The sequence below is a fragment of the Candidatus Goldiibacteriota bacterium HGW-Goldbacteria-1 genome (genome assembly GCA_002839855.1).
Classification (GTDB): domain Bacteria; phylum Oederibacteriota; class PGYV01; order PGYV01; family PGYV01; genus PGYV01.
Window position 1 is genome coordinate 1 of the sequence record PGYV01000014.1, and the last position, 46,012, is coordinate 46,012.

Consider the following 46,012-nt stretch of genomic DNA (forward strand, 5'->3'; position numbering starts at 1 on the left):
CGCTGTGTTAACGTCATTGGCAGCCGTGGGCTTGCGGCACATCCGAATCTGCCGGCGCGGCATTAAACAGTTCCTGCCGCATAGAAAATATACTTGCGCGGCACGCACTTAAAAAATACACCCAACCCCTGTATTGTTTTTGTCCTTCTAATTTTCCAATTTCGAATTCTCGATGTTTTATTTACTTCTTTCCCTCCGGCCATCTGTACATCCGTCCCTTGGCTTTACCGGGCTTGGGTATGTTTTTTCAGTACGCGCCGCAAATTGGTGTGCTTGTATTCAAACAAGTTTGAAGTCAGCAGGTATGTTAATTCATTGGCAGCCGTGGGCTTGCGGCACATCCGAATCTGCCGGCGCGGCATTAAACAGTTTCTGCCGCATAGAAAATATACTTGCGCGGCACGCACTTAAAAAATACACCCAACCCCTGTATTATTTTTGTCCTTCCAATTTTCCAATTTCGAATTTTCAATATTTGTTTTATCGTTACTTCCGAACATCCGAGCCGCTGAGGTATTATTAGGGTTGAATATACTTATTATATATAATAAAATATACATAATCTGGCGGTTGCGGGAGTTTAGGAGTTCGTTGAGAGTATATGAAAACTGCAAACCGTGTTGGTTGGGGGCTGTAAATGCTTAGGGAACCTGTTGTTGCCGGAACGTTTTATGAAAAATCAAAAGAAGGCCTGCTTAAACAAATACTGGAATTAAAAAAGGACGCGCCTGTGGAAAAGGTGCTTGCCAAAGGGATTATGGTGCCTCATGCCGGATATATGTATTCCGGAAAAGTGGCTGCGGAAACATTTAATTCTGTTGAGATTCCGGACACAGTAATAATACTTGGCCCTAATCATACAGGTGTGGGAGTGCCGGTTTCTATATACGGCGAGGGTGCATGGAAAACCCCTTTGGGTGATTTGCAGATAGATAAGAATATGGCTTCAGATATAATGAAAGCCGCGGGTATTACCCACCAGGACAGGACAGCACACGCCAGGGAACATTCAATAGAAGTACAGATACCTTTTCTTCAGCAGATAAACAGCAGTATTAAATTTGTACCCATATCGCTTGCGCAGCCTTCCAGGGATGAACTTAAACTGCTTGCCAAAGCGCTGGCGCATGTATTGGATGACAGCCAGGCTTTAATAGTTGCCTCTTCAGATTTAACGCATTATGAACCTGCTGATGTTGTAAAGAAAAAAGATAAAATGGTTATTGACGCCATATTAAAACTTGATCCCGATGCAATGACAGATGCGGTTGAAAAAAATGATATTACCATGTGCGGCTGGATGCCTGTTTATGTGATGCTTCTGGCATGCAAAGAACTTGGCGCTACAGAGGCAAAACTTGTCAGATATATGACTTCCGGCGACGTAACCGGCGAGACTGAACAGGTGGTAGGGTATGGAGGAATGATTATAACATGACAGGTTTTAACCTTCTTTTTCCCCCTGTTGTCCGTTTTGGCGAAGGGTCATTATCCCTGCTTGAAAAGGAAAATATACCCGGTGCCGCGGGTGTAATTATCACAGGCGGAAAATCCGCGAAAAAATCCGGCGCCCTGGACAGGGCGGCGGCATATCTTAGAAAAACCGGCAAAAAAATACATATTTATGACGGGGTGGAACCGGAAGTTTCTGTTGAAACGGTTGATAAAGCGGCGCGGTTCTGCAGAAGCGTAAAAGCCGGTTTTATAATAGGGCTTGGCGGGGGAAGCGCGCTGGACTGTGCCAAAGCGGCCGCCGGGTGCGCGGCGGATAAATACAGTGTTGTTGATTATCTTGAAAATAAAGTAAAACTAAAAAATTCTCCGGTATATTTTATAGCAATCCCCACAACCGCGGGCACAGGTTCGGAATGCACAAAAAATTCTGTGCTTACATGGACGGATAAAAAAATAAAAATAAGCCTGCGCGGCGATATGCTTGTACCGCGGCTGGTTCTGGCAGACCCGCAGCTTACATATTCAATGCCGCCGGATATTACGGCATGGACGGGAATGGACGCTTTGACTCACGCTGTGGAATCATATTTCTCCTCCGGCGCTAACGAAGTGACAAAGGCGATGTCCGTGTCGGCAATTAAACTTATTCAGGCAAATATTGTAAAAGCATATAAGAACGGCGGCAATAAAGAGGCCAGGCGCGCGATGCTGCTTGGAAGCTTAACCGCAGGTTTTGCTTTTGCAAACGCGGGGTTAGGCGCTGTGCACGGGCTTGGGCATCCGGTGGGTGCAATTTGTAAAATGCCGCACGGGCTGGTAAACGCCATAATGCTGCCTTATGTTTTAAAATACAATAAAAAGGCGTGTTTAAAAGGGATGAAAGCCCTTGAAAAAGAGGCAGGAAATGACATAATAGAAACAGTTTCCGGTTTAAATAAAAAAATGAACATACCGGAAAAAATAAGTGATGTATGCAGCAAAGCCAAAGAACTGTCCGGACTGATTCTTTCAACCACCGCTTATTCAGGGTCAATGCAGTATAATCCCGTGAAAATGGATGCGGAGAAAACAGAAAAACTTTTAAAGAGGGTGTTGTGAGTTCAGAAGAAAAAGTATTGTCTTTAAAAACCGTAATATTTTTCACTGTTATTATCTGCGTCTTTGCTTTGTTCAGGTTTTTCTTCGTTTATAATCCAATTGATTCCGCCGAAGGGGAACTTGCGTATTTTGGAAAGAACACGGGCACGGAAACAATGTACGCGCAGAATGATACAAAACTGATGCCGTTGACTGCTTATGTTTACAGGGCGGCTTTTTCCTTTGCGGGTGAAAACCCGGAAGCCGTAAGAAAACTTGGAGTTATTTATTTTTTACTGACAGCAGCTCTTGTGTTTATGGCGGCAAGGACATATTTTGGGAATGTCTTATCCTTATTTGCGGTTTTTATGTATGGTTTATATCAGAACACCCACGCCGGCGGCGGGCTTAACGCTTATCCTTCATATTTTTCGCAGATTTTTTTGCTTCTTTCTTTCCTTTTTGTGGCGGAACTGGAAGAAGGTTTTGAAAATGCCGACTACGCGCTTTCAGGTATTTTTATTGGCGCGGCATTTTTAACAATGGCACAGGCGGTGTTTTTTATTTTTGTGCCTTTATATTTTGTTCTTAAAAGAGAAAAAAGTAATGCACTAAAACATTTGCTGTTTCTGACGGCGGGTTTTTTTGCTGTTATTATTGCGGCATGTATTTATATGATAAAAGAGGGAATGCTGGCGGGTTTTGGACGGGCAATTGCAGGGCAATTTTCTTTTTACGGTACTGCTGGAATAGCAGATGTGCTTTTGGTATATCTATTTGGAACGGCCGCATTTGTGATAAGTATTATTATTTTCTTGTTTAAAAAAGGGAAAACAGAAAGTTTTCCTGTTTTAGTATCAGGAATCTGCGCTATAATCTGCGGCCTGATTGCATCAATAGCCGGGGAAAAGGGGCCGTTTCTTACAGCGGTTCCATTTTTAGCTTTATCGTCAGCGCTGTTACTTCAATGCTTGAAGTTGGATAAAGATACGGTAAAAAACGGCATTTATATATTCATACTGGCGCTTATAATTATACCTGCGCATTTTTACACTTCCGGTATGAAAAAATATATAGGTTCGGCAGGAGTAACAGAAGAAAAACAGTATGACTCTTTAAATGCGGCTGAAATAATAAAGACAAGCGGAGCAAAATCGCTTGCCGTAACTGAAGGATGCCGGGAAATACTTTTTTTGTCAGGTATTAAGCCGGCAGGCAGAAACTTTTATGACGGTGATGCTGATATAAAATGTGTGGAACGTATTAACGCGGAAAAAGAAACCGATCCAAAAGGGTACGGCCTTATGGCAGTCACAAAATATTATATGATTTACGGAAGGGGTGTACAGAATGAAAAAAATAAATGAAAATGAAGTGCCCGCGAAGTTTGGCACATGGGGTTCGCGGTATCTTTTTAATGAACCTGATTTTTCTGCCGGAAGCGCTGAATTAATTCCCGGCAAAGAGATAGCGGAGCATATGCATGATGATGAAAAAGAATTTTTTTATTTTATAAAAGGCACTCCGCTTTTTAAAGCGTGCGGAAAAGAATACAGGGTATCTGAAGGCGACGCTTTTCTTGTGGAAGAGGGCGAGTCGCATGCTTTAATAAATGACACCAACGGGGTTATAAAAATAAACTTTGTTAAAATGAAAATTAAATAATAAAGCGGTTTAAAAACCCTGCGGTTTGTTAAACCGCTAAATTTATCCGTTTATGGAGGCAATATGCCGGAACAGGGACAGAAAAAACTTGTAGAATTGTTAAAATACGCGCTTTTATTCTTTTTTGCGCTTATTGTATTTTTTTGTGCGGCAGCGCCTGATAATCTAAATGATTACTTTGATAAGGCATCAAAAGGAAGGCAGATTGTAAGGTCAATGGAGCTTCCTGACAGCTATGATTTTTCATATACCGGCCAGCAGATGGTAAAGCCGGAAACCTGGATGTCTGACGTGTTGTTTTATTCATTATCATATGTGACAGGGATAAAGTTTATGTTTGTACCTGTCTTTCTTGTGTATGCCCTGATATTTCTTGTACTTTTTGCAACGGTTTTCAGAAGGCAGCAGAGAAAATATATAAGCATTGTAATGCCGCTGTGCCTTTTTGGCGCTTTTCTCCTTATGCCGCAGCTTAATTCAGCAGGTGCTGTTGCCGGAATATTATTTACATCATATTTTATTTATGTCATGGAATTAAGGCCTATACCGAAAAAATTATGGTTTTATGTGTCGCTTCCGGCAGCCGCGGTTTTATGGGCAAATACCTCCACCACCGCTTTGCTGGCTCCTGTAATTATGTTAATCTACGGTGGTTATTTCGTTCTTCAGATGAAAGAAAACGCGGAAAAGAAATACCTTTATAACATCTACATATATATATTTTCACTGTGCACCGTTTCCGCGGCTATATTGCTGTCGCCAATGGACATAAATAGCCACATTGAATTTGTAAAAAGGCTTTTTTCCGGCGGGTTTCACAGGGGGTTTGGCTATTCGGGAGCAAATATTTTATACTATATTTTGTTTTATTTGTTTATTGTGATGGCTGCGGCGCTTGTAATTTTTGATACAAGGGAAAATTCTGATGCAGGAAGAAATTCCGAATTTATGAAAGACGTTGTGCTTATAATTTTGTTTCTTGGACTGGCGATGATAAACGCAGAATTTATACCATACCTGCTTGTGGTATTAATACCCATAGGGGCGTATTACCTGTATCTGGCGTTCAGGTGGGAAATAGTAATGCCAAAACAGTGGACGGAAAGCAGCCTTACGCGGGTAAAACTTCCTGTGTACGGGCTTATGCTGTTTTTTGCCCTGTTTGTGCTGATGTCATATTCCACAAACGCGGCAAAAGAAGCGTATTACCCCCGCGCTGCGGTGAAATATATTTCTGCAGAAGGCGTACCTGCCAATATTTTTAATGATCCTGCATGGGGCAATTTTATTGCTTACAGCCTGTATCCGGCTGTCAGGCCTTTTATCAGTTATGATGAAAAAATACAGGCAGAGGCAAAAGAAATATTATCAGGTATTGATACAATTGATTCTTATATAGAAGGGTACAGCCTTAATTCCTTTTTAATAAAAAAAGAGTCCAAAGAACTGGCGTCAGCGCTGTATTTAAGGGGATACAAGGCGGCTTTTTTTGATGATGAAGTGATGCTTCTTGTGAATCCTTTTAAGACGCAGAAGTATTTAAAATATGTTTTTCCGCACAGCCCGAAAGATATTTATGACAAAAAGAAAGCCGAGCCTGCAATAGCGGAACTTGAGGAAATGATTGAAACCAGGCCGTCTGAAGACGCGGTAATAACTCTTTCAAGGATATACGCTGCGCAGGGCAGCGACAAAGCAATTGATTTTCTGCAGGATGCCCTTGAAAGGTACCCGTTTAAGGAAAAGATAAAAAAAGAACTTGGGCTTCTGTTTTATAATGACGGTGATTATGAAAACGCCCTTGAAACCTGGGGCTTTTCAGCGTGGAGTGACAAAGAAATATATATAAAGGCGCGGGACGCCAGAAAAATGATGAAAAGGGCGGAATAAAGCACGATTATGATTACGGATGCCAAGTTAAAAATTCTGTCCGATAAAATAACCGCTCTTGGAATTAAAGACAGCGATATTATTGAAAAATTTATGACATCCGGCAATAAGGGCGGACAGAAGGCAAATAAAAGTTCCAACGCGGTTTATCTTAAACACCTGCCTACCGGGATTGAAGTTAAATGTAAAGAAACCCGCCACAGGGAGATTAACCGTTTTCTGGCCAAAAGGCTGCTTGTTGATAAAATTGAAGAACTGCAGACCGGCCGCAGCACAAGGACGGACAGGGCGGATAAAATCAGAAAAGCCAAAAACAGAAAGCAAAGAAAGGCCGCGGCAAAGAAATCAAAAGCCTTGATTGACTAAAATAAAGGCAACCTTTATAATCTCACATGCGTCAAATTTCAGGTTTTAACGTTAATCTCCAAAAAGCGGATGGTATTTTATGAAAAAAACAGCGGTTGTAATGTTGCTTTTAATTTCTTTTTTTTCTTATTTGCGCGCGGAAAACATATCCCAATGCCTTCCCATAATTGAAAAGATAGTTTCCAACAGCCCCGCCGTGAAAAAAGCCGATGAAAATTTTAACAGGCAGAAGATGCTGTCATGGGCCGCGATAGGAAATATGCTTCCCGCGGTGTCTTTAAGGCACAACCGTTATTATCTTGCGGGCCGTGATAATATTGAAGACAACGGCTGGGATACTTACCTTAACGCCAGAATGGTCCTGTTTTCGGGGTTGTCAAGAATCAACTATTACCTTGCGGGAACAAGCATGGAAGCTTCTTTTGAAAAAAGCGCGCAATATTCAAGGATGCTTGCGGAAGAAGAGGCAATATCGGTTTACTTTGAAGGCGCGTCTTTGGCGATGGAAACAGAAAATTATTCGGCATCATATAACCTTATGGAAAAGCGTTTAAAGGAATTAAAAAGAAGGGAAACGATAGGGAAAGCAAGAAAAAGCGAGGTTGCATCATCGGAAGTGCGGTATTATTCCTTAAACGCCCAGCTGATACAGTATGAAAATAGCCTGCACAAAATAAAAGATGAAATAAGCCTTATGGCCGGCGCGGAAGCTGAAGAATTTATCCTTCCGCAGTGCATTAATATCCAAATTTCTAATTTTGACGCAGACAGCGCCGCTGAAAATAACCCCCTAATTCAATCGCAGAAAGAAAAATTCAATTACGCGCAGCGGTCCGCGTGGGCGCAGGCGGGAAGTTTTCTGCCTGTGGTAAGCTTATCCGCTTCGCATAAACTGGGTGAAGATAATTACAGGTACACGGGCCCTTCGGTTTCGCTTTTCGCGGAATGGAGTATTTTTGAAGGCGGCGCCAGAATAGCGCAGACTGCGGCGGCGGTATCAGCTGCAAAAGCGGCGGAACAGGATTATGAAGACGCTAAAAGGTTCATGAAGTTGAAAATCAGCGGGATATTTAATGACTATCAGGCTTCTTTAAAACGCAAAGAGGTATTAAAACTTGCTTATGAAGCTGCTGAAAAAAGCGCTAAAGAGCAGGAAAAAGATTATTATCTGGGAAATGTTTCAAACCTTGAAGTGCTGCAGGCAATGATGGATGTAACGGATTCAAAGCGCGCCTATGACAGGGAAAGCGCAATGCTGCTAAAATATTCAATGCTTCTGGATTTATACACAAAAGGCGCGGTGGAAAAAGAATGACATTATCAGACCTTTCAATAAAAAATCCGGTTTTAGCATGGATGATTATGGCAGCTGTGGCGCTGTTTGGGCTTATCGCGTACAGCGGGCTTGGCGTAAGCCAGATGCCGGACGTGGACGCGCCCACGCTTAACATTTCCACAGGATGGGAAGGCGCGGCGCCTGAGGTTATGGAAAAAGAAATAACCGATATTATAGAAGAAGCTTCTCTTGGCGTGGAAGGCGTGGAAGAAATTACATCTTCTTCGTCGCGCGGAAGGTCAAACGTAACTGTATTATTCAGCCTTGACCGCAATATTGACGCGGCGCTGCAGGACCTGCAGAGCGCGGTAAACAGGGTGGTAAGAAGGCTTCCGGATGACGCGGACATTCCGGTAATAACAAAAAGCAATCCGGAAGATATGCCTATTATGTGGCTTTCGGTTTCGGGAGAACGCGATAAAAAATTTATTATGGAATACACAAGGGACCACGTTAAAGACTCTTTTTCCACGATAAAAGGCGTTTCAGAAGTATCTCTTGGCGGATACCTTGACCCAAAGGTAAGGGTGTGGCTTGATACAAAAAAGATGGCTGCCAATGAAATAACGGCAGAAGACATAATAAGCGCGGTTGAACAGGGGCACAGGGAGTCACCGGCCGGGAACCTTGATAATGGGGCAAGGGAGACCAATATCAGGGTCATGGGAGAAGCGGGGACCGTTGACGAAATTGCTTCCATAATAATACCGGCAAGAAGAGGCTCGCCCATATGGAAAACCCTTAGAATTAAAGACGTGGCTGTGGTGGAAGACGGGTTGGAAGATATGACAAGGCTTGCAAGGACTGACGGGAAAGAATCCGTTGGGCTTGGAGTAAGAAAGCAGCGCGGAGAAAATTCTGTGCAGGTGGCGGAAAGGGTAAAAAAGAAAGTCGCGGAAATTAAAAAAACACTGCCGGAAGGCCTTGAAATAGAAATACGTTCTGACGGGACAAGATTTATCAGGGAAGCCGCCGATGAAATGATATTTGTAATACTGTTATCCGTAATACTTACTTCGCTTGTGTGCTGGCTGTTTTTGGGTTCGCTTCGTTCCGCTTTCAGCGTGTTTTTAACCATTCCAATGTCAATACTTGGGGCATTTTTCCTGATGAGAATCATGGGTTTTACCCTTAATACTTTTACATTTCTTGCGGTTTCGCTTGTAATAGGTATTGTTGTGGATGACGCCATTATGGTTGCTGAAAATGTCACGCGTCATTTTGAAAACGGCGAAAATAAAATAAGGGCTTCCATACGCGGGGCGCGTGAAATTACTTTTGCTGCGGTCGCGGCAACGGTTGCCATACTTGCGATTTTTATCCCGGTTATATTTATGGAAGGCGTAATTGGCAGGTACTTTTTTCAGTTTGGCGTGACTATTTCTGCCGCTGTTGCAATATCGCTTTTAGGAGCGCTTACACTGACTCCAATGCTAAGTTCGCAGCTTATGAAAAAGAACAAAGGCAGCATTATTGACAAACCGTTTAATGTTTTTAAGGGCTGGTATACCAAAACTCTTGAAGCTGCGCTGAATCATAGAAAAAAAGTTGTTTTTGGAGCTTTTTTTATTTTTGCTGTTTCTATTTTTCTGGGGCTGGCGGTTAAAAAGGAATTTTCTCCCGCTCAGGATATGGGGATTATGATAATACGAGCGCAGCTTGCACCGGGTTCCGCGCTGCAGGCAACGGATAAAGCCATGCTTGAAATTGAAGCAATTGTAACTTCAAGGCCGGAAGTGTCCGCGTATTTCGCCAATATCGGCGCGGGTTCGGCTTTTATGTTTGTATCTTTGTTTGACAAAAAAGAAAGGCCTGTTGACCCGGTTACAAAAAAGCGTTTAAGCCAGCAGCAGCTTGCAAATGTATTAAGGAAAGAGTTTAAAAAGGTAAAAGGAATAAGAAACGCCAATATACAGGACCCTTCAGTTGTAAGCGTAGGCGCGGGAAGAAGGGGATATCCAGTTGAATTTGTAATAACAGGGCCTGAATGGGATAAACTTTCGGTTTACGCGTCGGCTCTGGCTGAAGAAATGGATAAAAGCGGCCTTATGACGGACGCGGACACGGATTACAGGACAGGCATGTCTGAATTAAGGATTGTTCCTGACAGAAAGAAAGCTTTTGACAGGGGAGTAAGCATAAGTTCAATAGGTACTGCCGTGGGAGCGGTTTACGGCGGAGTAAGCGCCGGCCAGTTTACAAGGGGCGGAAAAAGGTACGATATAATTGTTCAGTACAGAACCGAAGACAGAAAAAATGCCGATAAAATAAAAAACCTTATGATACGCAACAGCAGGGGGGAAATGGTAAAACTTTCCGAAGTCGCGGAATTTAAGGAAGAAAAAACCCTTGTGTCCATAACAAGGCAGGACCGCGAACGCGCGGTAAGGGTTTACGCCAATGTGGCCACCGGCAGTTCACAGGGAGAAGCCATAGAATTTACTCAGGAAAAAGCAAAAGAAATAATTCCTGAAGGATATGCTCTTAAAGCGTCCGGCAGCACAAAAGGTTTCAGCGACACTTTTATAAGCCTTGCCATTGCGCTCTTTCTGGGAATATTAATTTCATATATGGTCTTAGCGTCGCAGTTTAACAGCCTTGTGCATCCGGTCACGGTTTTAATGGCGCTTCCTTTCAGCGTAACCGGCGCGCTGCTTGCCCTGTTTATTACCGGAAATACCATTAACATATACAGCGCAATCGGAATAATACTTCTTATGGGTATAGTAAAAAAGAATTCCATTCTGCTTGTGGATTTTACAATTCACGCGCGCGAACAGGGTATGGATACCCGCGAAGCCATATTGCACGCCTGCCCGTTAAGGCTGCGCCCCATTATCATGACCTCTGTGGCCACCATAGCCGCGGCAATACCGCCGGCAATGGCTCTGGGGCCGGGCGCGGAATCAAGAATACCGATGTCTGTTGTAATCATAGGCGGAGTCATTGTGTCCACGCTGTTTACGCTTTTTGTTGTGCCTTTATTCTATAGCCTTCTGTCAGGGTTTGAAAACAAAGAACATTTCAGTGAAGTAAAAAAAGTTATGGAAGAATTCAAATAGCCCTGTTTGCGTGTCAATTATGTACAGGTATATGTTTTACGGTGAGAAAACCCATCATTTTGTAAAGTTTTTTAGCAGAAAAAATGAATATAACAATTCAAAATAACTTTGAATCCCCCTTTCTTGACTTTAAGCATTTTTGTCTATATAATTGTTATTGCTTAAGGGGGCTTAAGTTATGACTGAAACTAATTTTTCTATTAATTATAAAGCTGTTTTTGACAGCCTTAACACAGGCGTTTATTTTGTTGATAAAAACAGGGTTATCACATACTGGAATAACGCAGCTGAAAAAATAACCGGATATTTGTCCAAAGATGTCATTGGTAAACACTGCTGGGATAATACTGTTGCTCACCTTGATATGAAAGGCAGAAATCTCTGCAATGATCAGGATTGTCCTATTTTAAAGGCCATTCAGGATAACCGCCTTGTGCAGGAAGAAGTTTACGTAAAGCACGCGGAGGGTTTCAGAATACCTGTTGATTCCAATATAAGCCCGATTGCGGATGAAAAAGGGGTAATAAACGGCGCAATTGAAATTTTCACTGATAACCTTGCCAAAGTGGAAGCTTTCCAGAAATTTGAAAAACTAAAACAGCTTGTTTTTATAGATTCACTTACCGGGGTGGGCAACAGAAGATATACGGAAATAAAGGTGAATGTAAAGCTTCAGAAACTTTCTAAATACGCCTGGGAAAAAGATTTTGGGCTGCTGTTTGTGGATGTGGATGATTTTAAAAAAATTAATGATGTGCACGGGCACGAAGCGGGCGACCGCGCTTTAAGAATGGTGGCAAGGACGTTTATTAATAATATACGCGAGCATGATTTTATCGGCAGGTGGGGCGGGGAAGAATTTATAGCGGTTATTTCTGATGTGGATAAAAAAGCGCTTTTTATAATTGCAGAAAAATTAAGGTCGCTTGTACAGGAAGCGGAAGTTGTGTACATGGATAAAAAAATAAAACTTACCATATCCATAGGCGCGACACTTGCGAAAAGAAATGAATCCATAGGTGATTTAATAAACAGGGCGGACGGGCTTATGTATTACAGCAAACATTTGGAAAAAAACTGCGTTACAATTGGATAACACTCTGCCGGGAAGTCTTTTGAAAGCAGTACCGGAGGATTTTTGAATGGGATATCTTGAAAACAGCCTTTTTGAAGCTATAATGAAAAAAGATCTTGAATCGGCCAGGTTACTTATTAAACAGGGTGCAAGTGTAAATTTCAGGGACAGAAAAGGCCGTTCTGCTGTTTATTTTGCGGTATATTCCGGAAGCAGGCCGTTAGCCGCCCTTATGTTAAAACACGCCACATACACAGAAAAGAAACGTTTTGGAAAACTGGCAACCGCAATAGCGCTTGGAAACAAACGTAAAATACGCAACATAATAAGTAATAACAGAAAAGAAATTTTTAAACAGGATTTTTTGGGTAATTCTGAACTTGCTTTTGCCGCCATATATAATGACTTTTATTCCGCTTCGCTTCTCCTGAAAAAAAACGCAAATCCTGATGTCAAAAACAGAAGCGGCAATACTCCTTTAATGATAGCAGCTGAAAGGGGCGCGTTTGAAACCGTCAGGCTGCTTCTAAAAACAAAACCCATGCCGGATGTGAACGCGTCTGATAAAAGCGCAGAGACAGCGCTTTCGCTTGCAGCGATGAACGGCCATTCAAGAATAACAGAGCTTTTAATAAACGCGGGGGCGGAAATAAATACTGTGAATAAATACGGCAATACGCCGCTTATTACTTCTGTCACCAATGGAAGGCTTAAATCAGTTAAGAAGCTTATAAAAGCAGGGGCGGATATAAACAGCAGGGGTTTTTGGAGAAAAGCCGCGATTCATATCTCTGTAATGAAAGGTTTTACCGGGATAACAGAGGCGCTTATAGCATCAGGTGCGGAAATAAACGTGAAAGACCAGCTTGGTGCGACTCCTCTGGGGCTGGCTGCGGCTCAGGGAGATCATACAGCGGTATCCAAACTTTTAAAAGCCGGTGCTGATCCTGATGTAAAACTGGACGGTGGAAAAACAGCTTTGATGGTTGCCGCAGAGTCCGGATACGCAAAAGTGGTTTCGTTATTGATTGAAGCAGGGGCTTCTTTGGATGCAAGGGATTATAGCGGCAAAACTCCGCTGTGCTGTGCCGGCAGCGATAAAATAAAAAATATACTTGAAGAAGTGGAACTGGCGGAAACAGATGGCCAGGCGTGAAAAAGGAGGTAAGAAAATGAATGAGAAAAATATCCAGATTTTAATAGCCGTAAAGAACGGAAATATTTCAATGGTGGAAAAACTTCTGGAAGAAGGGGTAAGCCCGGATACCGAAGATGAAAATGGAAATAATCTCCTGAAAATTGCGGCTTATACAGGGCGCAGCAGGATTGCCGATATTCTTGCTAAAAACGGGGCCAACTGCAAAATTAACGGGTTTTCAGAGATGATAATGGCTGCTATAACGGAAGATACCGCTAAAATTATTTTTATTGCAAGAAACAAAAAAGAGGCGCTGAAAGACACAGATACTTCAGGAAATACGCCTCTTGTATTTTCAATACTTAACTGGAACTATGAAGCGGCTGGAGAGATAATAGACGCAATGGAAAATGTTGACTCTGTAAATAAGTTTGGCAATACACCGCTTATTCTGGCTGCGGAACGGGGAAATACCAGGGTGGTAAGGAAACTGATTGCAAGAGGGGCAAAAGTAAATGCTTTAAATAAAGTTTCTGAAACAGCGCTTATTTATGCCTGCAGTAACGGCTATGCGGATATTGTCATGGAATTATTACATGCCGGCGCAAATCCTTCCATTAAAAATAAATATGAAGACTGTGCTATGATATATGCGGCCTTATCCGGCAACAGCCTTATTATAAGAAGGCTTGCTTCAGTGGGTGCCGATGTCAACGTGCAGGGTTTCTGGGGAAAAACCCCGCTTATGATTGCCGCGCTAAAAGGGCATCCGGAAGCGGTAAGGGAGCTTATAAATCTTGGTGCGGACGTGGAAATGAAAGACAGGTATGGATATACAGCGCTTATGGAAGCGGTGGGAGAGGTAAATGTTGACGTGTTGAAAGTGTACGTGGATCAATGGAAAAAGAACGGGCATAACCATACTGAACATAATCTGCCTATTGAAGCGGCAAAAGAAGGCTATATTGAAACTGTAAAAGAACTGCTTGAAGCCGGCGCAGACACAAAAAATAAAGATGAGGGCGGACTGACGGCATATGACCATGCCAGGGATGATGAAATGAGGGAAGCGCTTGAAAATAAAAGGAATACTAAAAAAGATATGGGAGGCATTCAAAGCGCTCACTGATATTTAACACTTTTCAGTAATTGAATTTTGTATTTATAGGTGTTGAAATACACAGCCGGCAGATGTAAAATATAAGAAAAGAATGAGGATGGAAAATGGAAAAAAATCAGGAAAAAAAAGTAGACCGTTCAGAAGTGGAAGTAGAACTTGACCTTTTTATTCTTCAACCCACCGAATTTCTTGTGCTTCCGGATACCCCTAACATTTATTTATCTGAAAAAAAAGCCGAAAAGCTTTTAAATGACCTTAAAGCGGCGGTGGAAAATTCAAGAGACGGCGTCATAATAAAACTTAACGGACGTATTAATCCCAGGATAAAAACGGAAGGCGAAGATGAAAGCATGTTTTTAACAAGGGAACTGAAAACAGGAAGGGTAAGGGAAAATAAGCATCTGGCAGCGGGAGCATAAATGGGAAAAGCATTGAACGAACAGCTTTTGATAGCGGTAAAACAGGGAGATTCAGAAAGGGCCGGTAATTTAATTGAATCCGGTGCGGATGTTAATATCAAGGACAGTAACGGCTACTCTGCCCTTGACTGGGCAGCCGCCTACGCGGATAATTTAATGATGGAAACCCTTATGCTTGAAGGGGCGGATGATACAAATGACATGATGTCCGGGTTTCTTGTATGCCAGTCCGCATTCAAGGATAAACTGTTCGGGTCGCTGGTATTTGCCGTTTCCAACGGGGATATTGTAATTGCGGAAGACCTTCTTAAAAAAGGCTTAAAAGTAACAGGCAAAGAAACGGTGGAAAGGGAAGCTCTTGCCGCAGCCATTGAAAGCGGGCTTAATGACGGCAGAATAAAAGAAATATCACTGGAGCGTATTTCTTCATATCCGGGGATGAGATTTGTAATTTTAAAGGCTGTCAGCAAGGTAAAGCAGGCGGAAGCAAAGAAAAAAATTAAAAAAAACATCAGGAAGAAAAACAAATAAAAAATTTATGCCAAACGCAGGTTAAATTCCACTATGAAAATTAAAGCGGCAGTTCTTATTCTCTTTCTTTTCTTTTCAAATGCTTATGCTGTTTCATATTCTGATGAAAAGTTCTCATTTGGCGGCGGGTATTCTGCTGCATTTCCCCTGTTTGATTCAGCCTACGCAGTAATTCATTCAGCGGATATAAAAACAAAATTTATTAATGACGGTTTTTTTATGGCGCCGTTTCTCTCTTTAAAGTTCGCGTCAGGCACTGCCGTAAAAAATGGCGATAAAGCCGGCGGTATGTATGGGGCAATTTATGACGCACCTTTATTTACTGCGGCAAAAGCCGGGTATTTTGGGGCGCAAGCCGGGGCCGGGTTTGGATTTTACCCGTCAGAATTATTTGATTTAAAACAATCGGCAGGGTTTTCTTTTTCAACTGTTTATGAAAATGAAAATATTGAAGGGTTACGGCAAATATCAGGGATGGAAAAATACATTATCTCGGTTTTTGCGGGCAGTGAAATATACAGGCACGCCGGAATTGGCGCCGCGGAACTGTTAATTTCAGCTTCTTTTAACGGCAGGTATGACGGCGGTAAAACGGACGCTTTTTTTATATCAGCAGGGCTGTTCTTTGAAACAGAACCGGTTAATATTAATACTGATAATACGGATTTATATGAATATAATTCCGAAGAACCGGAAAGGAAGGATAACGGGGAGAGTGGAGGAGTCTGGGAATAATGAAAGATGAAGTTTCTGATAAAGATTCTTTTAACCCTTCTGTATCAGGTGAAATAACCCTTGTTGAAGGCAGATTTTATTTGCTTATGCATTATTATCCTCAGGGCGAACCAATATCCGCAATGAGGCCGGTTATAAGCCTTTTATCATTCAATGGCCCGTCGGATGCTTTTAAATATCTTAAAGTTTATGTTTTACCCAATTGTGCGGAAAAAGAAAAAACAGAGTCCCTCTCTGAAACATTACTAAAAGCGATAGAAGCAAAAAATGCGGCAGATATAGAAGCCGCAGTTGACTGCTATAATAAAATAGTCGGAGAAAATAATGCAAATATGCCTGCGATAGACAGAATAGGTAATCCTGCCGATATTATGTCTTCGCAGATTCTGCTTTCGGTGATAGGCAATAAACGTGTCAGGATAAAACACCCGGTGTTAAAAGCCCTGATGGATATAAAAAAGTTTGACGGAAAAAATCCGCAGCATCTGCATATGGCGGAAAAGTTTCTAAATCAGGTGCTAAGATAATATTATAATATGGAGGTTTTATGAAATACGCGCAGGCAAAACAGGGAAGGACGTATCTGGTTAAATTTGAAAATAATGATGACTTTATTGAAGAAGTTAAAAGTTTTATAAAAAAAGAAAAGATAAAATGCGCGTTTTTTGTATTTCTTGGAGCGGTGGTGAAAGCAAAAATGGCGGCAGGGCCTAAGAAGGCCGTGATACCGCCGGTGGCAAATATGATATCTATAAATGACGGCTGGGAAGTATTCGGCACCGGTTCGGTTTTTTTAAACAAAAAAGGTGAGCCTCAGGTGCATATTCACGGCAACTTTGGGAAAGGCGAAAAGTCAAAAATGGGGTGTGTGCGCGCTGACGCGAAAATTTTTAATGTGATAGAGGCAATGGTGACAGAAATAACAGGGGTTAAAGTTTTTAAGGATATTGACACTGCTACCGGACTGAACATGATGCAGATAAAGTAGATGCTTAGAGGCTTGGAAGGTTGGATGCTTGGAAAAACTATTTGTAAAGAAAAACCGTAAGCCCTTCAATTGAGCCAAGTTTGGATTCTATAAGCGGCTGTATCTGTTCAAATTTCATTTTACCTGCGCCGCAGCCAAGGGCGGGCATGGCAAGGGTTTTTATTTTATAAAGTTTTATCTGTTTTATAAGGTCATCAAGCCCCGTAAGTATAAGTTCTTCTGATGACGGTTCGCCGGGTTTTACGCGCGTGGGAAAATTCAATATGTGCCATGCCCCGAACATATCTCCTTCGGTTGTGGAAAATATTTTACCGGGTTTAATTTTTCCTTCGGCGCAGGCTTTTTTGTACTTTTCTTCGTTTATCGGAAAACGTTTTGCAAACAGTTTATGCAGCGGGCCGTTGGGCGCGCCGGAACAGCATACGTCTGAAACTATGGCATCCGAACTGTCGTCGCATATAGTACCTTCGGTTTTTATTATAACCGGCATTATTTATTTCCCCTTTAAACCGTGTCAGCCTATTTCAATAGTATCCATATCAAGGCTGTTAAGTATTTCTTTAAGTTTTAGAACCTCATCTTTGCTTAATGTGATGCCTTTTCCCATTTTTTTATGCTCGCCGTCCCATGGCCTTATATCAATTTTTGGCGCGCGTTCATTCCAGGAAACGATGTTAACTTCTTTTTTCCAGCCGCCGCTGCCTTCTCCTATAATTCCAAGTGTTTTTTTGACATCCCAGGTAATTTCAGGCATGTTTGTCCTCCCTTCAAAGGTGTTGTTGTGCGCATAAACTTTAACACTTATATATTATAATATAGTAATTTTATTATCAAGGGGAATAATAGAGGCTTGGATGCTTAGAGGTTTGGAGGCTCGGCAGGCTGGAAGAACAAAGATTAGATCTGGATCTGGTAGGCGCACCCTTCAGGGTGCGGCAGTTGATTTAGATTTCTAAAATGTTTGTTTTTCTAAACATCCGAACTTCCATACTCCGTCCCTGAATTCTTTAATTTATGGAATATGGGATAAACGGTTATGGGATAATTTTTTTAAATATCTTATACAATTTCACCAGCACAATTGCGTCAAGGGCGGCGTATTGTATCATTCCTTCGGTAAGCGGCCTTGTTGTCCAGTCTGCGCGCTGGTATGATTTGTCCATTACTATGCCAAGCTCCCGAAAACTTACGTCTTTTAAATTGTGGCCGCCTGTTACCTGCCTGCCGCGAATTTTTCTTGAATGCGTGCAGGTGTCATAGACGTTATGCAGTTCAATGCCAAAAGGCCTTAATACAGATCGTTCAAAGTTGGCAAAGTGAATGGCTTTTACTATTTTACGGTCTTCAAATATGTCCTTCAAAGGCGAAATATCATCAATGGCAAGCGGGTCTATAAGCCGGCAGCTTTCCTGCGCGGCAATCTGAATAAGGCATAAAGCCGGCGGATTTCCAAAAAGCCGCGTTTCGGTATCAACGCCAATTATGGTTTCGCTTTTCAGCTTCTGCACAACTTCCTTTAAACCGTCCTGTGTATCAATAATTTTTATGTCCATGAAAAGAGTATAGCAAATAATTTATGGTGAATGTATAATAAACCCATTAGTAATTAAACTTTTTTAGGGCGGCAGGTTAATGAAAAAAATTGTTTTGGTTATTCTTATGTTTGCGGCCGCTGTTCCGGCAGGTGCCGCTGTTTTTATTGATTTATACGGCGGCTGGTCCGCTGCGCGTATGTCGCTTTACAATGACGGGATGGACACGGTTCAGATTTATTATGAAAGTTGGGGATACGAAACAAAACTAAAAGGGATTAATTCAGATCTTAATCTTGGGATAGACGCGGGTGTTTTTTTTGACGGCGGTTGGGCGCCATATATCAGATCACAGTTTATATTTATGAAAGAAGACTACAATGAAGTTAATTACCCGGGCGGCGCGGCTCTTCTAAAAAATATGGTTAAGTATGACTGCGTTTATTCCGGTGTTGGATTAAGAAAATATTTTAAAGACCGGCTTTACGAACACGAATTTATATTTTACGCGGCGGCAGACGCCGGGATGTCGGTTTCTGTTGATAATTACGCGAAAACAAAGTGGTTTAATTCCGACGGTTCTCAGCTGGATTATGCAGATGTTAATTACACAGGTATTATGTTCGGCGCCCATGCGGAAGCCGGGTGCGAGTATTATGTGGAAAAGAATCTTGGATTTGGTGTAAGAGCCGGATACAGGATGATGTCAGGCAGTGTATCGGGCATTATGAAAAGTGATATTATAAAAGAAGATGGTACGCCTGTTAACGGCACAAAAGACAGTCAGGAGCTGGATTATTCCGGTATTTATATAAACGCCGGAATTATAGTGTTAATACAGTAAACCATTACCTGCAAAAACTTGCTAATTGATAAAACCCCTGATATAATTCTATGTAATCAATAAGGGGGATTTTGATGGCAAAGGAAATGTCTAAAAAACAGCTTCTTAACTCTCCGTGCAGAAAAGAAACCATTGAATCTGCCAAACAGTCGCTTCTTCAACTGATGGAGCCGGACAACAGGGTTTTATTTAACACGCTGACAGGCAGGCAGCAGGAAGAACTTATTCTGGAAATGGCTTTTGAACACCACGTGATAGAGATTAAAGAGCAGATTTCCGGCAGCACAAGGGCAAACTGATTTTTTACGCAAACCCCGGGTATTTCTTTTAAAAAATAAATTTAAACGATCAAACTGAAAAAAATAAAATAATGTTGAAAAAAACTTTTAATATGCTACAATAACTTCATCAAACATGGGAAAAATCTCATAAACATCACGTGACACAATAATTTTGGGGCCCGTGATAATCAAAAGGAGACATTTAATGTCCGCAGTTTACAGAAAGAAACCCGCCGGTCAGGCAGGAAGCAAAGATGCAGGCAACAGCAGGTACGTTGGGGGAAATTCAGGCTACACTACAAGGTTAACGTCGCATGAAAGGCCCGCAATGGGCAATTCAAGAGACGGCGCTAAAAGATACGGTTCTACAGGTACGGGGTCAACAGGTTCATATTCCAGAAACACATCCGGATTTTCCCGCGATGGCAATACGGCAGGTTTTTCCCGTGACGGCAACACCGCAGGTTTTTCCCGCGACGGAGGCAAGAAAAAGTTTTTTAATGACAGAAAAAAAGATTTTGGAGCACAGGGAAAACCCCCTTATAAACCTTTTAACCAGCAGAAAAAACATAACGGACCGCCCAGGGATACTGTTGAACTGGGAAAATTTGACGCGGCCAAAAGGACGTATTCTTTTGGAATGCAGAAAACGGAAACAGGCGACAGCGCGCTTGTAATACTTCAGACCCGCAATGATAACGGCAGGTTAAGGCAGGATACGGTTCTGGTGTTTGAAGACCACGTTGAAGGTTTCATAGAAGCCATTAATAAAGCCATGGTGGTTTTCAGGGAAAAGAAAGGTGATGGCGTAAAAGGGGAAAAAAGTGAGTAATGATAAAGAGGGCGGCTGCGGAGGCTGTAAGAAGGATGAATCCGGCGCCTACCTTGCCAATGGCACCTTCATGGAAAGCTGCCCGGAAACCGCGATAACCAGGGAATTTGAACTTACAGACGGGATAAAAAACGGAAGTTACAGGGAACTTACAGGCGAAGAAGACAGGGTTTCCGTAACCGGTTCTTATAAAAACGGGCTGATGCACGGTGAATGGTCTTTTTACGGCACAGACGGAAAACTTTCCAAAGTACAGATATTTAATGAAGGAAGGCTTATAGAAGAAAGATAATTCCTGTATAAAAGCCGTGAAAAAATACCGGTTTTTTTTAAGGGGAACATAAAAAATGCCCGCCCATAAACAGAAAAAGAAAATTGATAAAAAACCGCTTAAAATTTTCATTACTGCGTTTATTATTTTTTTTAGTATTGTATGTTTTGTATATATATTCAGATTCAATAGCACCGCCGAAGACAGGTCTGTTGTTTATTCCTTTCCCATAGAAAAACAGGCAATAACCGCCACCGGGGAAAAAATAACATCTGATAAAAGGTCTTATGAATATTATGAATACGGGGATAACAGAAGCAAAAGGGGTGTCTATGTCCTTAAAGTAATAAACAAAGACGGCAGCGAAGACTACCGTTACACTTTAAAGCTTCCCGCTGAAATAGCTGATTATGATTTTGGGCCCGGGGTAAAAGCTTATGTCACGCTTGAAGATGATCCGGCACAGAAGGATACGGTTATTTTCAGGGTTTGGATGGATTCCGAAGAGTACAGAAAAAGTGTTGAAAACAGTTTAAGCGGCCTTTTCAGGCTTATTAAAAAACACAGGCCGGAAAGCACGGTAAGGGGAGAAATAAAGGTGAGGGAATGAGAAAAAAAGCGCGCAGGAATAAAAAAGCGGCAGCTGTTCAGATAAAAAAAGATAATTTTCTGCGTAATGCTGCAGCCTGGTTTACGGTGTTTGTAATTTTAGATTTTGCGGTTATAATGTCAACCATGAAAGACACAGCCGGCCCGATAACAACAGAAGCAATTCAATCCGAGGTTTTCACACAAAACATAAAATCCGAAAAAATGGCGGCATTTGAAGAAAAACTTGAATTTCAGCTTTACTACGACAGCGTCATAGGCCCTGCCACGGGAATGCACAGTTTAAAGGTGTGCTGTCCGGACGGCCTTGTAAAAGAATATTACACATACAAAATGCCGTGGGAACTTATCCTGTATAAATTCAGCGCGACAATACCTACCGTGGCGCTTTTTGAAAAAAATGATGATAAAAAAGAGGGCAAAATAAAGATTTTAATACTTGATCCCAAAGTACAGTCCACCGACATAAAACAAAGCGATATTCTTATGTTTATCAAAAAAACCGGCGACTACCTGCCGGGATATTCCTGGCAGGCGGATGTATTTACAGAGGGGTTTTAAATATAGTATAATCATCCCGGCGTGAAAAATTTATATGGTGGTGCGTTATGGCGGATTGTCAGAATCTGGTTTTTTAATGACAGAATGGGAAACCTGCCGGCTACGGCAGAGATTTTCAAGGAAAAATTCTGCAGAAGTGATTTTGAAAGATGCGCAAGGCTGATGGTATCAAAAAAACTGGAAAAAGAAAAAGTGCCTGTGGATTTACTTCCAAATCAGGCAGACAGGGCTCAGGCGATAATCGCGCAGGGGTAGGCACTAATAAAAGATAAAGGATGCAAGTATGGATATATTTGAAGCTGCAAAAGCAGGGGATGTTAACGCGTTAAAAGAGTGCGTTAAAAAGGGTATTGATGTCAATTCACGCGACCGTGATAAAATATCCCCAATAGTATGGGGTGCGTATCATAACCACACAGGCGCGGTTAAATTTCTTATTTCGGTTAAAGCTGACCTTAATTCCCGCGGACTTGACGGAATTACCGCCGTTATGCGCGCCGTTGAAAATAAGAACACTGAAATGATAAAAATGCTTATTGCCGCGCGCGCCGACCTTAACATTACGGATAAGTATAAAGGTACTGTCCTTACAAGGGCGGTTAATGAGATAAAAGATAAAACAATAGAAAACCTTTTAAAAAAATCCGGCGCAAAATAAACAATCATATAGAAAACGGTATATGTTAAAATCCGTCAGGGTTCATATCAAACTGAAACTGATATAAAATGAATAAAAAACTTGTATTGCGGCTTCTATAATAATTGCTATAATCCGGATTGTAATTTTGTATTATACCGGCAGGTTTGTTTAATGAACTATAAAAAATCAGGGAGAAATAGTATGTGCGGTGAAATAAAAGAAGAATGCGGATGCACATGTGAAGATGAAAGGGAAGAATTTAAGGAAATGATTGGTTATACCCTTTCGGGGTATGGGATAGGGCTGGCGCTTGGCGCTGTCCTGGATTATTTGGGCATGCCGTTAAACGCCGTGGGCAACTGGCTGGTGCGGACATTTTCCGGTGAAGGGGAAAGTATCTTTGAAGGAATATTCGCGATAAAGAAAAAAATTCAGGGCAAAGCAATGTCATTGGCGCAGGCATACGGATGGGGAAAATTTTTTGGAATGGCGCTTCCATGGATAATAGATTTTATAAGCAGGCTGATGGGTGTTGATATGCTTGGTGTGCAGGCTTTTTACATACCGTATTTTTACGCGCTGTCCGACCAGATGGGCGCAAGTGTTTCCGGATTTATGTATTTTTCCAAAAAAGAAGGTAATGTATCTAAAGGTTTCAAAGCGTATATAAAAAACCCGGTTATGCTTGCGGGTCTGTTTATACTTGCAATAGTGCCTGCCGGGCTTTTGGGTGTAAGGCTGCTTGGGTTTAAACCGGACACGCAGATATTTTCGGCAATAGAGACCATAGCGGCAAACCTGTGCTGGATACCGCCGCTTATAGGAATTCTGTTAATGAAAAAGGAACAGCCTGATGCCAAAAGCTGAAATGACAGATGATTTAAAAAGGGCTTTTCAGCTTGTAATATTTTTTGGGTTTGTCAGCCTCTTGGGCGACATTATATATGAAGGCGCCAGAAGCGTAAACGGGCCTTATCTTAAGACACTTTCCGCAAATGCCGCAATGGTGGGTTTAATAGCCGGGATAGGCGAATTTGTAGGCTACGCGTTAAGGCTGGCATCCGGATATTTTGCGGATAAAACAAAAGGGTATTGGGTATTTACTTTTCTGGGCTACGGCCTTTTAATAACGGTACCCATGCTTGCGCTAACCGGTGTGTGGCAGATGGCTGCCGTGTTTATGGTATTGGAAAGGCTGGGTAAGGCGGTGCGCGCGCCGGCAAAGGATACTATTTTATCAAGCGCGGCAAAAAGAATAGGCACCGGAAAAGGTTTTGCTATTCAGGAAGTGCTTGACCAGTTTGGCGCGCTTTTAGGGCCTCTTATATTCGCGGGATATTTTGCGGCAACAGGCGGCGGGGTTAAGACCGCAATTGATTACAGGCACGCGTACGGTATTTTTATTATTCCTTTTATACTGCTTATGATATTTGTTTGGATTGCCTATACAAAAGTGCCTGACCCGTCAAAATTGGAACCGCCAAAAAAAGACGGCGACCCGGAAACAATCACAAAGCTTTTCTGGATATATAATATTTTTTCTTTTATTACCGCTTTTGGTTTTATAAGTTATGCAATCATGGGTTTTCATTTTAAGGCAGCCGGGGTTATATCAGACGTTATGATACCTTTGTTTTACGCCGCTGCCATGTTAGCGGACGGCGCCGCGGCTTACGCTATGGGGCACTGGTATGATTATCTTAAAGAAAAATTAAACCATCACGGCGGCGGCCTTGTCACTTTGGCGGCAATGCCTGTATTAACGGCTTTAATTCCGTTTCTGGCATTTACAAATAAACCATGGCTTGCTTTTGCGTCCGCCATATTATGGGGTGTTGTAATGGGAGCGCATGAAACAATTATGAAAGCGGGCATAGCGGATATTACACCCATGAAAAAACGCGGCACCGGGTACGGTATTTTTAACTTCAATTACGGCATCGCGCTTTTTGCCGGCAGCTGGCTTGCGGGAATCCTGTATGAAATTTCACTTCCTGTTTTGTGCTGGGGAATAGCCGGCGTGCAGGTGCTGGCGCTTGGCGTGTTTTTCTATATGCAAAAAGAAATTATAGCTGACAAAACTTAAAAAAATCCTGTTGACAACCTGCGGATATTTTGTATAATGCTATTGAGATTCAATATCAAAATGGAGCAGAACATGGATAAAGATAAATCGTTCAGCAGTTTTCTGGAAAAGAAGTCCCTTAAGAAAACCCGGGGCAGGGACATAATTGTAAAAGCTGCCGCTTCTATTAAGGGTCACTTTGACGCGGAACAGCTGTTAGATGCGGTAAAAAAAATTGATGTTAAAACATCAAGGGCTTCTGTTTACCGTACCATCCCGCTTCTGGTAAAAGCTGAAATAGTGGAAGAAAGCATCCAGAAAGACGGGCGCAGGATATATGAATTTTCACAGGGAAACGGCCATCATGACCATATGATTTGCGTCAAATGCGGCGCCATACTGGAATTTCATGATAATGTGATTGAAAAGCATCAGGAACTTATAGCCAAAAAATATAATTTTAAGATGACCGGACACAGGCTGGAAATTAAAGGGCTGTGCAGCAGGTGTAAGAAGTAGTTTTTTTATCTGTTAAATGAGACTTAATCTCAAAGGAGCATGCTATGAAGATGTCTGAACTTAAAGCCGGGGATAAAGCTGTAATTATATCTGTGGATGCGAAAGGCGAAGTGGGACAAAGGCTTCTTGATATGGGGCTTGTAAAAGGGACTAAATTTAAAGCTGTAAGAAAGGCGCCTTTGGGCGACCCGTTAGAGATAAAGCTGCGAGGCTTTATTATGGCGCTGCGCGTTAAAGAAGCGGAACTTATAACCGTGGAGAAAACAGGTGAAAAAGGGGACGGTGTCCCTATGCGCTCCGGAAAGGAAAAACGCAATGCCTGATAAAAAAATAATAAAAGTGGCTTTTGCCGGAAACCCTAATTCCGGAAAGACCTCGCTTTTTAACGCTATAGCCGGAACCAACCTTAAGGTGGGCAACTGGTCCGGGGTTACGGTTGAAAAGTATGAAGCAGAGATGGAATATGGTGATTATATATTAAGTTTTGTTGACCTTCCCGGAACGTATTCGCTTACCGCGTATTCACCTGAAGAAACGGTGGCAAGGGATTTTATAGAATCCAAAGCTGCCGATGTAATTGTGAACGTGGCAGACGGCACAAACCTTTCACGCAGCCTGTATCTTTCCGTGCAGCTTCTGGAAATGGAACCAAAGATGATAATGGCGCTTAATATGTATGATGAAGTGGAAGAGAAAGGCATAAAAATTGAATTTAAAATGCTGCAGCAGCTTTTAGGTAGTCATGTAATACCTGTGTCTGCCGCTAAAAAAACAGGTATTGAATCGCTCTTAAGCCATATAGTAAGGCTGTACGAAGGAAAAATTACGCCGCCGGACGGAAAAATTACTTACAGCCAGGAAGTGGAAGAAGCGGTTTTAAAAATTCAGACAATAATAGAATCGGACCCGTTTATGTCATCTAAAGCGAAACCAAGGCTTGCGTCAATTAAACTTCTGGAAAATGACGCCAATATGTACAAACTGGCGCGTCATAGCCCGGCATGGATAAGGCTTGAATCCGCGCTTCCAGTTATCATGAACGGCCTTGAAGCAGCTGTTAAGACGTCAATTCAGAAAAAAATCGCGGAAGACAGGTACGCGTTTGTGCGCGGCGCGTTTAAAGAAACGGTTGTTGAAAAAGAAGAGGAAAAAAAGAGCGCGACAGATATTATTGATTCCCTGCTTATTAACAGAATCCTGGGGCTGCCTGTGTTTTTTGTAATAATGTGGCTTATTTTTCAGATGACATTTACTCTTGGCGAAGTGCCCATGAAGTGGATTGAAATTGTTTTTTCAAAATTAGGAGAAGCAGCCGGCGCCGGAATAAAAAACAATTTACTGCGCTCTGTCATCGTTGACGGCGTGCTGGCGGGTGTCGGCGGAGTGCTTGCATTTGTCCCCAACATACTGCTTTTGTTTTTAGGGCTGTCTTTTTTAGAGGCTACCGGTTACATGGCGCGCGCCGCTTTTGTGGTGGACAAAGCTTTTCATAAGATAGGGCTTCATGGTAAATCTTTTATTCCCATGGTAACCGGGTTTGGCTGCTCGGTGCCCGCGTTTATGGCGTGCCGCACGTTAAAAAACCGCGGCGACCGCCTGGCCACCATGATGGTAATTCCGTTTATGAGCTGCGGCGCAAAACTTCCGGTATACATTCTTTTAATAGGGGCGTTTTTTCCGGAAAATGCCGCGGGAAATATTCTTTTCGGCGTATACCTGTTTGGAATACTTGTGGCTGTCGCGTCCGCCAAACTGTTTAAGTCAACCGTGTTTAAAGGGCAAAGCGAGCCTTTTGTAATGGAACTGCCTGTTTACAGGCTGCCGTCGCTGGAATCGGTCTTTGCGCAGATGTGGCTTAAGGCGTGGATGTATATAAAAAAAGCCGGTACCACAATACTTGCGGCTTCTTTAATAATATGGTTTGTTTCCAATTACCCTGTAAACCATAAACTGGCAGCGCAGTACGGCGAAAAAATTACAGCTGTTGAAATATCTGAAAATGTATCAGCAGATAAAAAGAAAGAAGAAATATTAAAACTTAAAAATGAACTTGCCGCGGGCGAACTTGAATATTCATTCGCCGGAAAATTCGGAAAATTTATAGAGCCCGTAATAAGGCCGCTGGGTTTTGACTGGCGTATAGGGGTGGCATTAACTGCCGGACTTGCGGCAAAAGAAATTGTGGTGTCCACAATGGGAACCATATATTCGCTTGGTGATTCCGCTGATGATTCATCGTCTTTAAAAGAAAGGCTGCGCAGCGACCCTTCTTACAGCCCTGCCGCGGCACTTTCGCTTGTTATTTTTGTGCTTTTATATATTCCGTGCCTTGCCGCGACAGCAGTGTTTCATAAGGAAATAGGGCAGCTTAAAGTAACCCTGTTTTATATAGGTTATTCTATGTCTGTAGCATGGATTTTATCTTTTGTGGTTTACCGCGCCGCACTTTTGGTGATGTAATATGGAAACAAACATACTTTTTGCCCTTTCAATGTCAGTAATAGCCGGAATGTCAACCGCCATCGGCGCTGCCATTGCTTTTATTTCCGGAAGCAGGGGCGGAAAATCTTTGTCTTTCGGGCTGGGGCTGTCCGCGGGCGTTATGGTATATGTTTCTTTTATGGAAATGCTTCCGCATTCTGCGCGGGTATCCGGGCCGTGGATATCTTTAGCCGCGTTTTTTGGGGGGATGGCGCTTACCGCAATAATAGACAGGATAATACCCCAAGCGCAGAACCCGCACGAAGTAAGGTCAGACGCAAGTGTAAAAGAACTTAAAATAAGCGGAAAGCATTCAAAACATAAACTTATGCGTACCGGGCTTTTTACAGCGGCGGCAATTACCGTACACAATTTTCCGGAAGGATTTGCAACTTTTGCGGCTGCCGCAAGCGATGTACAGCTGGGCATTACAATTGCAGCTGCTGTGGCTATTCATAATATACCCGAAGGCATTTCTGTGTCTGTTCCCATTTACGCGGCCACAGGTGATAAAAAAAAGGCATTTCTATACGCTTCGTTATCAGGCCTGGCAGAGCCGGCAGGCGCGATTATCGGCTGGCTTATACTGGCGCCGTTTCTTACACCGCAGTTTCTGGGAATTATTTTGGGGGCTGTCGCGGGAATAATGATATATATTTCTTTTGATGAACTTTTACCCACGGCGCGTGAATACGGGGAAGGGCACACCGAAATAGCGGGTATTGCCGCGGGCATGGCAATAATGGCGGTAAGCCTTAATCTGCTTTAAGATATAAAGTACCTGCTTGATTATTGGGAAAATTGAGGGTATGCTTTTAGCAGGTAAAAAAGGGGATATTAAAATTAAAAAATTCGGAAATATTCTGTTTATAGCAACCGGCCATGTTTCTTTGGCTTTTGGTGTTGCGGGTATATTTCTGCCTGTCCTTCCAACCACTCCTTTTCTGCTTTTGTCGGCCGCCTGCTACGCTAAGGGTTCAAAAACATTTTATGACCGGCTTACGCGGCATAAAACTTTTGGACCGTATATAAACGGCTATCTTAACGGCAAAGGCATGGCAATAAAGGCAAAAATATGTTCTATAAGTTTTATGTGGATTTTTATGACTGTTTCAGCTTTATTTTTTGTGCCGGTTTTAGGCTTTAAAATCGCGTTGTTTATAATTGCGGCCGCAGTTACGGTTTACATTATTAGACAGCCGGTAAAAAAGGGGGAAATAAATGGGGAATGAAAAAAAGGATGAAAAAAAACTGACTACTGCAGCGGGCGCGCCTGTTGCTGACAATCAGAATGTAATGACGGCAGGCAAACGAGGGCCTCAGCTTCTTCAGGATGTATGGTTTCTGGAAAAGCTGGCGCACTTTGACAGGGAAGTGATACCGGAACGGCGTATGCACGCGAAGGGTTCCGGCGCTTTCGGCACATTCACGGTAACTAATGATATATCAAAGTACACAAAGGCAAAAATATTTTCCGAAGCAGGCAAGAAAACAGAAATGTTCGTGCGTTTTTCAATTGTTGCGGGTGAACGGGGCGCGGCAGACGCGGAGCGCGACATACGCGGTTTTGCGATGAAGTTTTATACGGAAGAAGGAAACTGGGACTTAGTTGGAAACAATACGCCGGTATTTTTCATGCGCGATCCGCTGAAATTTCCGGATCTTAACCACGCCATAAAGAGGGACCCGAGGACAAATTTAAGAAGCGCCCTTAATAACTGGGATTTCTGGACATCATTGCCTGAAGCCCTTCATCAGGTGACAATAACTATGAGCGACCGTGGAATTCCGCTAAGCTACAGGCACATGCACGGATTTGGCAGCCATACCTTCAGTATGATAAACGCAAAAAATGAAAGGGTATGGGTGAAATTTTCTATTAAAACACAGCAGGGAATAAAGAATATGACAGATCAGGAAGCCGAAGCCGCAATAGGAAAAGACCGTGAAACTCACCAGCGTGATTTGTATGACGCGATAGAAAAAAAGGATTTTCCAAAATGGACAATGTATATCCAGGTTATGACCGAAGAACAGGCTGTAAAGTCGCCATATCACCCGTTTGATTTGACAAAAGTATGGCCGCACGGCGATTACCCGCTTATTGAAGCCGGTGTTATAGAACTTAATAAAAATCCGGAAAATTACTTTGCCGATGTTGAACAGTCCGCGTTTAATCCCGCTAATATTGTGCCGGGTATTGGTTTTTCGCCCGATAAAATGCTTCAGGGCAGGCTGTTTTCTTACGGCGACGCTCAGCGTTACAGGCTTGGAGTAAACCATAATCAGATACCTGTCAACAAATCCAGGTGCCCGTTTCTTAATATGTTTCACCGCGACGGGCAGATGCGTGTTGACGGAAATTATGGCGGCACCCCCGGCTATGAACCAAACAGTTTTGGCCACTGGCAGGAGCAGAAAGAATTTAAAGAACCCGCGCTTGAGCTTTACGGCGCCGCGGACCACTGGGACCACAGGGAAGACACAGATTATTACAGCCAGACAAGGGCGCTTTTTAAACTTATGAACAGTGAACAGAAAAAAGCGCTTTTTGAAAATACAGCCCGTTCTGTCGGAGGCGCGCCAAAATTTATCCAGCTTCGCCATATTGGCAACTGCCTGAAAGCAGACCTTGAATACGGCAAAGGCGTTGCAAAAGCGCTGGGGATACAGGAAAGCGAACTTCCAAAAGTTTAACGCGCAGGGCGCGGCCGTACAGATAAAAAGCCTGTACAGCCGCGGGTATGGCGATAATGGCCGTAAGCCTTAATCTGTTTTAATTCCTTTATTTAAAAAATAATGTTGACAAAAGCGTCCGGCCTGCTATAATTAAATATACAGATATACGTATAATTGAATAATAGGAGGAAACGGAAAATGGAAAAGAAAGTGGAAATAAGCGAAAGCCTGTGCACGGGGTGCGGCGCGTGCGTATCTATGTGCCCGGCGCGGATACTTAAGATGGAAAAAGGAAAGGCAAAAGTCACGGACCATGAATCTTGCGATATGCTGGCAGGATGCATGTATGCGTGCCCCACAGGCGCAATTAAAGTTAACAGAAAAGCGAAAGTTGCAAGTTTTTTTGGATTCTAAATAATATCCTTAAAGGAGGATGCTATGGAAATCAACGTAAATTCAGGCAGTTTTAAGAAACAGGTAATAGAATCAAAAGAACCGGTGCTTGTGGACTTCTGGGCGGAATGGTGTATGCCGTGTAAAATGGTGGCGCCCGCGCTGTCCCAGATAGCAAAGGAATATAACGGAAAATTAACAGTGGCAAAAGTAAACGTGGATGATTCACCGGAGCTTGCCGGAATGTACGGTGTTTCAGGCATACCCACGATGGCAATTTTTAAAGACGGAAAGATAGTGGACCGTATAGTGGGCGCGCTGCCAAAGCAGCACATAATTCAGGCAATAAAACCGCACTTAGCGGCTTAAAAGGAGAATGATAATGGAAACTGTATTAAAGTTTGTAAGGGGCGGCGCCGGCGGAGCGCTTGTGGCCGCGGGATTTTATTCTGCCGCTCCCCGTTCGTATGTTCTTTGGATACTTGGGACAGTGCTGCTTTTATCGGTAACCGGGCTCTGTGGAATAGGTAATATCTGCGAAAGGAAGTAAAAGCGTGTATACTTGTTATAAGGGAAATTAAATTTACGGGAGGTGTTTAATGTTTAAACCAAATGAAGGAAAGACAGACAGGATTGTAAGGGTGGTGCTTGGCGTAGGGCTTGTGGCAGCAGGTTTTCTTATGACCGGTCCTGCTGCAATTGTATTGTGGGTGTTAGGGGCAATATCGCTTATAACCGGGGCAATTGGTTTCTGCGGCCTATACGCGCTGCTGGGAATAAATACCTGCCCAATAAATAAAAAATAAAATGGCACCGTCAAGGGAAGTACTGGCCAAGGCGGAGTTTATTGTTATAAACAGCGCTGAACCCGATTTAAGGGCGTTTTTGGGTGATTATTATATTATAAAAAATCCAAAAGACATTTTTAATTCAGGTTCAGCGCTGTATTATTCGGACGAACTGACAATAAACGAGGTTCAGGGAAATCCCTGTATGATGTTCTGGAGTAAAAAAATTGTCTCCTCCCAAATCAGGGATATAATAGGAAAAAGAACTTTAATAGAAGGCAGGGGCATCAGGGAAGACTATTTTATGCATTTTCTTTCTATGTGCGGCGCATGAAAATTATACAGAAGAAAAGGAGAATGCAATGAAAATTGGAATTGTAATCGCTTCAAATGACGCGGAGACTTGCTGGAACGCAATCAGGTATGGTAATTTCTGCCTTGGAAAAAAAGAAGAGGTAAAGATTTTTTTTATGGGCAAAGGCGTGGAGTATCAGAAAATAAGCACGGATAAATTTAACACGGTTGAACAGGCAGAAAAGTTTCTGGCATCCGGCGGAAAAATATTTGCCTGCGGTACCTGCATGAAATCGCGCGAGCAGGAAAGTTCTGATGCATGCCCGTTGTCCACAATGCAGGATATGTATGATATTGTAAAAGAAAGCGATAAAGTTGTCAGCTTTTAATATAAAAATACACAAGCATGTTGACACAAAGATAATTATTATGTATAATCCTTATTGAAAATCATTTTCAACAAGGATTATACAATGGCAGAAAACAGGTGCAAAAGGCAGGGCGCGCTTCACGGAAAGTTTAAAGGGTGCGGTTACAGGATGACAACGGCAAGGCAGGCTGTACTGGACGTGCTGTCTGAATCAAAAGAACACTTAAGTGCCGAAGAAATATTCACCTTGGCAAAAAAGAAAAACTCCGATATAGGGCTTACCACTATATACAGGACAACCGAACTGCTTTCAGCCCAGGGACTTATTCACAGGTTTGATTTTGGCGACAAAAGGGCGCGTTTTGAACTTGCGGATTCCTCCAAAGGGCACCACCATCACCTTGTCTGTACTTCATGCAATAAAATTATTGATTATGACGATTTTATTGATGAAGAAGTTAAGCTTCTTAAAGAAACAGAGGCAAAGCTGGGAAAAAAATACGCATTTAAGATAGAAGGCCACCTTATACAGTTTCACGGCAAATGCAAAAAGTGCGCTGAATAAAAAAGGAGAACTATATGAAAATCTGTGTTCCGTCCGAGGGTAATCAGGGTTTAAAATCAGAAGTGTACGGTCATTTTGGAAGCGCTCCATTCTTTATAACTTATGATACAGAAAGTAAAAAGACAGAGATAATAATAAATTCTAACGAGCATCATGAACATGGCTCCTGCAATCCGGTTGCCGCCATAGCAGGAAAAGGCGTGGATGCAGTTGTATGCGCGGGTATAGGGGCAGGCGCAATGCATAAACTTAATGCCGCGGGAATTAAAGTTTATTGCGGCGATTATAAGCTTGCAGAAGACTGCGTTAACGCGGTTATTAATAAAGAAGCTGTTGAAATGACGGCAGATAAAGCCTGCGGCGGGCACAGCTGCGGTCATTAATAAATAATAGTTATAAAATAATATAACAAGGAGTGACAATGAGCGTAATTGATGATATTAAGAACGGCGCAAAAGGAATCAAAAACATCGTGGCGGTTGCAAGCGGCAAGGGCGGTGTGGGTAAATCTACGGTTACGGCAAATCTGGCGATTGCACTTGCAAAACAGGGGTATAAGACAGCGGTGGTTGATGCTGATGTTTACGGGCCAACCATGCCTTCATTTTTTGGAATATATCAAAGGCCTGTAATGAAAGATAATAAATTAATACCTGTTGAAAAAAACGGGGTTAAGATAATGTCAATAGGATTTATGCTGGACGACTACTCTGCCGTTATCTGGCGCGGGCCAATGATTATGGGGGCGATTAAACAGTTTATAGCCGATACAGAGTGGGGAGATATTGACATAATGTTAATTGACCTTCCGCCCGGCACAGGCGACGCGCCTTTGACAATATGCCAGGCGCTGCCTTTAAAAGGCGGGCTTATTGTTTCCACCCCGCAGGCTACCGCTGCAAAAACGGCTGCCCGCGCCGCTGATTTGTTCAGGCAGATGGCAGTTCCAATACTTGGGGCTGTCCTTAATATGTCATATTTAATATGTGAATCGTGCGGGAAAAAAAATACGGTGTTCCCGGCAAGCGGCGCGGCGCTTCTTAAAAACGAAGCAGGGCTTGATATTATAGCCGAACTTCCTTTTTATGACGGTTTTATGGAAGAAACAGTTCCCGGTGAAATCAGCCATATTGAAAATAACAAAGCTGCGGCGCAGGCTTTTGATGAACTTGCAAAAAAAGTGGTAAAGGCGTGCGTATTATAATATGAAGATAAAGGTTATAGCTGAAGGTTCCACGCCCGCGCAGCGCGCAAGGGAAGAATGGGGGCTGTCGTTTTTAATAAACAATACAGTCCTGTTTGACGTTTTTGGGCATAAAGCCGTTTTTAGAAAAAACATAAAGAAACTTAAAGTGGCGGTAAAGGCGGTTGAAAATATAATCATATCGCACTGCCACTGGGATCACATAGCGGGGCTGGAACACGTGCTGTTTGCGGGCGGTAATCCCGTGGTATATCTGCCGGAAAAAGAATGGCGCCTTGAAGAGATACTAAAAAGGTATTCGGCAGCTTATACTATTGCAGGTAATAATAGCGTGTCAGAAGATGGTTTTATCCTTACCGGTGCAATAAAAGGAAAACTTGGAAAAGAAACGGTAATGGAACAGGCGGCTGTCTTTAAGGGCAAAAAAGGTTATGTCCTTGTAACGGGGTGTTCGCATCCGGGGATAGTTAAAATGGTAAAAGCGGCTGAAAAAAAGTCCGGTAAAAAAATATACGCGGTTGTGGGCGGGCTTCATCTTAAGGACAGTTCTGATGATGATATAATGAAAACGGTGCTGGAGCTTAAAAAAACAGGGGTAAAAAAAGTTATTGCAGGCCATTGCACAGGGGCAAGGGCTTGTGGTATTCTTAAAAAAGTATTTAAAACCGCTTTTACAAAGTTAAAAACAGGCGATAAATATTCGTTATAAAAAAGAGGTATAAAATGGGAGCAAAAGAAAAAGTAGTGGTCATAGGCGCCAGTCATAAGCCGGAAAGGTATTCATATAAGGCAATACAGGCGCTGTTAAACAGCGGGCATGAAGTAATACCAGTAAATCCGGGGTTAAAAGAGGTGCTGGGGCTTCAGGTGGTAAACAGCATTGCGGATATAAAAGGAAGCGTTGATACAGTAACTCTTTACGTGGGCTCTGAAAGGCTTGTTCAGATGGCGGATGAAATAATAGCTTTAAAACCAAAACGTATTATTGCAAATCCCGGCGCTGAATCGGAAGTTATGCGTAAAGCTGCTGAAAAAAACGGTATTGATTATGAAGAAGCGTGTACGCTTGTGCTTCTTTCGACGGGGCAGTTTTAAAAAGGTTAAAAAACATGAAAGGGGAAAACAAATGGCAAAAAAAACAGCAAAAAAGAAAGCAAAAAAAGCGGTAAAAAAATCAGCAGTAAAGCCCGTGGTTATACCCACGGATAAAAAATTTAAATACTTTGAATTTATAAAGGATATGGTTATAAAAGCGGCTGTAATAAGCGCGGCGGCTTTGTTAATTGCCCTTTTATATACCGGTATTAGGGCGCTGATACCGGCAAAAAAAGCCGCAGCAGAGCCGGTAATTGAAGCGCAGGCAGAAGCTGTAAAACCGGCCGAGACAAAAGCGCTGCCGGGCAAATTCAGATACCTTTTAAAAAAATCAACAAGCAAAGAAAAAATACCAAAGATACACATAGAAGAGGCAAAGGCGCTTATGGACAGCGGTAAAGCGGTGTTTGTGGACACAAGAAGCGCTTCAATGTATGACGACGCGCATATAAAAGGCGCAATTTTAATTCCCGCGGGTTCGCCTCCTGAAAAATATAAAGAACACGAACAGGCCTTAAAAGATAAAGTGATTGTAACTTATTGTCACGGTGTGGGATGCCACCTTGCGGATAAAGTGGCAAACTCGTTGTTTGATATGGGATACAAAAAGGTAGCGATATTTTTTAGCGGATGGAATGAATGGACGCAGGCGGGATATCCTGTTGAAAAATACGAACCGCCCGCGGAATTCAAACGCCTTTTTGAAGAGGCCGCGTCAATAAATGAAATACCAAAAATTACCCTTGCAGAAGCATATTTTCTTTATGAAAGGCAAAAAGCCAATTTTGTTGACGCTGGAAGAAAAGACCAGTATATAGACAGGCATATTAAAAGCGCGATTACAATTCCGGCTGACGGCATAAGTGAAGTGCTGCCGCGTTACTTGGGTTCTCTTATGCAGAAGCCCACGGTTATTTACTGCCACGGCAAAGGCGGCAACGCCCGTAACCTTGCGGCAAAACTTTATGAAGGCGGCAATAAAAAAGTGCTTCTGTTTATGGACGCGCTGCCGCAATGGGAAAAAGCGGGTTATCCTGTATTTAAAAATCCCGCGCTTAAAGGGGAAACAAAATGAATAAAATAAAAGAGATTTTTTCAAATAAATACCTGTTATATTTTTTAAAACTTGCGCTTGGTTTTATTTTTGTCGTGGCAAGCGTGGGAAAGATTATAGACCCTGCCGGTTTTGCCAATGACGTGTATTCGTACGTTATTCTGCCGTCGGTATTTGTTCCGTTTTTCGCCTCTGTGGCGCCATGGGTGGAATTTATCGCGGGTATTTTACTTATGCTGGATATAATGCCAAGAAGCAACGCGCTTATAATAAACGCAATGCTTGTTGCTTTTATAGCGGCAATTGCCATTGATATTTATAGGGGCATAGAAATATCCTGCGGGTGTTTTGACTTTCTTTTCCCGGAAGAGGAAATAGGAATTAACACCATTATAAGGGATATTATAATGCTTGCAGGCGGGGTTATTGTGATGTTCTTTGACCATAACGAGGTAAAGATGTACGGTATGTTAAAAAAATAAAAACTGGTAAAGTAATATAATTTTAAACGCCCTGTCTGGGGCCAGATCCCGGACAGGGCGTTTGCTTTTTAATTTGTGGAAGACATATTTTGATCCGATTATGGTTGATGTTGATCCTGTCCGGGGCCAGATCCCGGACAGGGCGTTTAAGAAACTATAAAATTCTAAATATACCCCTTGAAACACCCCCCTTTTATATGTTATCTTATCAATACTTTATAAAAGCGGTATGATTTTTGCTTGCTGACCATAAAAGGAGCGGTTTATTATGGCTATTACCATTAAAGATGTAGAATACATAGCGCACCTTTCCAGGCTGGAAATAACCGAAGAGGAAAAGGTGCAGTTTGCGAAAGAACTCTCTGATATCTTAGAGCATGTAAACAGGCTGTCCAAAATTAACACAGATAACGTGGAACCCACTTACTTTGCGGTGGATACCAAGAATGTTTACAGGGAAGATGTAATAAAACCTTCCATTAACAGGGAAGATGTTTTTGCGGCGGCGCCTTCAATAGAAAACGGCGGGTTTAAAGTCCCGAAGATAATATAAGGAAAACGGAGAATTATGGAACTGCATTATGACACAATAGAGAACCTTCACAAGAGGTTGATAAAAAAAGAGATTAAACCTTCTGACATACTTGATTCTGTCTTTAAAAGGATTGAATCAGTTGACCCAAAGGTGCATGCATATCTTAAACTTACCAAAGAGCGCGCTTATGAAATGGCGAAAGCGGCCGAAGAGCGGATAATAAAGAATGATAACGTCACAGAGCTTACAGGCATACCGCTTGGCATAAAGGACAACATGGTTTTAAAAGGTATTGATACAACCTGCGCGGCAAAGATGCTTGAAGGTTATAAACCGCCGTACACGGCGACAGTGTTAACAAAACTTGAAAAAGCCGGCGCGGTTTTTACCGGTAAATTAAATATGGATGAATACGCGTTCGGCTCGTCCACTGAAAATTCCGCTTTTGGCCCGACCAGAAATCCGTGGGACTTGCAGCGTGTTCCCGGCGGATCCAGCGGCGGCTCTGCGGCTTCCGTGGCCGCGGGATTATGCATCGGCTCGCTTGGTTCTGACACAGGCGGTTCCATTAAACAGCCAGCGTCATTATGCGGCGTGACAGGAATTAAACCCACATACGGAAGGGTATCGCGCTACGGCCTTATTGCATTCGGCTCCTCGCTTGACCAGATAGGCCCCATAACAAGGACAGCAGCAGACAACGCTATTATATTAAAACACATAGCCGGACACGATGAAAATGACGCGACATCCGCAAATATTGATGTTCCGGATTATTCGGCTTTATTAAAGGACAGCGTAAAAGGAAAAGTATTCGGGCTGCCGAAAGAATATTTCATTGAAGGGCTTGACCCGGAAGTAAAACAGAAAGTAATGGACGCGGTTGCGGTTTTTGAAAAACTTGGCGCAAAGATAGAGCAGATATCGCTTCCAAATACCGAATATGCCATTGACGTATATTACGTGGTGGCGCCGGCGGAAGTTTCCAGTAATCTGGCGCGCTTTGACGGCGTGCGTTACGGGCTGCGCGACAAAGACGCGGAAAACATGATAGACATGTATAAGAAAAGCAGGCAGAAAGGTTTTGGGCGGGAGACAAAAAGAAGGATAATGCTGGGGACATACGTTCTTTCCTCCGGTTATTATGACGCTTATTATAAGAAAGCGCAGAAAGTAAGGACGCTTATAAAAAATGATTTTGACAGGGCTTTTGAAAAAGTGGACGCGATATTAACGCCCACTTCGCCGACCACCGCTTTTAAAATAGGCGAAAAAGCCGCAGACCCTTTAACCATGTACCTGTCCGATATATTTACCATTGCGCCCAATCTTGCCGGTCTTCCGGGAATGTCAGTGCCCGCGGGCAATGATTCAAAAAAGCTTCCGGTGGGGCTTCAGATACTGGGCAAGTGGTTTAAAGAACAGGATATTTTTGACATCGCGCATACATTCCAAAAAAACACGGACTGGCACACAAAGATGCCGTCCATAGACTAAGGAGGAAATATTATGAAATGCAACAAATGCGGAAACAACGGCGGGTTTTATGTGAACGTCACAGATTACAAACCACTTGAAATGTGGGAATTCAGCGAAGGAAGCATGACACGCTACTGCCAGAAGGATGCCGGGGATAATGAAATGGATGTTGTTTGCGCCACCTGCGGCGGTGATGATGTTGATTTTGAAGGTTTTGACAAAGAAAATTACACAGACAGGCCGCTTGTAATTCTGTCCGACGATGAATGGGACGGTAAAGTGGCGGAAAATAAAACAGAAGAAAAAAGTACAGAGGAGTAATTTTAATACATGAGCATGGCTGAAAAATACGAAGTCGTAATAGGGCTTGAAGTGCATGTGGAACTTTCCACTGCCACCAAGATCTTCTGCGGCTGCAAAAATAAGTTTGGCGGAGAGCCGAATACAAACATCTGCCCTGTATGCCTTGGGCTGCCGGGTTCGCTTCCTGTTGTAAACAGGGAAGTGGTGCGCCGCGCGGTTAAGACAGGGCTTGCGCTTGGCTGCAAGATAGCCGCGTATACAAAGTTTGACAGAAAAAATTATTATTATCCCGACCTGCCTAAAGCATATCAGATTTCACAGTTTGACATGCCTATTGCAGAACACGGGCGCATAACCATTGTGGACAAAGAAGGCAAACGAAAAGAAATAGGCATAACCAGGGCACATATGGAAGAAGACGCGGGGAAGCTTCTGCACCTGACAAAAACCGGACAGATAGCCGATGCGGAAGAATCACTTGTGGATTATAACAGGGGCGGCGTTCCGCTTATAGAAATAGTAAGCGAGCCCGACATGCGTTCTTCCGAAGAGGCGTATAATTATTTAATCACCTTAAAATCAATTTTAAAATACATTGATGTATCCGACTGTAACATGGAAGAGGGAAGCCTGCGCTGCGACGCCAACGTGTCAATAAGGCCGTGGGGCCGGAAGGAATTCGGCACCAAAGTTGAAATTAAAAACATGAACTCTTTTAATAACGTGCGCAAGGCGATAGATTATGAAATAGAACGCCAGGTGAAAATGACAGAAGCGGGCGAAGTAATAACGCAGGAAACAAGGTTATGGGACGGCGGAAAAGCGAAGACTTTTTCCATGCGCAGCAAGGAAGGGTCGCACGATTACAGGTACTTCCCGGAACCCGACCTTCCGCCTTTTGTACTGGAACAGTCATTTATGGATGAAGTTAAAAAGGAAATACCAGAACTGCCGGTGCAGAAAATGGACCGCTTTACGGAAAAATACAGCCTGCCTCTTTACGACGCGGGAGTGCTGACACAGTCAATAGAAACGGCGGACTTTTTTGAAGAAGCCGCGTCAAAATGCAGCGAACCAAAACTTGTAAGCAACTGGATGATGACCGAACTGCTGGGAAGAATGAATGAAGCGGGGATAGAGTCCATATCAAAAACTAATATCACCACTGACAGCCTTACAAAGATGATAGCCCTTATACAGAAAGGCACAATAAGCGGCAAGATAGCAAAGACCGTTTTTGACGTAATGTTTAAAGAAGGCGGGGATCCGGAAAAAATAGTGGCGGAAAAAGGGCTTGTGCAGATTTCAGACACAGGCGCCATTGAAGCTGCCGTGGATAAAATACTTGCAGATAACCCAAAAGCTGTGGAAGACATTAAGGGCGGAAAACCGCAGGGCATGGGCTTTCTTGTCGGGCAGATAATGAAAGAGACAAAAGGCAAGGCCAACCCGCAGATGGTAAACGAAATTTTAAAAAAGAAACTGGGATAAATATTAATTTTTTTATTTTTGTAGGGACAGCTGCTTGAATGCGGGCATTGCCTCGGCATTCACGCTGTCCGTGTAGTTGAAATTAGAAGTGAAAAGAACAAAGGCCGGACAGCGCGGGAGCGCTGTCCATACCAGTGCAAATACAGAAAGACTTTGAAATAATTTTAATAACACAAATGCCTGTCGCAAAAGGCAAAATAAAAAAGCGTTTTTCAGAGCTGACATTTTTTCGCGGCAGGTAAAGCATTTAGCTTAAGCCTGCTTTTTTGTTTATTGACATTACAACTTACAAGTTGTATACTTACCTTACATAGAGGGGGTGAGCGGTGTGTATTTAATATCGTTTTATAAAAAGAACGGTAAGTGCCCTGTAGTGGATTATGTCCTTGAAAAAGAACCAAAACACGCGGGTAAAATTAAGTATTATTTTGAAATGCTTGAACAAAAAGGTCCGTCTTTAAGGGAACCTTTTGTAAAAAAACTAACCGCATCCGGAATTTACGAATTACGGCCAAGTTTTGCAAGGTTTGAATTCAGACTGTTATATTTCTGGAGAGGAAAGGAAGCTGTCTTTGTACATGCTGCGGATAAAAAATCGGACAAGCTCAGAAAATCCGACATTGAAACGGCTGAAAACAGGATGAAAGAAATAAAAGGAGGATTGTGATGAAAAAGAAAAAAGCATCAGTGGATTCAAAAATATATAAAACAATGTTTGATAAGGTGAAAAAAGACCCGGAATATATAAGCTCATATAACACCGAAAAAACTCTGCATGAATTTGCTTTTGCGCTGCATGAAGAACGCGAAAGGCTTCATATGTCACAGAAGGACATAGCCAAAAAAATTGGAATGAAACAGCAGGTGGTATCACGTCTGGAAAACGGAGTTAAAGACGCAAAACTTAGCACCCTTATAAAAATAGCTTCTGTTTTTAATAAAGAGCTGGTAATAGGCCTAAAACAGGCAAAAGGCAGGTAATAATGGAAGAAAACAGAAAAAAGAATAATGTAACCCCCCCTGTAAGACCGGGGCAGAAAGTGGAACTGGAAATAACAGATTTGGCTTACGGCGGGAACGGCGTGGCAAAGTACGAGAATTTTACGATATTTGTCCCGCTGGGGCTGCCGGGTTCTAAAATTACCGCTTCCATAACCGAAGTGAAAAAGAATTATGCCATGGCTAACATGAATAAAATACTTGTGGAATCACCGCACTTTGTAAAACCCGTATGCCCGCTTTTTTCCGTATGCGGCGGATGCCAGTGGCTTCATATTGATTATGCCGGCCAGATGAAATACAAAAAGAAATTTATTGAATACGCGCTTAAAACCCATTCCGGTGTGGATAACCCAAATTTAAATGAAGTGATTGGTTATACAGAACCGCTGTATTACCGTGACCGCGCGCAGTATAAGCCGGGGGTTGATAAAGGCGTTCCTGTGCTGGGTTTCTACAGGGCAAATTCCCACGATGTGGTAAAAGTAAACGAATGTTTTATTGTAAATAAAAAGATAAACGAGATTGCCTCAATCATTTCCGCTATTCTTGAAAAGGAAAAGAAAAAAGTCACCGTCTATGATGAAAAAACAAACGACGGCTATCTGCGCCACGTGGCAATAAGGGTAAATTCCAAAGGCGAATCGCTTGTGGCTTTTGTGGTAACAGAGAGCATAGCAAGGGATTATATAGATGAAGCCGCGAAAGAACTTAGTGAAAAAGTGGAAGGTATTCATGGTATCGTTTTAAATATGAATAAAAATAAAGGCAACAGGGTTTTTGGCGACAGCGAAAAAATTATTTGGGGAGATAATTTTATTAAGGAACAGATAAACGGAATAGAGTTCATGCTGGAAGCGGATACATTCTTCCAGATAAATACGGGCATGCTTTCGCACATGTTAAGTTTTGTTGAAAGCCACGTTAAACAGGGAGCCAGGGTTTTAGATCTGTACGGCGGCACAGGCGCATTATCCCTGCCGCTATACAAGAAAGCGTCCGAAATAACAGTGGTGGAAATTAATCCGCACAGCATTGAACTCTTTAAAAAGGTACTTGCCAATAATAATATAACAAATGCGTTTGCGGTCGCGGGAGACGCGGAAACAGAGGCGTCCGCCATCATTAAAGAAAAACAGCCCGATGTCATAATTCTTGACCCGCCAAGAAAGGGAGTTCACGCGGATGTGTTAAAGAGCGTGATTGAAAACAATATACCGGAAATTATCTATATCTCCTGCAATCCCATGACATTTGCCAGGGACGTAAAAGAATTAAAGGAACATTATGAACTTGTGGAGACAATACCGGTTGACCTTTTTCCGCAGACGTACCATGTGGAGACGATGGGATATTTTAGGATAATAAAGCGTTAAGATGGTTAGATGCTTGGAAGGTTGGATGCTTAGACGGTTGGTTTCAGCCGAACATCTGTGCATCCGTGCATCTGTCCCTCGGATTTTTTATTTATGGGATATGGGATAACAGTTTATGGGATAGAATTCTGATTTTTAAGGAGTTCGATTTGAAAGTATACATACACACCTTCGGGTGCCAGATGAATGAGTACGACTCCGAAAGAATGGCAGGAGTGCTGGAGCTTGCAGGCCATGAAATGGTGGCAAGCGAGGCTGAAGCTGACGCTATTATTATAAACACATGCACCGTGCGCAATCTTGCCGAAGAAAAAGCGTATTCATACGCGGGACGGTTTGTTACGGATAAAAAGGTCATCATAACCGGATGCCTTGCGGAGATAAAAAAAGAAGAACTTATAAAAAAATTTCCCACGCTGCACGCGGTATTAGGGACATATAATTTTGCCAATATAGGAAAAATAATTACCGCCAGAAAAGGCAAAGTGCTTTCCGGCACCGCCGAAGAAGGCTACAGCACAGATGTTAAAAGGCCGGGCGGGGTGTCGGGTTATCTTGCAATAATGCAGGGGTGTGACAACTTTTGTTCTTACTGTATCGTCCCATATGCAAGAGGAAGGGAAAGAAGCAGAAGCGTTAAAAGTATTATCGCGGAACTTAAAAAGATGGCTTCTGACGGTTTTTCAGAAGCGATACTTTTGGGGCAGAACGTGAATTCGTATAAAGACCCTGAAACAGGCATTAATTTTTCCGGTCTGCTTAAAGAAGCGGCAAAAACAGAGGGCATTGAAAGGATAAGGTTTATGACCCCGCATCCAAAGGATATAAGCAGGGAGCTTGCGGAAACCGTGGCGTCTGTTGACAAAGTATGCAGCCATATTCACCTTCCGGTACAGGCGGGTTCCGATAAAATTTTAAAGGCGATGAACAGAAAGTATACAAGGGCAGAGTACCTTGAAAAACTTGGCATGATACGTGAAATAATTCCGGGCGTGTGCGTAACAACGGACGTTATGGTGGGTTTTCCCGGGGAAACAGAGGCGGATTTTCAGGATACTGTAACACTGCTTGAAAAAGCACGGTTTGATTCGGCATATATGTTCAAATATTCGCCCAGGGCAGGTACCGCCTCTTATAAAATGAATGATGACGTAAGTAAAGAAGAAAAAGCCCGCAGAATTAATTATGTGCTTGAATTACAGAAATATATAAGCGAAAATATAAATAGCGCTGAAATAGGCAAAGAAATGACGGCGCTGGGGATTACCACGGCAGACAGGTATGAAGGCGAAATAGAGGCCACCCTTGAAAGCGGAAAAAAGGTATTCTGCCCGGGAGACAGAAACCTTATAGGCAAAGTATTTAAGGTGAAGCTTACGGGATTAAAGGGAATGTCATTTTCAGGAGAAACGGTAAAATGAAAAAATTTGTTTTAACGGCAGTAATAGCGCTTGCGGTATCTTCGTGCACGTTCGCGAAACCGTCTGAAGATGACGTCTTTTTAAAAGCGATGACCCTTTATAATTCCAAAGAATATAAAAATGCCTCCGCGGCGTTTGACAGTTTCCTTAAAGAATTTCCTTCCAGCAGGTATAAACCGTCCGCGCTAATGAAAATAGCGGAAGCGGAAGAAAATGTGGATAAAAAGAAAGACATTTATGAAAGAATCATAAAAGAATACCCTAAGACGGAATATGAAGCAGAAGCCGTTTATTCGCTTGGCAGAATGTATTACGCCATGGCAGAGGATAAAAAAGCCGAAGAGTATCTTGGCGCGGTTATGGGAAGGTTTCCCAATACAGTCTGGATAGAGCCGGCTTACTATTATATGATTCTTTCCCTTGACGGGCAGGGGCGCCAGGAAGAGGCAAAAAAACTTTACGCGGATTATAACGGCGGCAAAGGGTATTATATGTATAAGAACAGGATAGAGCTGGCGTACGCCAACATCCTGTTTAAACAGGCAAAATTCGGCGAGGCGGTATTTTCATATCAGAACGTAATAGACAAAACAGAGGACACTGAAAAATATATTTACCTGCCTGATGTTTACCGGAAACTTGCGGAATCTTACAGAAAATCCGGAAACGTGGAAAAAGCAAAAGACGCAGAATCCGCTATGTTAAAAAGGTTTCCTTCTGCTGACCTGCCCGAAGAATCCGTAAAGACGGGAGCCGTGACAGCGGTTAATACTGTCACCGGCACAACTCCGGCTGAAGTTCAACCAACAGCGGTTATTGAATATTTCACGGTACAGGTGGGGGCTTTTTCGCTTGAAAAAAACGCGGAGCGTGAAAAAGAAAGCCTGGCAAAAAAAGGGGTTAAAGCAGAAATTGTTAAAGACGGAAATTTCTTTAAGCTAAAAACCGGAAAATTCAGGACCAAAGCGGAAGCTGAAAGCTTTGCGCTTGGAAAGGGTTTAAAGAATTACCTTGCAAGGAAAGATTTTTAAATAAAAGGTAAAAAGGGAGGGACAGTGATGGCTGAACAGAAAAAAACAAATCTTGAAATGGTGCAAAAGACATCAATCCTGGGAACTGACAAAGAGGGAAACACAACTTATAAATTAAGTTTTTATATTGATGACACCCCGATAAAATCAAAAACTGCCGGAATAGAAGTGTATGCCATTGAAGTTATTAATAAAGAAGGTACACTTGTGCGATATGAATTGTACGGGGATATCCCTGACGGCAGGGTTGTGGAATACTACGAGACAGGCGAAATAATGATGGAAAAAAATTATTTCAACGGCCAAAAGACCGGGCTGTATAAGCTTTATTACCCTTCGGGCAATGTGTGGAAAGAAGGCAAGTTTGCGGGGGATAATATAATAAGGTTAAAGACGTTTGCGGAAAACGGCAGGCTTATATCAGAAAAAGTGTATTCTGAAATTGTGTCCATAAGAACCGGCGAGACTGAAGTGTTTTACAAACTTGGCCGCGAAATCGCCCGCTGGGTGCACGGATCTGACGGCATGATAAAAAAGTACGGCGAGACAATAGACGGGGTTGTAAAGTATTATCACGACAAACGGTTAAAAGAAGAGCACATGTACGACGAAGGCGTGCTGACCAGCATCAAGAAATACACAAAAGAAGGCAAAGTGTTATCGGAACAGAAATTCGGTGAAACGGATTATTATAAGAATACAAAATAAACCCGGCAGCTCGGCAGCTAAGCAGCTAAGCAGCTGGGCAAAAGGGTTTGGTATTGGTAGGCGCGCCTTTTAATACCGAGCCTATAATAAAATTGCTCGGTATTATGTGCGGCAGTAGATTTGGATTTGCTCTTACTTCCCATCCGCCTAGCTGCCCAGCCGCGGTTCTACCGGGCTTGGGTATATTTTTTCAGTACGCGCCGCAAATTGGTATTCTTGCATCCAAACAAACTTGAAATTACCGGTATGTTAA

At 42.6% G+C, this 46,012-nt stretch carries 57 protein-coding genes and 1 pseudogene; 54 read left to right on the plus strand and 4 right to left on the minus strand.

Annotation, left to right across the window (positions count from 1 at the left end; all coding sequences use genetic code 11):
• The first annotated feature begins 637 nt into the window (after nucleotides 1-637).
• The 16 genes from CVV21_11730 to CVV21_11805 all read left to right on the plus strand — a co-directional run bounded on the left by CVV21_11730 (nucleotide 638) and on the right by CVV21_11805 (nucleotide 16,857).
• Nucleotides 638-1,438, plus strand: a complete 801-nt coding sequence (locus CVV21_11730; GenBank protein PKL90604.1) for an AmmeMemoRadiSam system protein B — start codon at nucleotides 638-640, stop codon at nucleotides 1,436-1,438.
• Nucleotides 1,435-2,553, plus strand: a complete 1,119-nt coding sequence (locus CVV21_11735) for a hypothetical protein (protein PKL90605.1) — start codon at nucleotides 1,435-1,437, stop codon at nucleotides 2,551-2,553. The genes CVV21_11730 and CVV21_11735 overlap by 4 nt, the downstream gene beginning before the upstream one ends.
• A complete protein-coding gene (locus CVV21_11740; GenBank protein ID PKL90606.1) occupies nucleotides 2,550-3,899 on the plus strand; it encodes a hypothetical protein in 1,350 nt (449 codons plus the stop codon). The genes CVV21_11735 and CVV21_11740 overlap by 4 nt, the downstream gene beginning before the upstream one ends.
• Nucleotides 3,883-4,197 carry a hypothetical protein gene (locus CVV21_11745; GenBank protein PKL90607.1) on the plus strand — a complete coding sequence of 105 codons (315 nt, stop codon included), beginning with the start codon at nucleotides 3,883-3,885 and terminating at the stop codon, nucleotides 4,195-4,197. The genes CVV21_11740 and CVV21_11745 overlap by 17 nt, the downstream gene beginning before the upstream one ends.
• A gap of 63 nt (nucleotides 4,198-4,260) precedes the next feature.
• Nucleotides 4,261-6,087, plus strand: a complete 1,827-nt coding sequence (locus CVV21_11750) for a hypothetical protein (GenBank protein ID PKL90608.1) — start codon at nucleotides 4,261-4,263, stop codon at nucleotides 6,085-6,087.
• Between the two features lie 9 nt (nucleotides 6,088-6,096).
• Entirely contained in the window at nucleotides 6,097-6,453 is a 357-nt protein-coding gene (locus CVV21_11755; GenBank protein PKL90609.1) for a peptide chain release factor-like protein, read from the plus strand.
• 79 nt (nucleotides 6,454-6,532) lie between these two features.
• Nucleotides 6,533-7,768, plus strand: a complete 1,236-nt coding sequence (locus tag CVV21_11760) for a hypothetical protein (GenBank protein PKL90610.1) — start codon at nucleotides 6,533-6,535, stop codon at nucleotides 7,766-7,768.
• Nucleotides 7,765-10,851 carry an AcrB/AcrD/AcrF family protein gene (locus CVV21_11765; protein PKL90611.1) on the plus strand — a complete coding sequence of 1,029 codons (3,087 nt, stop codon included), beginning with the start codon at nucleotides 7,765-7,767 and terminating at the stop codon, nucleotides 10,849-10,851. The genes CVV21_11760 and CVV21_11765 overlap by 4 nt, the downstream gene beginning before the upstream one ends.
• Nucleotides 10,852-11,029: 178 nt before the next feature.
• Entirely contained in the window at nucleotides 11,030-11,947 is a 918-nt protein-coding gene (locus CVV21_11770) for a sensor domain-containing diguanylate cyclase (GenBank protein ID PKL90612.1), read from the plus strand.
• A gap of 46 nt (nucleotides 11,948-11,993) precedes the next feature.
• Nucleotides 11,994-13,082 (plus strand): hypothetical protein, encoded by a 1,089-nt coding sequence (locus tag CVV21_11775; protein ID PKL90613.1) that lies wholly within the window; start codon nucleotides 11,994-11,996, stop codon nucleotides 13,080-13,082.
• Entirely contained in the window at nucleotides 13,069-14,193 is a 1,125-nt protein-coding gene (locus tag CVV21_11780) for a hypothetical protein (protein PKL90614.1), read from the plus strand. Before CVV21_11775 ends, CVV21_11780 begins: the two co-directional genes overlap by 14 nt.
• Before the next feature lie 95 nt (nucleotides 14,194-14,288).
• The gene (locus tag CVV21_11785; protein ID PKL90615.1) at nucleotides 14,289-14,603 is read left to right on the plus strand and encodes a hypothetical protein; all 315 of its coding nucleotides are present in this window, start codon (nucleotides 14,289-14,291) and stop codon (nucleotides 14,601-14,603) included.
• Nucleotides 14,604-15,134 (plus strand): hypothetical protein, encoded by a 531-nt coding sequence (locus tag CVV21_11790; GenBank protein ID PKL90616.1) that lies wholly within the window; start codon nucleotides 14,604-14,606, stop codon nucleotides 15,132-15,134.
• 33 nt (nucleotides 15,135-15,167) lie between these two features.
• Nucleotides 15,168-15,869, plus strand: a complete 702-nt coding sequence (locus tag CVV21_11795; protein PKL90617.1) for a hypothetical protein — start codon at nucleotides 15,168-15,170, stop codon at nucleotides 15,867-15,869.
• Entirely contained in the window at nucleotides 15,869-16,396 is a 528-nt protein-coding gene (locus CVV21_11800; protein PKL90618.1) for a hypothetical protein, read from the plus strand. Before CVV21_11795 ends, CVV21_11800 begins: the two co-directional genes overlap by 1 nt.
• Nucleotides 16,397-16,416: 20 nt before the next feature.
• Nucleotides 16,417-16,857 (plus strand): hypothetical protein, encoded by a 441-nt coding sequence (locus CVV21_11805; protein PKL90619.1) that lies wholly within the window; start codon nucleotides 16,417-16,419, stop codon nucleotides 16,855-16,857.
• A 37-nt stretch (nucleotides 16,858-16,894) separates the two neighbouring features.
• Here the strand turns inward: CVV21_11805 and CVV21_11810 are convergent, their stop codons facing one another.
• The 3 genes from CVV21_11810 to CVV21_11820 all read right to left on the minus strand — a co-directional run bounded on the left by CVV21_11810 (nucleotide 16,895) and on the right by CVV21_11820 (nucleotide 18,410).
• Nucleotides 16,895-17,347 (minus strand): hypothetical protein, encoded by a 453-nt coding sequence (locus CVV21_11810; protein ID PKL90620.1) that lies wholly within the window; start codon nucleotides 17,345-17,347, stop codon nucleotides 16,895-16,897.
• Between the two features lie 24 nt (nucleotides 17,348-17,371).
• Nucleotides 17,372-17,611, minus strand: coding sequence for a hypothetical protein (locus CVV21_11815; protein PKL90621.1), 240 nt, complete (start codon nucleotides 17,609-17,611; stop codon nucleotides 17,372-17,374).
• A 280-nt stretch (nucleotides 17,612-17,891) separates the two neighbouring features.
• Nucleotides 17,892-18,410 (minus strand): hypothetical protein, encoded by a 519-nt coding sequence (locus tag CVV21_11820; GenBank protein ID PKL90622.1) that lies wholly within the window; start codon nucleotides 18,408-18,410, stop codon nucleotides 17,892-17,894.
• Between the two features lie 79 nt (nucleotides 18,411-18,489).
• Between CVV21_11820 and CVV21_11825 the strand changes: the two genes are divergently transcribed.
• The 28 genes and pseudogenes from CVV21_11825 (at nucleotide 18,490) to CVV21_11960 (ending at nucleotide 36,416) form a co-directional block, all read left to right on the plus strand.
• Entirely contained in the window at nucleotides 18,490-19,233 is a 744-nt protein-coding gene (locus CVV21_11825; protein PKL90623.1) for a hypothetical protein, read from the plus strand.
• A gap of 74 nt (nucleotides 19,234-19,307) precedes the next feature.
• Nucleotides 19,308-19,532 carry a hypothetical protein gene (locus tag CVV21_11830; GenBank protein ID PKL90624.1) on the plus strand — a complete coding sequence of 75 codons (225 nt, stop codon included), beginning with the start codon at nucleotides 19,308-19,310 and terminating at the stop codon, nucleotides 19,530-19,532.
• 187 nt (nucleotides 19,533-19,719) lie between these two features.
• Nucleotides 19,720-20,346 (plus strand): hypothetical protein, encoded by a 627-nt coding sequence (locus CVV21_11835; protein ID PKL90625.1) that lies wholly within the window; start codon nucleotides 19,720-19,722, stop codon nucleotides 20,344-20,346.
• The gene (locus CVV21_11840) at nucleotides 20,339-20,638 is read left to right on the plus strand and encodes a hypothetical protein (GenBank protein ID PKL90626.1); all 300 of its coding nucleotides are present in this window, start codon (nucleotides 20,339-20,341) and stop codon (nucleotides 20,636-20,638) included. Before CVV21_11835 ends, CVV21_11840 begins: the two co-directional genes overlap by 8 nt.
• A 55-nt stretch (nucleotides 20,639-20,693) precedes the next feature.
• Nucleotides 20,694-21,227, plus strand: coding sequence for a hypothetical protein (locus CVV21_11845; protein ID PKL90627.1), 534 nt, complete (start codon nucleotides 20,694-20,696; stop codon nucleotides 21,225-21,227).
• Nucleotides 21,224-21,787: a hypothetical protein gene (locus CVV21_11850; protein ID PKL90628.1), complete on the plus strand. Its 564-nt coding sequence runs from the start codon at nucleotides 21,224-21,226 to the stop codon at nucleotides 21,785-21,787. The genes CVV21_11845 and CVV21_11850 overlap by 4 nt, the downstream gene beginning before the upstream one ends.
• Nucleotides 21,788-21,834: 47 nt before the next feature.
• Nucleotides 21,835-22,042: pseudogene (locus tag CVV21_11855) on the plus strand (hypothetical protein).
• A gap of 28 nt (nucleotides 22,043-22,070) precedes the next feature.
• On the plus strand, nucleotides 22,071-22,445 hold the full coding sequence (locus CVV21_11860) for a hypothetical protein (GenBank protein ID PKL90629.1): 375 nt from the start codon (nucleotides 22,071-22,073) through the stop codon (nucleotides 22,443-22,445).
• Between the two features lie 183 nt (nucleotides 22,446-22,628).
• Entirely contained in the window at nucleotides 22,629-23,294 is a 666-nt protein-coding gene (locus CVV21_11865; protein ID PKL90630.1) for a hypothetical protein, read from the plus strand.
• A complete protein-coding gene (locus CVV21_11870) occupies nucleotides 23,281-24,513 on the plus strand; it encodes an MFS transporter (GenBank protein PKL90631.1) in 1,233 nt (410 codons plus the stop codon). The genes CVV21_11865 and CVV21_11870 overlap by 14 nt, the downstream gene beginning before the upstream one ends.
• 36 nt (nucleotides 24,514-24,549) lie before the next feature.
• Nucleotides 24,550-25,011: a transcriptional repressor gene (locus tag CVV21_11875; protein ID PKL90632.1), complete on the plus strand. Its 462-nt coding sequence runs from the start codon at nucleotides 24,550-24,552 to the stop codon at nucleotides 25,009-25,011.
• A 44-nt stretch (nucleotides 25,012-25,055) separates the two neighbouring features.
• The gene (locus CVV21_11880) at nucleotides 25,056-25,334 is read left to right on the plus strand and encodes a ferrous iron transport protein A (protein PKL90633.1); all 279 of its coding nucleotides are present in this window, start codon (nucleotides 25,056-25,058) and stop codon (nucleotides 25,332-25,334) included.
• Nucleotides 25,327-27,471 carry a ferrous iron transport protein B gene (gene feoB / locus CVV21_11885; GenBank protein PKL90634.1) on the plus strand — a complete coding sequence of 715 codons (2,145 nt, stop codon included), beginning with the start codon at nucleotides 25,327-25,329 and terminating at the stop codon, nucleotides 27,469-27,471. Before CVV21_11880 ends, feoB begins: the two co-directional genes overlap by 8 nt.
• A gap of 1 nt (nucleotide 27,472) precedes the next feature.
• Complete coding sequence (locus CVV21_11890; GenBank protein ID PKL90635.1) at nucleotides 27,473-28,261, plus strand: zinc transporter ZupT; 789 nt, start codon at nucleotides 27,473-27,475, stop codon at nucleotides 28,259-28,261.
• A gap of 40 nt (nucleotides 28,262-28,301) precedes the next feature.
• The gene (locus tag CVV21_11895) at nucleotides 28,302-28,724 is read left to right on the plus strand and encodes a DUF454 domain-containing protein (GenBank protein PKL90636.1); all 423 of its coding nucleotides are present in this window, start codon (nucleotides 28,302-28,304) and stop codon (nucleotides 28,722-28,724) included.
• Entirely contained in the window at nucleotides 28,714-30,189 is a 1,476-nt protein-coding gene (locus CVV21_11900; protein PKL90637.1) for a catalase, read from the plus strand. Before CVV21_11895 ends, CVV21_11900 begins: the two co-directional genes overlap by 11 nt.
• Nucleotides 30,190-30,369: 180 nt before the next feature.
• Nucleotides 30,370-30,585: a hypothetical protein gene (locus CVV21_11905; protein ID PKL90638.1), complete on the plus strand. Its 216-nt coding sequence runs from the start codon at nucleotides 30,370-30,372 to the stop codon at nucleotides 30,583-30,585.
• A gap of 24 nt (nucleotides 30,586-30,609) precedes the next feature.
• Nucleotides 30,610-30,933, plus strand: a complete 324-nt coding sequence (gene trxA, locus CVV21_11910) for a thioredoxin (protein ID PKL90639.1) — start codon at nucleotides 30,610-30,612, stop codon at nucleotides 30,931-30,933.
• A 230-nt stretch (nucleotides 30,934-31,163) separates the two neighbouring features.
• Entirely contained in the window at nucleotides 31,164-31,370 is a 207-nt protein-coding gene (locus tag CVV21_11915; GenBank protein PKL90640.1) for a DUF2892 domain-containing protein, read from the plus strand.
• A 1-nt stretch (nucleotide 31,371) separates the two neighbouring features.
• On the plus strand, nucleotides 31,372-31,686 hold the full coding sequence (locus CVV21_11920; GenBank protein ID PKL90641.1) for a hypothetical protein: 315 nt from the start codon (nucleotides 31,372-31,374) through the stop codon (nucleotides 31,684-31,686).
• Nucleotides 31,687-31,714: 28 nt separating this feature from the next.
• A complete protein-coding gene (locus CVV21_11925) occupies nucleotides 31,715-32,035 on the plus strand; it encodes a sulfur reduction protein DsrE (GenBank protein ID PKL90642.1) in 321 nt (106 codons plus the stop codon).
• Nucleotides 32,036-32,119: 84 nt separating this feature from the next.
• Nucleotides 32,120-32,581 carry a ferric uptake regulation protein gene (locus tag CVV21_11930; GenBank protein ID PKL90643.1) on the plus strand — a complete coding sequence of 154 codons (462 nt, stop codon included), beginning with the start codon at nucleotides 32,120-32,122 and terminating at the stop codon, nucleotides 32,579-32,581.
• Between the two features lie 14 nt (nucleotides 32,582-32,595).
• The gene (locus CVV21_11935) at nucleotides 32,596-32,964 is read left to right on the plus strand and encodes a diguanylate cyclase (protein ID PKL90644.1); all 369 of its coding nucleotides are present in this window, start codon (nucleotides 32,596-32,598) and stop codon (nucleotides 32,962-32,964) included.
• 38 nt (nucleotides 32,965-33,002) lie between these two features.
• Nucleotides 33,003-33,785, plus strand: a complete 783-nt coding sequence (locus tag CVV21_11940) for a chromosome partitioning protein (GenBank protein PKL90645.1) — start codon at nucleotides 33,003-33,005, stop codon at nucleotides 33,783-33,785.
• Nucleotide 33,786: 1 nt separating this feature from the next.
• The gene (locus tag CVV21_11945) at nucleotides 33,787-34,494 is read left to right on the plus strand and encodes a hypothetical protein (GenBank protein ID PKL90646.1); all 708 of its coding nucleotides are present in this window, start codon (nucleotides 33,787-33,789) and stop codon (nucleotides 34,492-34,494) included.
• Nucleotides 34,495-34,508: 14 nt separating this feature from the next.
• A complete protein-coding gene (locus CVV21_11950; protein PKL90647.1) occupies nucleotides 34,509-34,880 on the plus strand; it encodes a CoA-binding protein in 372 nt (123 codons plus the stop codon).
• Nucleotides 34,834-35,955 (plus strand): hypothetical protein, encoded by a 1,122-nt coding sequence (locus CVV21_11955; GenBank protein ID PKL90648.1) that lies wholly within the window; start codon nucleotides 34,834-34,836, stop codon nucleotides 35,953-35,955. The genes CVV21_11950 and CVV21_11955 overlap by 47 nt, the downstream gene beginning before the upstream one ends.
• A complete protein-coding gene (locus CVV21_11960; protein ID PKL90649.1) occupies nucleotides 35,952-36,416 on the plus strand; it encodes a DoxX family protein in 465 nt (154 codons plus the stop codon). Before CVV21_11955 ends, CVV21_11960 begins: the two co-directional genes overlap by 4 nt.
• Here CVV21_11960 and CVV21_11965 read toward each other — a convergent pair.
• The gene (locus CVV21_11965; GenBank protein PKL90650.1) at nucleotides 36,405-36,602 is read right to left on the minus strand and encodes a hypothetical protein; all 198 of its coding nucleotides are present in this window, start codon (nucleotides 36,600-36,602) and stop codon (nucleotides 36,405-36,407) included. The genes CVV21_11960 and CVV21_11965 overlap by 12 nt on opposite strands.
• 79 nt (nucleotides 36,603-36,681) lie before the next feature.
• Between CVV21_11965 and gatC the strand changes: the two genes are divergently transcribed.
• The 10 genes from gatC to CVV21_12015 all read left to right on the plus strand — a co-directional run bounded on the left by gatC (nucleotide 36,682) and on the right by CVV21_12015 (nucleotide 45,759).
• The gene (gene gatC / locus CVV21_11970) at nucleotides 36,682-36,969 is read left to right on the plus strand and encodes an Asp-tRNA(Asn)/Glu-tRNA(Gln) amidotransferase GatCAB subunit C (GenBank protein PKL90651.1); all 288 of its coding nucleotides are present in this window, start codon (nucleotides 36,682-36,684) and stop codon (nucleotides 36,967-36,969) included.
• A 15-nt stretch (nucleotides 36,970-36,984) separates the two neighbouring features.
• Nucleotides 36,985-38,448 carry an Asp-tRNA(Asn)/Glu-tRNA(Gln) amidotransferase GatCAB subunit A gene (gene gatA / locus CVV21_11975; protein PKL90652.1) on the plus strand — a complete coding sequence of 488 codons (1,464 nt, stop codon included), beginning with the start codon at nucleotides 36,985-36,987 and terminating at the stop codon, nucleotides 38,446-38,448.
• 12 nt (nucleotides 38,449-38,460) lie between these two features.
• A complete protein-coding gene (locus CVV21_11980; protein ID PKL90653.1) occupies nucleotides 38,461-38,751 on the plus strand; it encodes a hypothetical protein in 291 nt (96 codons plus the stop codon).
• Nucleotides 38,752-38,766: 15 nt separating this feature from the next.
• On the plus strand, nucleotides 38,767-40,224 hold the full coding sequence (locus CVV21_11985; protein PKL90660.1) for an Asp-tRNA(Asn)/Glu-tRNA(Gln) amidotransferase GatCAB subunit B: 1,458 nt from the start codon (nucleotides 38,767-38,769) through the stop codon (nucleotides 40,222-40,224).
• A gap of 328 nt (nucleotides 40,225-40,552) precedes the next feature.
• Nucleotides 40,553-40,891 carry a hypothetical protein gene (locus tag CVV21_11990; protein PKL90654.1) on the plus strand — a complete coding sequence of 113 codons (339 nt, stop codon included), beginning with the start codon at nucleotides 40,553-40,555 and terminating at the stop codon, nucleotides 40,889-40,891.
• Nucleotides 40,891-41,205, plus strand: coding sequence for a hypothetical protein (locus tag CVV21_11995; GenBank protein PKL90655.1), 315 nt, complete (start codon nucleotides 40,891-40,893; stop codon nucleotides 41,203-41,205). Before CVV21_11990 ends, CVV21_11995 begins: the two co-directional genes overlap by 1 nt.
• Before the next feature lie 2 nt (nucleotides 41,206-41,207).
• Nucleotides 41,208-42,599, plus strand: a complete 1,392-nt coding sequence (locus CVV21_12000) for a 23S rRNA (uracil(1939)-C(5))-methyltransferase RlmD (GenBank protein ID PKL90656.1) — start codon at nucleotides 41,208-41,210, stop codon at nucleotides 42,597-42,599.
• Between the two features lie 182 nt (nucleotides 42,600-42,781).
• Nucleotides 42,782-44,020 (plus strand): tRNA (N6-isopentenyl adenosine(37)-C2)-methylthiotransferase MiaB, encoded by a 1,239-nt coding sequence (gene miaB / locus CVV21_12005; protein ID PKL90657.1) that lies wholly within the window; start codon nucleotides 42,782-42,784, stop codon nucleotides 44,018-44,020.
• Complete coding sequence (locus CVV21_12010) at nucleotides 44,017-45,051, plus strand: hypothetical protein (protein ID PKL90658.1); 1,035 nt, start codon at nucleotides 44,017-44,019, stop codon at nucleotides 45,049-45,051. The genes miaB and CVV21_12010 overlap by 4 nt, the downstream gene beginning before the upstream one ends.
• Before the next feature lie 27 nt (nucleotides 45,052-45,078).
• Nucleotides 45,079-45,759: a hypothetical protein gene (locus CVV21_12015; protein PKL90659.1), complete on the plus strand. Its 681-nt coding sequence runs from the start codon at nucleotides 45,079-45,081 to the stop codon at nucleotides 45,757-45,759.
• The last annotated feature ends 253 nt before the right edge of the window (nucleotides 45,760-46,012 follow it).

What these genes read in the sequence shown, in the direction of transcription:
- CVV21_11805 (PKL90619.1), top strand. Translation starts at nt 16,417, where the DNA reads ATGAAATACGCGCAGGCAAAACAGGGAAGGACGTATCTGGTTAAATTT.
- miaB (PKL90657.1), top strand. Translation starts at nt 42,782, where the DNA reads ATGAATGAGTACGACTCCGAAAGAATGGCAGGAGTGCTGGAGCTTGCA.
- CVV21_11945 (PKL90646.1), top strand. Translation starts at nt 33,787, where the DNA reads ATGAAGATAAAGGTTATAGCTGAAGGTTCCACGCCCGCGCAGCGCGCA.
- CVV21_11890 (PKL90635.1), top strand. Translation starts at nt 27,473, where the DNA reads ATGGAAACAAACATACTTTTTGCCCTTTCAATGTCAGTAATAGCCGGA.
- CVV21_11920 (PKL90641.1), top strand. Translation starts at nt 31,372, where the DNA reads ATGGCACCGTCAAGGGAAGTACTGGCCAAGGCGGAGTTTATTGTTATA.
- CVV21_11955 (PKL90648.1), top strand. Translation starts at nt 34,834, where the DNA reads ATGAAGAAGCGTGTACGCTTGTGCTTCTTTCGACGGGGCAGTTTTAAA.
- CVV21_11835 (PKL90625.1), top strand. Translation starts at nt 19,720, where the DNA reads ATGTCCGCAGTTTACAGAAAGAAACCCGCCGGTCAGGCAGGAAGCAAA.
- CVV21_11930 (PKL90643.1), top strand. Translation starts at nt 32,120, where the DNA reads ATGGCAGAAAACAGGTGCAAAAGGCAGGGCGCGCTTCACGGAAAGTTT.
- CVV21_11935 (PKL90644.1), top strand. Translation starts at nt 32,596, where the DNA reads ATGAAAATCTGTGTTCCGTCCGAGGGTAATCAGGGTTTAAAATCAGAA.
- CVV21_11795 (PKL90617.1), top strand. Translation starts at nt 15,168, where the DNA reads ATGAAAATTAAAGCGGCAGTTCTTATTCTCTTTCTTTTCTTTTCAAAT.
- CVV21_11865 (PKL90630.1), top strand. Translation starts at nt 22,629, where the DNA reads ATGTGCGGTGAAATAAAAGAAGAATGCGGATGCACATGTGAAGATGAA.
- CVV21_12015 (PKL90659.1), top strand. Translation starts at nt 45,079, where the DNA reads ATGGCTGAACAGAAAAAAACAAATCTTGAAATGGTGCAAAAGACATCA.
- CVV21_11785 (PKL90615.1), top strand. Translation starts at nt 14,289, where the DNA reads ATGGAAAAAAATCAGGAAAAAAAAGTAGACCGTTCAGAAGTGGAAGTA.
- CVV21_11730 (PKL90604.1), top strand. Translation starts at nt 638, where the DNA reads ATGCTTAGGGAACCTGTTGTTGCCGGAACGTTTTATGAAAAATCAAAA.
- CVV21_11750 (PKL90608.1), top strand. Translation starts at nt 4,261, where the DNA reads ATGCCGGAACAGGGACAGAAAAAACTTGTAGAATTGTTAAAATACGCG.
- CVV21_11895 (PKL90636.1), top strand. Translation starts at nt 28,302, where the DNA reads ATGCTTTTAGCAGGTAAAAAAGGGGATATTAAAATTAAAAAATTCGGA.
- CVV21_11905 (PKL90638.1), top strand. Translation starts at nt 30,370, where the DNA reads ATGGAAAAGAAAGTGGAAATAAGCGAAAGCCTGTGCACGGGGTGCGGC.
- CVV21_11825 (PKL90623.1), top strand. Translation starts at nt 18,490, where the DNA reads ATGAAAAAAATTGTTTTGGTTATTCTTATGTTTGCGGCCGCTGTTCCG.
- CVV21_11880 (PKL90633.1), top strand. Translation starts at nt 25,056, where the DNA reads ATGAAGATGTCTGAACTTAAAGCCGGGGATAAAGCTGTAATTATATCT.
- CVV21_11950 (PKL90647.1), top strand. Translation starts at nt 34,509, where the DNA reads ATGGGAGCAAAAGAAAAAGTAGTGGTCATAGGCGCCAGTCATAAGCCG.
- CVV21_11765 (PKL90611.1), top strand. Translation starts at nt 7,765, where the DNA reads ATGACATTATCAGACCTTTCAATAAAAAATCCGGTTTTAGCATGGATG.
- CVV21_11870 (PKL90631.1), top strand. Translation starts at nt 23,281, where the DNA reads ATGCCAAAAGCTGAAATGACAGATGATTTAAAAAGGGCTTTTCAGCTT.
- CVV21_11820 (PKL90622.1), bottom strand. Translation starts at nt 18,410, where the DNA reads ATGGACATAAAAATTATTGATACACAGGACGGTTTAAAGGAAGTTGTG.
- CVV21_11850 (PKL90628.1), top strand. Translation starts at nt 21,224, where the DNA reads ATGAGAAAAAAAGCGCGCAGGAATAAAAAAGCGGCAGCTGTTCAGATA.
- CVV21_11800 (PKL90618.1), top strand. Translation starts at nt 15,869, where the DNA reads ATGAAAGATGAAGTTTCTGATAAAGATTCTTTTAACCCTTCTGTATCA.
- CVV21_11770 (PKL90612.1), top strand. Translation starts at nt 11,030, where the DNA reads ATGACTGAAACTAATTTTTCTATTAATTATAAAGCTGTTTTTGACAGC.
- CVV21_11810 (PKL90620.1), bottom strand. Translation starts at nt 17,347, where the DNA reads ATGCCGGTTATAATAAAAACCGAAGGTACTATATGCGACGACAGTTCG.
- feoB (PKL90634.1), top strand. Translation starts at nt 25,327, where the DNA reads ATGCCTGATAAAAAAATAATAAAAGTGGCTTTTGCCGGAAACCCTAAT.
- CVV21_11815 (PKL90621.1), bottom strand. Translation starts at nt 17,611, where the DNA reads ATGCCTGAAATTACCTGGGATGTCAAAAAAACACTTGGAATTATAGGA.
- CVV21_11900 (PKL90637.1), top strand. Translation starts at nt 28,714, where the DNA reads ATGGGGAATGAAAAAAAGGATGAAAAAAAACTGACTACTGCAGCGGGC.
- CVV21_11755 (PKL90609.1), top strand. Translation starts at nt 6,097, where the DNA reads ATGATTACGGATGCCAAGTTAAAAATTCTGTCCGATAAAATAACCGCT.
- CVV21_11980 (PKL90653.1), top strand. Translation starts at nt 38,461, where the DNA reads ATGAAATGCAACAAATGCGGAAACAACGGCGGGTTTTATGTGAACGTC.
- CVV21_11845 (PKL90627.1), top strand. Translation starts at nt 20,694, where the DNA reads ATGCCCGCCCATAAACAGAAAAAGAAAATTGATAAAAAACCGCTTAAA.
- CVV21_11830 (PKL90624.1), top strand. Translation starts at nt 19,308, where the DNA reads ATGGCAAAGGAAATGTCTAAAAAACAGCTTCTTAACTCTCCGTGCAGA.
- CVV21_11745 (PKL90607.1), top strand. Translation starts at nt 3,883, where the DNA reads ATGAAAAAAATAAATGAAAATGAAGTGCCCGCGAAGTTTGGCACATGG.
- CVV21_11760 (PKL90610.1), top strand. Translation starts at nt 6,533, where the DNA reads ATGAAAAAAACAGCGGTTGTAATGTTGCTTTTAATTTCTTTTTTTTCT.
- CVV21_11790 (PKL90616.1), top strand. Translation starts at nt 14,604, where the DNA reads ATGGGAAAAGCATTGAACGAACAGCTTTTGATAGCGGTAAAACAGGGA.
- CVV21_12000 (PKL90656.1), top strand. Translation starts at nt 41,208, where the DNA reads ATGGAAGAAAACAGAAAAAAGAATAATGTAACCCCCCCTGTAAGACCG.
- CVV21_11860 (PKL90629.1), top strand. Translation starts at nt 22,071, where the DNA reads ATGGATATATTTGAAGCTGCAAAAGCAGGGGATGTTAACGCGTTAAAA.
- CVV21_11940 (PKL90645.1), top strand. Translation starts at nt 33,003, where the DNA reads ATGAGCGTAATTGATGATATTAAGAACGGCGCAAAAGGAATCAAAAAC.
- CVV21_11780 (PKL90614.1), top strand. Translation starts at nt 13,069, where the DNA reads ATGGCCAGGCGTGAAAAAGGAGGTAAGAAAATGAATGAGAAAAATATC.
- trxA (PKL90639.1), top strand. Translation starts at nt 30,610, where the DNA reads ATGGAAATCAACGTAAATTCAGGCAGTTTTAAGAAACAGGTAATAGAA.
- gatA (PKL90652.1), top strand. Translation starts at nt 36,985, where the DNA reads ATGGAACTGCATTATGACACAATAGAGAACCTTCACAAGAGGTTGATA.
- CVV21_11775 (PKL90613.1), top strand. Translation starts at nt 11,994, where the DNA reads ATGGGATATCTTGAAAACAGCCTTTTTGAAGCTATAATGAAAAAAGAT.
- CVV21_11915 (PKL90640.1), top strand. Translation starts at nt 31,164, where the DNA reads ATGTTTAAACCAAATGAAGGAAAGACAGACAGGATTGTAAGGGTGGTG.
- CVV21_11985 (PKL90660.1), top strand. Translation starts at nt 38,767, where the DNA reads ATGGCTGAAAAATACGAAGTCGTAATAGGGCTTGAAGTGCATGTGGAA.
- CVV21_11995 (PKL90655.1), top strand. Translation starts at nt 40,891, where the DNA reads ATGAAAAAGAAAAAAGCATCAGTGGATTCAAAAATATATAAAACAATG.
- CVV21_11925 (PKL90642.1), top strand. Translation starts at nt 31,715, where the DNA reads ATGAAAATTGGAATTGTAATCGCTTCAAATGACGCGGAGACTTGCTGG.
- CVV21_12010 (PKL90658.1), top strand. Translation starts at nt 44,017, where the DNA reads ATGAAAAAATTTGTTTTAACGGCAGTAATAGCGCTTGCGGTATCTTCG.
- CVV21_11735 (PKL90605.1), top strand. Translation starts at nt 1,435, where the DNA reads ATGACAGGTTTTAACCTTCTTTTTCCCCCTGTTGTCCGTTTTGGCGAA.
- CVV21_11960 (PKL90649.1), top strand. Translation starts at nt 35,952, where the DNA reads ATGAATAAAATAAAAGAGATTTTTTCAAATAAATACCTGTTATATTTT.
- CVV21_11875 (PKL90632.1), top strand. Translation starts at nt 24,550, where the DNA reads ATGCTATTGAGATTCAATATCAAAATGGAGCAGAACATGGATAAAGAT.